Consider the following 56,067-nt stretch of genomic DNA (forward strand, 5'->3'; position numbering starts at 1 on the left):
GTCCAGCCATGATTGCCATTCTGGATAAACGGACAGAGGAGAGGGTTGCCACCGTAGGCGGCCCGATTGCCCCCGGGTTTGAACCCATTTTCAAGGATGGAGAAAACGCTGAAATCTCTCTGGACTTCTATACTCGGGCGGATGCGCAAGGGGTGGAGCATCTTGGAGATTGACGAACTGGATTACGAAAAAGATGAACAAAACAATTCCTATGTCCGGGCCATCTGTCAGGATCAAATGGCAATCGAATTGGAAGATGATTGGATTCACAAGGTGGAGATCGAGAACCAATTAGCCGGGGAAGCTTTGCGGGCGGTTCTGGATATGTCGGAAAGTCGGTGGAAACCGGGTCGAATTTCGCTCACCAATAGGGCTACACTGGAGCCGCTCATCAGCAAGTCAGCGTCCGAAGCCCTGAATGAGCTGGTCAAAGCATATGGGGGGATCATTCGGGCCCGGGTTACCTTTGAGGGTGGGAAAGTAACCGGACGATATATTGATTGGTACGCAGAAGAAGACTGGGAGGACTTCACCGGGATTCGTTGGGAAGAGGGGCGGAACCTCCAAAAGATCAAGAAAACCGTGGTTCAGCGATGGGTGAAAACATCCATCATCCCCTATGGAAAAAAGCTGGATTCTAACACGGTCTATTGGATTGTCGTCCAGCGGACCACAAATAAGACCACGGCCCAGAACACCGTGAATGCTCTCAAGGCGAAGGGGTTTAAAGAGGCGGATTACGTAGAGGAAGAATCGGAGTACGTAGTTCGGGCCAAGGTCTACAAAATGAAAGCCTGGGCGGAGAAAGAACTGTATGTCGTTCGGGAAAAAGGTTGGCCTCAGGCCACGGTTGAGGAGAAGCAACTGGATGGCAGCGGTGGAATCGAGCAGAATCCAGCAGGCAACGACGGGGAGTACATTACGATCAAGGATGTGGAATGGTCACGGGACAAAGGACACCCTTATGATAAGCCCAAAGGGGAGGAGTTCATGGTGGACCCGGAGGCCGTTCAGATCTGGGGGCGGCCCAATTATGACGGTTCTTCCCGCCACCGTTGGGCGCAAGTTCATTGGGATGAGATTGAGGAACCGGAAGAGTTGGCGGAAGCCGCTGCCGAATGGCTCAAAGAGCACAACCATGAGTATGCCACCTATGAGGCCGAGGTGGTTGACCGCTCCATGGAGCCCGGACGCTCTCATGAGTCTATCCGGTTGGGGACGGCGGGGCATATCATTGACGATTCATTCCGCCCGCCGATAGAGGTTCGGGTCCGGGTGATTGCACTAGAAGTCAATCTGAACGACCGAACCCAGGTCAAGATCACTCTCGGGAATTTCACTCCATCCGCTCTTGAAACGGTGTCCAATGTGGATAAAGAACTCCAGAGAAAGGTGAGCAAGGGAGCACCCATTACTCTGTTAGACACTACTGTCCAGACTACAAAAGACCGACTCCGAAGATCTCGAGGTTACAAATATGAATCCGAGACGATGGGGACGATCTGGTCTGACGGTCCTTACGGAGATCCCGAAACGCAATCTTATGTTCAGGTGAAAGGCGGAATTATTGCTCTGGCAGATCGGTGGGATCCAGTGGCCGGAGAGCCTGACTGGAGGACGGGAATCACGGGAAGCGGAATATCCGCCGATATGATCACGACCGGGACACTGAATGCCGAACTTGTGAATATCGAAAGCGTGAACGAAGTAGGCTCCCGTTTGATTCGCATGAATAACGGTGAGTTGCACACCTATACCAACGATGTGAAAACAATGAAGGTCGGCGGTTACTCCGTGCAAATCTTCGATCATGGCGACTTTGACCCGAACCCCAACAATGACATGGTCGGACACCTTGCCATGTCTTGGAGGGGCACCACCGGAGACGGCCCAGGTGAGGCGAGCTTAAGAGGATTGGCCCTCTCAACCTTGAAAGATTTTGTTCGCATCACTCAAGACGAGTATGACCCAGAAAGAGGATATTACACTATCAAAAAGACTGGGTTTGGAGCGTTTTTCACTTCTCCCCCGTATGAAGGATGGCGCAACGGATGGGCGCAAATCCAACTCCCATACACGTTCTTTGGCGAGTCCTCGGCACACATCGATGCGAACAATCATTCAAGCGGGGATGCCGCCATTAGACTGAAGGCGGATCAGGACAGTTATATTTTTGTTCGATCAAATGGAGAGGTTCATATACAGTCCGGAGGATTAGCGAAATTGCGTTTTATGCCGAATCATTATGTAACGACAAACGGCATTCAACATCATGCTTTGCTAATCCGTGGTTGGAGTGATAACAAGTGGTATCCCGTAGAGGTTCGACCCACACCGGTAGATTTTTAAAATAACCGGACAATGGAGGTGCAAGACGCAATGGAAAAACCATTTGAAGTGGTCAAGAGGGAGACAGTAGAGTCGATCTCTCAAGTGTTAGAGGACAGCAAACTCCCGCCGGGTATTCTGGTCATGATCCTGGAAAAGATGGCGGGGTTCCTTCGACAGCAAGAACAGGTGATCGTCGACAAGTGGGATCGAGAAAGTGCAGAAAAAATTGTTGAAGGCAAATCTTTAGATCAAGAGGTGAGTTGAGTGGAATACAAGATCATCGTCGGTGTAGGCGGGGCGACCGCCTCTTTTTTATGGGGAAGTTGGGATGCATTGCTAACTACTTTAGCGGTTTTTGTCGGGATCGATTATTTGACTGGAGTAGTTGCAGCTATCAAGGAGAAAAGGTTGAGCAGTGATGTAGGTTTTTGGGGTATTGCCCGGAAAGTGTTCATTTTCGCTTTGGTTACTGTCGCTCACAATTTGGATCTCCATCTTCCGTCGATCCTCCCCATCTTTCAGGAGGGACAGCACGTCCTCCGGGATGGGGTGATTTTGTTCTACCTCGCAAATGAAGGGGTTTCCATTTTGGAAAACGTGGGGCGGTTGGGTGTGCCCATCCCGGAGATCATCCGCCAAGCCTTGAAGCAACTCCAGGAAAAAGGGAAAGGAGAGGGAAAGTAATGGCAAGCTTTGAAACTTACGGAGGACAAAAGATCAAAATCGATTTCATCAAAGGACTGCCCCGGGCTCCTTTTCGTCTGGGCGTGGATAAGTATGAGCTGGTAGTCATGCATGATACTGCCAACATTGCACCGGCGAAAAACCAAAGTGCATATTTCCACCGTGAGTGGAAAAAGCGTGAAGCCTTTGTTCAGTTTTTCGTGGACAAGGATGAAATCATCCAGAATGCGTCCATAAAATACCGGGCATGGGGTGCTGGCAAGTGGGCCAATGACCGGGGGGTCCATCTGGAGTTATGCCGGGAGTCTTCCAAGGCAGACAAGCTGAAGGGCTATAAGAAGTGGGTCAAGCTGGCTGCCTGGCTACTATGGCGGCGGAAATTGGGTGTGATTTGGGGGAAAACTCTGGTGACCCATAATTGGGTATCCAAGAATAAAGGAGGTACAAATCACGCCGATCCGGACGCGTACCTGGCAAGTTTCGGGGTATCGATCAATCAGATGGTGGCTGATGTGAAAAAGGAGTACAACGCATACGCGGGCGGGAAAAACAAGGAGCCGGAGAAGTGGGACGGGAAGAGCTTCCCGGGTCGTTCTGCCTTTCAAATTGGGAAATCCCACCCGGCGGTAACCGTACTTGGTCAGCGTCTGGTGGCCCATGGATTCGGTAGCTATTACAAGGTTGGCCCGGGTCCGACATTCACAGAAGTGGACAAAAAAGCCTGTGCGGCCTTCCAGAAGGCGCAGGGGTGGTCCGGTAGCGACGCGGATGGCTACCCAGGGCCAGAAACTTGGAAACGTCTTATGGCTACCACGAAGGGGGAGAAGAAGCCAGACCCGAAACCGGACAAGTTGATCCGAGTGAAGGTGGGCGGCAAACAGGTGGGAGCTTTTGCGGATCCCGCCAACGCTGTGAATGTGGTAAAGCAGAACGTGAAAGCGGGAATGACAATTGAAATGAAATGACAAAAGCCGGGTGGGGAGCGATCCCTACCCGGCTTTATTTTATTTGAATCGAACATCAAAGGACGCCGAGCTCCCAAAAACGATCGTCATCTCCTTGATTTCCTCGGGAATCAACCGGGACCCGACGGGGGCATTCAGAAAAATATCCGTCTCCAATTTGGAGCCTGGCTTCATTCCTTTCTCTTCATATTTCTGCAGTGGTTTATTGGCGGCATGGATCAGGAGATTATCCGGTGTGTGGAAGTAGATGTTGGGTTTCTTGGGAACCTTGATTGTTTTTTTGCTGGTGTTTTCAAAGGTGAGATGAACAATCACCCCGGTTTCAGTAGCCTCTACCCGATGAAGAGTGATTTTGAGGCCATCCCCATTTGTTTGGGATTGGTTTGTATCGACGCTTTTAGACGGCGGCGGGAGTTCTTCTTTGGTTCCCGTGAGATCGGGCTGATCATCAGGGGGTGGGGTATCGGCAGTGGGGCTGCAGGCCATAAGGATACTAACCAGAAAAATGAACAGGGTGGTCACTTTTTTCATTTTTATCCCTCACAAGGTTTATTATTGTCAAACCTTGTGGTCCTAGAGGGGGAAGGGGGGCGCAATGTAGTCTTATTGACCACATTTTGACCACACACTACCGTGAACTAGAGTTAAATTAGTACAATTGATCGACATGATAATCCCCGATAAACCGCGTAACAGTGGGATAAAGTAAAATTGCGTAATTTGGGATTATCGCTCGACTCTAGATTGACACGGTAGAGGTCACTGGTTCGATCCCAGTACTGCCCACCACTGAAACTCTTGAACATTCAAGGGTTTCTATTTTTTTGTCTTTGTGGACATTGACCACAGAATCCTCTTTGAGAATGAAAAGAGAGGTAAACTGTTGTTCCAACCACAATTTTTCGAGTAGCTGCTGCATTTCGATTCGTGTCAGCGCATCTAATACCCCCAACGGTTCATCCAGCAAGAGCAAGCGTGGATGGCTGACCAATGCCCGAGCCAACGCAACACGCTGCCGCTGCCCCCCAGAGAGAACACTGGGCCATTCCCTGCCATACTCAGTCAAACCGACTCGTCGGAGCATCCCAGAGATCCATTTTTCCCTGTTCTGTTTGTCCTGCAATCCCAAGGCCACATTATCAGCTACTTTCTGCCAGGGAAGGAGGAAAATAGAGTACTTTTCCCACAACCAGACTGTCCGACGATCGCCACAAACTCCCCGGGAGTCACTACTTTGCCGAGAACGAGACGTTGATTAAACTGTTTTTGTAAGTTATTGATCTCTAGTCGGATACCGGTCATCATCCCTAAACCTCCTTCGCAACGTCTTTCATTCAGCGGCCAACACGCCAGCGCAGACATTGGTTTTCTAATGCTTTTGCCAGCATATCCGCTAATTTCCCCAGCAGTGCGTATAAAAGAATGCTCAACAGCACCACATCCATTTGCATGAATTCCCGAGCATTCATCGCCATATAACCAATCCCTGTATTACTGGCGATGGTTTCCGCCACGATCAGAGTCAGCCACATGATGCCCAAGGAATACCTCAACCCCACCAGAATGGAGGGTATTGCCCCGGGCAAGATCACCTTCCAAAAAACCCTTTAGTCCATAGATCCTCCCCATTTTGATCAAGGCCGGATCGACGGATCGAATTCCGTGAAAGGTATTGAGATAAAGCGGAAAAAACACTCCCAAAGCCACAAGAAATACCTTGGCTTCCTCACCGATCCCGAACCAGAGAATCGCTAACGGAATCAATGCGAGGTGAGGAATATTGCGAAGCGTCTGGATAGTCGTGTCCAACAGCCGTTCCGCCATATCCCTGATCCTTACAGGGGAAGAGGGGCCCCCGGTGAACCGGTCGGCATATTATGGCAGCCTTCTTCATTTTTGTCTCCCCTTGATCCGTTTTGACTCGGTGGAGGCAAGGGGAAAGCGGTGCTTTTCGGTTCGATCGATCTGAACAATGTTTGTGTCGTGAACGGTAATTAATACGGATCCGTATTCCAGACCCTTCAGTGCTTTGATGATTTCTTCAACCTGTTTCTGAGAGACGGTAGCATCATTCATTTTATTCCAAAACTCTCCTTTCTGACGGTTTGAACTCGTTGTTGTTGCAGGTCATCCAGGGTGGTGTTCTCCAAGAGGTGAGCCACTGTATCCCGAATCAGAGCCCAAAGAGGCTTTAGCAGGCACCCTTTTTCCAGGGGACAGGGATCGTAAGCCGTTACGCTAACGCATCCCATCGGTGCCAAGGGACCTTCCAACTGGCGAATCACTTCCCCGATCACAATCTGGTCAGCAGACATCCGTAGGGAATATCCTCCCTGTACCCCCCGCTTGCTCTTTACATAACCAAGTTTTTTTAGATGCAGAAGGATTTGTTCCATATAGCTGATTGGAACAAGGGTTTGTTCGGAGATTTCAGATATGGGCATTCGTTCATCGGGCCTCTGACCCAAAATGATGAGCGCGCGTAGTGCGTATTCGCCTCTGGTGGATACTTTCATCTCCCCTGCCTCCTCCTTCTGTTGATGAAATTTTTTTCCGGCAATATGTCTTCTTTGTTCCAAGTCACTCCTTTATTTTGGCCGTTCTTTTTCCATACCGCCAATGCGACGCTTCCCGCCCAAATCAGGGAGAGAACGACATAAACTGGAGTATGCCAGAAAGAGGGAATCCATTCAAAGCTGTCCAACAAGGTCTTGGAATTGGTCATGATGATTAACCCGCCGACCAGGACACCCAACAAACGTGAAGGAAGGATCCGGACCAGCCAAGCTGCGATTGGAGCGGCAAACACTCCACCGATCATCAGCACTGCAACCCAGGTCCAGTGGATATTGCCCCAACCCAAGGAAATCAAAAAACCGAGGGTGGCCGAAACTGCAATGAAAAATTCACTCGTATCGACGGATCCGATGACTTTTCTCGGTTCCATCCTTTTGCGACTGAGGAGAATCGGAGTGGCTATAGGCCCCCATCCACCTCCTCCGGTGGAGTCCACAAATCCGGCTATCAAGCCCAGCGAGACGAGAAAACGCCGTTTAGGTTTTCTTAATTTTTGGGTAATTTCGGTTTTCCTGAAGAGAAACCGACACAGAACGTAAAAGCCAAGAATGAGCAGAAATAAAGCCACATAGGGCTTCGCCAAATTCCCAGGAATGCTGCCAAGCAAGCAGGCACCGGCAAAAGCACCGATCGAACCGGGAATGATCAAATTTTTCACCACTGTCTTATCCACATTTCCAAACTTCCAATGGGAGATTCCAGAAGCGGCTGTTGTGACCACTTCAGCCATATGGACAGAGGCCGACGCCACTGCAGGCGCAATACCAAACAAAAGCAACAGCGAAGTTGAAGTCAGACCGTAAGCCATGCCCAAAGCTCCGTCAACCAGCTGGGCGGCAAAACCGACCAACGCAAGCACAATCAATTTTCGCATAGTTCTTCCTCCAAATCGTTAAGTAGTCAGTGTCTAAGCGATAATGTTGAGTAAGTTGAGTCATATAGTCGAGATTCATCAGTGATAATGCATGATATGATGAAGGAATCATGAGCGTTCCATATCGGAGAGAAATACAAATGGGATCGTCCCTAAGAACAAATCGGACGGTTTCACGTAACTCTGGGGCCACTCTATGTAATTGAATTCACCGAAAATAATATTGATTATATTGATGGATTTAGTCGACATTTAGCGCACGCAGAGGCAGGGTATGCGCGTAGATATATTACAATTCCTATCCATTTACTTGGTTTTGAAATATCTTACTACCCTCTGTTACCGGATGTCAACCATAAGAGCCCAAATATTTTTGCATCAATAATTGTTGTCTCATTAGGGTACTCATTTGGTGTTAGTTAGGCGTGTTGATTAGCCATATTTTGGGTGGGGAGATCGTGTTCTACCACGCTCCGGCTGCCATCCAGCAAGGAAGTAATGACTGGCCGCTCCAAATCTTCCGTTCGGACAGGGGCAAAGCCTTACGGAAAAATCAACAGCCTTGGGTGTTAGTATTTTGGCGAAGAAACATATAAAAGTACTTAGTGAGCATGATCACCGTTTGTTGATCCGGGGGCAAGATTTTCAGTTGGATCAAGGTGTTACTTTGTAATTAGAATAGATTGGGGCGGAGGAAGGGGGGCGTCAAACAATGCCCAAATTTTTCTATCTGTTTATGATCGTATTTTTTTGTATGCTGAATACCTCTTGTGTGCAATCTGATTTTGAGGAAACTGGAAAGCACCAAGAAGGTTTTGTGATCTTAGATGAGAAAACGATTCGATTATTCAATGAAGGAAAAGTAAAGGGTATTCCATTCCCCTTGCATCAATTTCCTGTTGAACAGGTCACTGAAAAGTGGGGAAAACCCAATGAACAACTGGATCACGAAGATATTCAAGTTTATATTTATAAGAAAGATGGGCAAAAAATTTTGTTCACAGTAGATGAAACCGATACAGTAACTTACTATGAGATCAAAATGAATATGAGTTTGGAAGAAGTGAATCAAAAACTGGGTGGCCGTTATAATGTAAAACCGACAACTTACAGGACTTTAACATACCCGATGGGCAGATATGAGCTCCGTGTACGTCGGATCGCAGACGATCAAGTGATGATGATTTTGAAAGACCCGACAAACTAACATGATGAGTAAATCATGGTTTAAACCCGATTCAGCATGGACTAATTAAAAATTGACCAGCAGATAGGGAGGAGCGGCCACACTATTTTCGATGAAGTTTCTTATTGATCATTAATACGGTTGGTGGCTGTCCTTGTTGCGTAGCAGATGTCAAGTCCCATGGCCGAATCTCTCTTTACTTCTGTCCAATGAACCACATTTTGACTACGCACTGCTGCCCTGAATTAGAGTTGTTTTAGTACGATTGACCGAGACGATGACTCTTGATAAACCGCATAACAGTGGGCTAAAATGAAATGGGGTGACTCGATCCAGACTGACACCGATGAAGTTATTGGTTAATCCCGGTACTTCTCACCAAAAACCTTTGGCACGGGAGGTACTTGGAAACCACTCGTAAAGAAGGCACGGCCTCCCCGTGCCTTCTTTGTGTCTGTCGCCTTTTTGGGACTGTGATAAAATGAGGGACGCAGGGTGGAACAGGTATTCTGCTTTTTTCTTTTTTGCAAACATCTTGGTTTGGAAACGTTGTGAAAAAGTCGTCACAGAGAGGGTTGGGTTTCACATGAAGCGTCTTTGGAGTGCGCGAAATGTGAAACCCACAATCCGACCGACCCGGCCGGCACTCATTGATAACGCTTTTAGGGAGGAGGGGAGGAATCATGAAGCGGCTGGCAGCCCGATTACAAAATGTGGATCATCGTTTTGTTTTTTATGTGAACCGGCAGTGGAAATGCAGGTTCATGGACTGGCTGATGTCCCGGGTGACTCATGTAGGAGGGGCGGGATTCACTCTGAGCTTCCTCCTGGCTTGGTTCGCCCTCCCGGTTTCCCCGATCCGGTATTGGGCGCTGGAGGGTCTGGTTTCCCTGGTCTCCAGTCACTTGGCGGTCCGGATGGGGAAACATTGTTGGCAACGGTTGAGGCCTTATCTTCAGCATTCTGATCTCCGAATGGTATCCAGTCCCCTGAATGACTACTCATTTCCCTCAGGTCATACTGCGGCGGCCTTTTCCCTTGCCCTGATCTGGATTTTTCATGTTCCCTGGCTTTCTGTTCTCCTCTTCCCCTTGGCGATGGCAGTTGGATTGTCCCGGATCTATCTGGGCTTGCACTATCCGACGGATGTGGTCGTGGGAGCCTGGTTGGGAACGATATTTGCCATGGGGACCCATTATCTGTTTGAATGGCTGGCTACATAAGATGACCGCCGATCTTTTCCGAGCGGTCCGCAAATACGCTGGCTCCGGACAGAGAGCGGGCCAGAAAGATACTGCGGGTGCCGAATTTTTCCCGGATTCCGTCCACAGCCTCGGCCAGTTTCTGTTCCTTTTCCCTGTCTTCAAACAGAGTGAGCTGAATTCCCCGGTCCGGTAGCAGATTGCCGAGGGTGATCCCGACGAGGCGGATCGGTTGCCCGGCCCAGTGGCGGTGAAAGAGCTCCATCGCTGTGCGAAACAGCGGACGCCCGAGGTTGGAAGGGTCCGGCATGGTGAGCGACCGGTGAACCGATCGGAAATCGGACCCCTTGAGGGTTAGCGAGAGAGTTCTCCCCGTGTATCCAGCTTTCCGGGCCCGCCCGGCCACTTCCTCCGCCAGCTCCCGGAGAACCAGACGAAGTTCCCCTTCTTCCGTGTAGTCCCGGGGGAGAGTAAATTGATGCCCGATGGATTTGCTCCCGTCGAGGGAGAAGGGATCCACCGGGCTGTTGTCTATCCCGTGGGCGGATTGATGGAGCACGCGACCAATTACACCGAACCGGTGATGGAGAAGATCAGGGTCGGTTCGGGCCAGGTCGCCGATGGTTCGGATTCCCATCCGGTGAAAATGGAGCTCCATTCGGCTTCCGACCCCGAACAGCTCAATAACGGGAAGAGGCCACAAGCGCCTGGGGACATCCTTTTGGGTCAACAGGGTCAACCCTCGGGGTTTTTTCAAGCCAGCAGCCATTTTGGCGAGAAGTTTGTTGGGACCGATGCCAATGGAACAGTGGATGCCCGTTTCAGAGTGGATGCGGTGTCGGATCTTCCGGGCGGCTGTAATTCCGTCCCCGAAGAGGGCTTCGCAACCGGTCATCTCGATAAAGGCTTCGTCAATGGAGAAGGGCTCCACCTGGGGGGAGTATTGTTTCAGAATATCGATGATCCGCACGGAAACCTGAACGTAGGTGGACATCCGGGGGCGGACCAACTGGGCGGAGGGACAAAGTTCTTTTGCCCGGGAGACCGGCATTCCCGTCTTCACACCCAGGGCTTTGGCCTCATAGGAAGCGGCCAGCACAATCCCGTGGCGACGTTCAGGATCCCCGCAGACGATGACTGGTTGCTTCCGTAGTGTCGGATCGAGTGCCTGTTCCACACTGGCGTAAAAAGCGTTCATGTCAGCCAGCAACACGATTCGTTCCCCAGTTTCCACCCGGATCCCCTCCTTACATCTCGAACCTGTGTTCTTATTATCAGGATATCCTCCTGCGGCGGAAAAGAAAAGAGGAAAAAAAAGGAACGGGAAACACCATCCGAAAACGGATGGTGTCACGGTTTGCGAGGATTGAAATACATGACGCGGCCGTTGAACAGATGCAGCTCGGCTGCAAATGATTTAGCCAGAAAACGGCAAAACTCATTCGCTTTGGCGTAATCTCCATGAGTGGCCCCATCGGGAACCACGACCTGAATCGAGGGAGTAGATGCGGCTGCCTCTTCTTTGCCGGGATCCATCCCGATCAAGAGATATTTGTACAAGCGGGACTCCTTTCCTTTCAGCAGCAACCAATGATTGCCGTCGGACGTCTTCTTCTCCTTTACAGAATAGGGGAAAGCGGCGGAAGCATAATCCCAATCCAGCTGTTCCCCTGTACGAGAGGTATGATCAATGAGATGATCCAGTTTCTCTTTCACCTCATCCAGGCTGACTGTTTGGGTCAACTTGATGTAAGCGCTTTTACTCAAGTGTTCACCTCCTGAAAAATACATCAAGGTTCTGATAAAAGTGACACTCCCTATGTTAGCATGTTTGAGAATAAATGGACAGAAGGGTGGGAATATTGATACGGACTGAAATCGAATTTTAATATTTTTTCCATAAAATATTTATTCACGGAGAGAGGAAAAAGGAGAGCATGCGTTGAAGTACTGTTTCGAACAATGTTTTGACAAGAGAAGTACGTTGAGTGGGGCGAAAGATTATGCTACACTGTGGTTTACTCCAATAATGGGGGATGGATCGGAAATGCGAAAAGCAGATCTTCTGGACGAAATCCGGGCGGAAATCGGCGTGGTATCGGATCGGCTGGGAGGATCCATCGAACGGTTGTATCGGTTTGTACCGCAGGTTCTGTATGAAAAGGTGTCTGCCTATCGTTACGTCGGGGTGTACCTTACATCCGGATATCAGTTCACAGAGTTTTACGGCGCCGGTTGTTACTCTCTGATGACGGTGGTCCCCTTTGGTTGCGGCCTTCACAGTGTGGCTGCCGCCCGAGGAGGGGTGGTGCGTGAACAGACGGGGGATCAGGTAGAGGTTTATGTTCCCTTTTATCGTGGACATCATCTGATCGGGGAATTGGTCGTCGTGGGCACACCGGTCCGCAGTGTGGACGAGGAGGATATCGCCCTTTTTTGCGAAATTGCTTCCCTCCTTGAAACCAAGGTGGAAGAGTGTAATTCCTGATCCTTATCAGGGGGAGGCCTTCTGATGAGGATCAGGAAGGGGACCTTCGAATCCAAAATTCCGAATAGTATGAATCCGACGGGAGACCTCCCCTTCCCAGGAAGAGAGCCATTTGGAGCTCTGTACGTTTGTGCAAAAAGTTGAGGAGGAGAAGTATTTCCCTTCCCTTGAAAAATATGATTTCTGTCCCCACCAGCGATGCGAAGGCGGAATCAGGAATAGGATTAACCGGCGAGTAAGCCGGATTTTTTATCGTCAAATGATGAACCGGAGTTCACAAGTTGACGCTAATTGTATATCCTAATATAATAAATGTGCCATATTATTTGAGGGTTTCAGATCGAATCCGCTTTTTGGAGGGGGATATCAAATCCGATGGAAGCGATCATATGTCAAACCTGTGATGAGATCATAACCTATGTGGACAGTGAAAAAAGCGGAACCCTGTACGGAACATGTCCGGGGTGCTCCGAACCGAGTACCGACGAAGAATAACAGAAAGTGAGATCGCCGCGGCGGATACCGCGGTTTTTTAGTGCTTTCGCAAAAGCATAAACCGTGGGAATGGATCATCAAATAAGGATAGGGCAAGTTTCGGTCTGTCTGGATAAAACTGGGCTTACGGAGGGGCAGAAAATGAAAAAGAGAAGAAGGTGGAGTCTCGTCTGGATCCCGATGCTGGTGGTCGTAATCGGCCTGGCGGGATGTGCAGGTGGCGCAGGGGCAGGAGGGGCGAAGGGGAAGATCACTTTATATTCCCCGGAGACTCCGGATATGTCCAAGGAAATCGGTCAAGCTTACGAAAAGGCGAACCCCGGCTCCAAGGTGGATGTTCAATACGGTGGAACCAACGTGATTGTGAACCGACTCATCGCGGAAAAGGATCGCCCCATGGGAGACCTATGGTACGGCGGGGGTGGATTCCTTCCCTTTGAAACAGCCAAAGAAAAAGAAATTGTCACCGCGTACAAACCCGACTTCGCCAAGGATTGGCCGATGGAGAAAAACGGTATCCAAATCCGGGATGAAGATTGGAAATGGGTGGGAACCGAGGTGTTTGTTCTGGGGTTTATCTACAACACGGATAAAGTGAAAAAGAACGAAGTTCCCCGAACTTGGGATGATCTGCTAGACCCCCGTTGGAAAGGGAAGTTACAAATGTCCAATCCCGCCGCTTCCGGCACAGCCACATTGACAGTGATGAGCCGGATGATGGAATTGGGAGAAAAAGAAGGGTGGGAATATTTCCGCAAATTGGTGGATCAAGCTGATGCTTTTCCCGACTCCGGTTTAGGACCCTCTCAGGCAGTGGCCAAAGGGGAGGCGGAAATCGGTGTGGCTTTTGACTTTATGGCATATGAGATGAAAGCTCGGGGAGAAAAGGTGGATTTTGTGGTTCCGGAGAAGACGCCGATTCTGGTCAACCCTGTCGCCCTGGTGAAGGGTGGACCCAATCCCGAAGGTGGAAAAGCGATGATTGATTATCTTTTGTCCAAAGAAGGGCAGGAATTGTTGGCCAAATGGTACCATATTCCGATTCGGGAAGATGTCAAATCTCAAACCCCCCTCACCTTGAAAAAGGTGATGCCTCATGCCCAAAAGCTGGATGTGGATTGGGCCGTGAACAATTACGACCGGATCCGGAATGAGTGGCGTAAAAAATTTGAGTGAGGGGTGCCCCATGGAGTTTGTTTCCATTCAAAAACTAAGCAAAAGTTATGCCGGGGTCAATGCCCTGGAGGACGTCAATCTGGAGATCCGGGAAGGTGAGCTGTTCGCCCTCCTGGGTCCCTCCGGATGTGGAAAAACAACGACCATGCGTTGTATTGCCGGGTTTGAGGAACCCACTTCCGGCATTATTCGGATCGGCGGGAAAGATATCCGGGGGATCCCGGCTCACCGGCGAAACTGTGGAATGGTTTTTCAGAGTTATGCGTTGTTTCCCCATCTGACCGTGTTTGAAAATGTGGCCTATCCCCTGAACCTGCGGCGATTTTACAGGGAAGGACCCGTGACGAAGCTGGGAGTTTTGGCAGGGATGATCAGTCGCAGGTGGACCCGGACACCGCCGAAGATCAGAGAAAAAGTGGAGGAGACCTTGGAACTGGTGGAATTGAATCACCTGAAAGACCGTCTGCCGAACCAATTGTCCGGAGGACAGCAACAGCGGGTGGCATTGGCCCGGGCCATCATTATGGAACCTTCTCTGTTGCTGATGGATGAGCCTTTGTCCAATCTGGATAAGAAGCTGAGAGGGAGCATGCGAAAACTGATCTGCGATCTACAGAGAAAATTGGGGATAACAACGATTTTTGTCACCCATGATCAAGAGGAAGCGATGAGCATGGCGGATCGGATTGCAGTCATGAAGGAGGGGAGGGTGGTGCAGACAGATACACCTTCCCGCCTCTATAGTCGGCCGGCTACTACTTATGTGGCTGACTTTGTCGGTTCTTCCAACCTGTTTCAGGCCCGGGTGAAGGTTGAGGAACAAAGTGGAAACCGGCTTCTTTCCATCGGTTCCGGGCTGGATCTGGTAAGTGCCTTCACTCCCGATGGGGGAACCGCAGAGGTGTTGATCCGGCCGGAAAGTTTCTCTGTTTTTCCACGGGAGGGGGAGCTCTCACCGCCGGAGTCCAAAAACTGTTTGGAAGCCCGCGTGATTCGGTCGACATATCTCGGCTCCAAAGTTCGCTATGAGATGGAGACAAAAGGAACTTTCTTTCAGGTGGATGTGGTGTATACCGATGAGAAAACGCTTCTGGGTGAGGGAGACCCCGTATGGGTCACCTTGGAGCCGGAGCAGGTGGTGGTTTTGTGAGGGAGGGAAAAGTCAGAGAGAAGAATAAAACATGGAGCGGTGGGCTGGGGATATTAAAAATTATGATCCTCCTGTTTTTTATGATTTTCCTGATCCTCCCCTTGGTATCCATTCTGTTGGTCAGTTTTGTCGGGGAGCCGATCAATCTCCCGGGAAGTCTGGTGGACCCCCTGATCCGCTCGGCGACACTGGAGAAGATTTCTGAGTTTTCTCTGGTGGGTTATCAGAATCTTTGGCGAGATTCGCGGTATCTGTCAGCACTCATGAATAGTCTCAAACTGGCCACAGGGGTCTCCCTATGTGTGACGTTGTTGTGTCTGCCGATGGCCTATGCTTTCGCCCGGACCGATATGCCCTTTAAAAAAACATTTGCCGCGCTGGCCACGGTTCCTTTGGTGATGCCGACCTTTATCTCCTCCTATGCATTTATGCTGATGTTTGGACAGACGGGGTGGGTGAATCACCTGTGGCGAGCCCTGAGCGGGGAGGGAGTCCTGTTTGAAGTCCAGTCGATGCTGGGGATTATCTTGGTCCAGGTCTTCTTCTTCTTCCCCTATGCCCTGTGGCCGATGGTGGCGGCGTTCCGTGCCAGTGACTCCGCACTGGAAGAAGCTTCCCGCAACTTGGGGGCGAAAGGGGGGATCACCTTCCTGGGAGTAACTCTTCCGTTGGCGGGTCCGGGGATTTTATCCAGTATGCTGTTGGTATTCACCATCAGTTTCTCCGATTTTGGAACCCCGATTATCCTGGCTCCCAAGAATCTGAATTTGATTGTAGTGGAAGCTTACCGGGAGATTGCTGGTTTTTTCAATTGGACGGGGTCTGCCATCTTGACAGTGGTGATGGTGGGAGTGGCTGCACTTTTCTTCTGGTTGCAACGGTGGGTGATCCGTGGGAAGGAGTACGGCACCATATCGGGAAAGCCGATGGGATCCGGGGGGATGAAAGGGAAAGGCTTGAATCGATTTCTCTCCTTGTATACTCTGCTCGTTCTCCTGGTTCCCCTGCTGGCGGTCGGGTCCATCTTCCTTTCTTCCATCGCCACCACTTGGGGGCACGATGCACTTCCTGACGGATATACATTGAAACACTACGCCACCATCTTCAGCAACTCTTCCGGCAACATTCTCAACAGTCTGATCCTGGCGATGGGGGCTTTGCTGCTCAGTGTGGTGATCGCTGTATTTGTCTCTTGGTTTGTGGTGCGGAGAGGGTCGGTTTCCCTGGATTGGCTATCGTCGATTCCATTGGTTGTACCGGGAATTGCATTGGGGATTGCCCTGATCCAAACCTTCAACACTCCACCGTTGCAATTGACCGGGACGGCACTTCTCTTGGTGATTGCCTACACGATCCGTCGGATGCCTTATATGATTCGCTCCACAATGGGGACAATGATGGCGATCCGGCGCGATGTGGAGGAGGCATCGGTAAGTCTCGGAGCCTCTCCCTTCATGACCATGGCGACTGTGGTCGGGCCGTTGATGTTGCCGGGAATTATTGCCGGCGGGATCCTCGTTTTTGTGACGGTGATCAAGGAAACCAGCATCTCTATTCTGATGGCACCGACGGACTGGGCGCCGATGAGTTTGGCTGTTTTTCAGAACCTGCTTCGCGGGGAGTTTTACACTGCATCCGCCATGTCCATCGTGATCATCGTCTTGGTCATTCTCCTGCAAAACTTGGCCGGGAAGGTGACGCGGGACCAACTCTACTGAGGTGAAGGGAGAGGAGAGGATGAAACCGGGGGGATATATTTTTGATTTGGATGGGACGGTTTATCTCGGGGAACATCCCGTGCCGGGGGCGGATGCGGCGATCCGGGCTCTGCGGGCGAGAGGGGATCGGGTGCTTTTTCTCTCCAACAAACCGATTGCCCGCCGGGAGGAGTATGTGAGCAAACTGCGACGGATGGGCATTCCTGTCGAGTTGGAGGAGGTGGTTAACTCGTCTCTGGTGACCGCCCGATACTTTCAAAGGGTTTGTCGTTCCGGGGAGAAGGTGTTGGTGGTCGGCGAGGAGCCGATCCGGGAAGAGTTGTCGAAACACGGGGTCTTGTTGACGGAGGAACCGGCGGAGGCCCGTTATGTGTTATTGTCTTGGGATCGGGGATTCACCTATGACAAATTGAACCGGGTGTTTCAGGCATGGAAGCGAGGGGCGGAAATCGTTGCTTCCAACCCGGACCGAACCTGTCCCGTGGCCGGAGGGGAGCTGCCGGATACCGCCGCTTTGATCGGTGCGGTGGAAGCTGTGACCGGTCAACGGGTGGGGCGGGTGGTCGGTAAACCCTCTTCGCTGATGGCCCAAGCCGCCCTTTGCCATCTGGGTTTGAAACCGGCTCTCTGTTGGATGGTGGGGGACCGGTTGGAAACGGATATCCGAATGGCCCGGGAGAACGGACTGAGATCGGCGCTGGTCTTGACGGGGATCAGCACCCGCAGGGAGGCGGAGAGAAGTCCCTGGCGGCCGGATCGCATCCTTGACAGTATCGCCGAAGTGCCTCAGTTGACCTCACGATAAAAAGAGCGGGTCGGGGATTCCTTCCTCGAAAGGAGAAGGAGCATCCCGCCCGCTCATCTTTTTCAAAACTCTCTCAATACCCGGATCATACGGATTTCCGGATCTTCCGGCCCCTGTACGGGAAGGCCGGCATTCCGGTGCTCGATGATATACTGGAGGTTTTCTTCTGTGATCCGTTCTCCGGGAAGCAAGACGGGAATCCCCGGGGGATAGATCATGATAAACTCTGCGATGATCCGGCCGGCCGATTCCAAAAAGGGGACTGGTACGGTATCCCCATAGAAGGCATCCCGGGGAGAGACGGCGAGCACGGGAAGTTCCGGAATCCGGACCGGTTCGACCTTCCTTTGCCCTCCTGTGCAAAATTCCCGGGACAACCCCTCCAGTGCTTGCACCAAAGTATCGATGGATTCAGCAGAATCTCCGGGAGTTATCAGACACAGAATGTTGTACAGATCGGATAATTCCACCTCGATATTCCACTGTTCCCGAAGCCAAGTTTCCGCATCGTAGCCGGTGATGCCCAGACTGTGCAAATGGATGATCAACTTGGTTTCATCCATGGCATGGGTGGCTTCCCCGCCAAGGATCTCCCGGCCGACACAACGGAGACCGGGGATCTCATTGATTCTCCTTCTGGCAAGGTCCGCCAGCTGAAGTGCCTTCCCGATCCGCTCTTTGCCTTGGGTGGCCAGGTAACGCCGGGCTGTGTCCAGGGAAGCGAGAAGAAGGTAGGAAGTGGAAGTCGTGGTCAACATGCTGATTATTGTTTGCACCCGGCGGGGGGAGATGAGGCCTTCCCGGAGATTCAACACCGAACTTTGAGTGAGGGATCCTCCGAGCTTGTGTACACTGGTGGCGGCCATGTCAGCCCCGGCCTGCATGGCGGACAGTGGCAAATTCTCATGGAAGTGGGTATGCACTCCGTGGGCTTCATCCACCAGAACTGGAATTCCCCAGGAGTGGGCCAAGTCCACGATTTCTTCCAGATGGCAGGCGACCCCGAAGTATGTGGGGTTGATCAACAAGACCGCCTTGGTATCGGGATGAAGATTGAGCGCCTTTTCCACCCCTTGCCGGGTGACCCCGTGGGCGATTCCCAGCTCTTCGTCCATGACCGGATGGACAAAGACCGGGTGACCTCCCGCCAAGATCAAGGCGGAGAGAACGGATTTATGAACATTCCGGGGAACAATGATCTTATCTCCAGGACTGCAGACGGACATCACCATCGCCATGATGGCCCCGCTGGTCCCCTGCACGGAGAAGAAGGTGTGATCGGCACCGAAGGCTTCCGCTGCCAGATACTGAGCTTCCTGGATGACACCGTGGGGATGGTGCAGATCATCCAAAGGTTGAATGTTGATCAAATCGATGGATAAGGCTTGATCCCCCATGAACTGGCGAAATTCAGGGTCCATTCCCTTCCCTTTTTTATGTCCGGGAATATGAAACGGAAGGGGATTTTTCATGGCGTGTTTTTTGAGACAGGTGAATAAGGGAGTATGTGCTTGTTTGGACACGGCGGTTCTACCTTTCTGAACAAAATTCCATGAGGCACAGTATAGCAGATCGGACCGGGATTTAGAAAGGGGAAACAAAAAAGCCTTCCCGGAAGGGGAAGGAGACGGATCTGGCTTGTTCAAAGGGAGAGCCGGGCGAGGCGGTACAGATGTTCCAGTGAAGAAAATGTTTCCCGGATCACCTCTTTCAGCTGGGTACTGTCATGTACCTTGGGATCCTCCCGGCTTAACACCCGGCCACAAAGAAATTCGGCCTTTTTCACGTTCCGGAGTCGCTCCAGAGTCGCTTCCACCCCTTCCCTACCCAGTTCACTCAGGGGGTGAACTTCGGGGCGGGTGTGATCCTGGGAAAGGACAAAATCGGAAGGGAGTCCGGGAAGAATTTCATCCAGCTGTTCCAAAAGGTTTTGGGCAAATCCCGGTTTGTCGGGATATTCATAGATCAAGGCAAACATGGCAAAGAGTCCGGTTTCCCGGATTCCCACCTGAAAGTGGGGTTGGGATTTATACCCCCTTTTTTGAGGGGACCAGGCCACCCAGGTCTCATCGGGAGGATTTACTGTCCGCCGGGCATGTTTGGCTACATGGATGTACATCTCATCCCCGGTCAGGCGGGAGAGATAGGGAGCGATAGTTTCCCCGATTCCTTTCAATTTAGGGCGGATCCTCTCTTTCAATCCTTCCATCCGGGGTTTCAATCCCTTGATGGTGAATACGTCAAAATCTCTGTCCTCAAATCCCTGCATCCTGAATCCATCCTTTCGCCACCCTTCGTCCATTCTATATTAACACAATGAACCAGAAACCAAACGGCCCTTGGTGTGCAAATACCGTGACCCAAATCAGTTCGGTAACGTAAATTGATTAGAAAAAATATTCGATCAAGGAAATGGGTTTATTAACAGATGGAAGCGGGCATCCTGTAGCCAGAGTCAGCGGATGCCAAATGTTGGACATCGGTGAAGCTCCCATCAGCCCGGGTGGTGGGAAATTCAAACAAATACCAACCTATAAAGGGGTGCAGCGTGACCGTGGAAGATGTGATCAAGGCCTATCGTTGTCGGGAGCCGGAAAAGCGGATCCCTGTCCTCCGTCTCGAGTTGGATTACGAGCTGGCCCTGTTGCATGAGGCGATGGTCGAAAATAATCCCCACCTGGTGGATCAATGCAAATCCCGTCTGCGGGAACTTCGCCGGGAGATGATAATGTTGGAGGCATTGTAAAAAATAAAACAATTTAATAAAGAGGAACCTCACCAATCGTTGTCGAATGAAAAAAGTGTATCTTCATTTGGGAGATGCACTTTTTTATTTATGCATGAATCCGCGGAATAAACAAAGATGCGGGAGGGATTTTTATGGAGTGGAAAGTGACCAAGGAAGCGTTGACTTCGTTGGCGACGGACTGTTTGTTGGTGGTTCATACCCAGGGGGAAGAGGCCTTGAAAGGTTGCACCCAAGAGGTGGATGAAGCGTTGGATCACCGGATTTCCAGGCTGGTGACAGAGGGGGAGATCACGGGAAAACACGGGGAAGTGACACTGATTCACAATTGGGGAAAGATTCCCGCTAAAAGGCTCCTAGTATTGGGACTGGGCAAGAGTGGTGAAGTGGATTTGGACAAAGTGAAGAACGGGATGGCCATCGCCGCCCGCAAAGCGCGGGCCGCCGGAGTCAAACAACTGACGGTCGCCTGTTCCCAGACTCTGAACCACCGATGGAACCCGGCTGATTTGGTGCAGGCGGTGGTGGAAGGGTTTGAGTTGGGGGTTTATCGCTATCGGGGATATAAACAGGAGCGACAAGAGGAGGGATCCATCGAAACTGTCTGGTTGTCGATGCCGGGGGTGACCGATTCCGCTTTTGAAGCCGGTATTGAACGGGGACGTGTCTTTGCAGCCGCCACCAACACCGCCCGGGATCTCACCCATGAACCGGCCAACAAACTGACCCCCTCCATCCTGGCGGAACGGGCCTTGGAAATAGCGGATCGATATGGGATTGAGGCTGAGATATTGGATGAACAAAAACTGAATGAACTGGGCATGGATGCGCTCCTCGCAGTTTCCCGAGCCAGCACAGAGATGCCGCGCATGATTGTTCTCCACTACCGGGGAGCCCCGGAATCCAAGGAGATTCTTGGCTGGGTGGGCAAAGGAGTCACTTTTGATTCCGGCGGGATCCAAGTCAAGCCGGGACGGGGTATGGAGGAGATGAATGGGGATATGGCCGGTGCTGCCGCCGTGCTGGGAGCGATGCAGGCTGTTGGAGCCCTGAAGCCTCACTGCAACGTGACCGCCGTGATTCCCACCTGTGAAAATATGATCAACGGCAGCGGGTACCGGCCGGGGGATGTCATCTCTTCCTTCAGTGGGAAGACGATTGAAATCCAGCACACCGACGCGGAAGGCCGTCTGATTCTGGCCGACGGACTGGCATATGCCCGCCGTCTGGGGGCCACTTCCCTGGTCGATGTGGCCACTTTGACCGGCGCGGTGATCGTGGCTCTGGGATACACTGCCACCGGTTTGATGACCAATGAGGAGAATTGGGCGGAAGAGGTGAAAGCCGCAGCCCGCTTGGCCGGGGAAAAGATGTGGGAACTCCCCATGTTTGAAGAATACGGGGAATACCTGAAAAGTGAAGTGGCCGACCTGAAAAATGAAGGAGGGGCTCCTGCCGGTTCCATCCAAGGCGGGATGTTCCTGAAACATTTCGCCGGGGAGACCCCGTGGGTCCATCTCGATATCGCCGGGACGGCGGAATCGAAAAAAGAAAGTGGCATCCATCCCAAAGGATCCACCGGAGTGGCCGTCCGAACCCTCGCCCAGTTGGCGATGCGCTTTGCGGGCAAGTAAAATGTTTCCTCTCTTTTCAGGGGCGTCCCGCCAATCGGCATGGACGTCTCTCTTTCTGTTATCCAAAAGGAGGGAAAGGTTTTGAAAATCCTTCGTTACGAAAAAGCAGGGGAAATCGGTTACGGAGTATTGAAGGGTGACCGAATCCAACCCCTGAAAGGGAATTTGTTTGACTCCTTCACAATTTGCAGGGAAGAGATTCCCCGTGATGAAGTCCGGTTGTTGAGTCCGCTTGATCCCAACAAGTTAATTCTGATCGGCCGTAACTACGCGGCCCATGCTGCTGAGGGGGGGCAACCTGTTCCCGAAGAGCCACTGATGTTTCTCGCATCGCCGACAGCTGTGATCGGACCGGGAGAGGTCATCCGGCTGCCCAATCTGGAGGACCGGATCGACCATGAAGCGGAGCTGGCGGTCGTGATCGGTAAAAGAGGCAAGGAGATTCCCCGTGATCGCGCGATGGAATATATCTTCGGTTATACTTGTGGAAACGATGTTTCCAACCGCATCCTTCAGAAGAGAGACGGTCAATATACCCGGGCCAAATCCTTCGACACCTTTAAACCTCTGGGACCCTGGATTGAAACGGATCTCAACCCTTCCAACCTCGCCATTCGTTTGACGGTGAACGGGGAAATCCGTCAGGATGGCTGTACAAAAGATATGATTTTCTCCGTCCCCATATTGGTGGAAGCGATCTCCGCAGTGTTTCCCCTGGAGCCGGGGGATGTGATCCTGACCGGAACTCCGAGCGGGGTGTCGCCACTTTGTCCCGGAGATGAAGTTCAGGTGGAGATCGAGGGAATCGGTACCCTCACCAATCGGGTGGAGGGTTGAAGGAAAAGGAGAAGGGGGGCCGGAGTCGGATTCTCTCTTAGCCTGGATGGATCTCCTTCTGTTTGCATCAGCAAATCATACCCGCATTCTGCAGAAAGGAATGGACATGGAGCCGATACGTATTTTTGCCCATCGCGGATTTTCAGCCGCAGCCCCGGAAAACACGATGGCTGCCTTTCGATTGGCGGCGGAGGCCGGGGCTGACGGCCTGGAATTGGATGTACATCTTTCAAAGGACAGGGAAGTTGTGGTCATCCACGATGAAACAGTGAGCCGAACCACCGACGGAAAGGGAAAGGTGAGGGAACTCACTCTGGAGGAGCTTCGCCGTTTGGATGCCGGCAGCCGCTTCGGCAGGGAGTTTGCAGGGGAGAAGATTCCCCTGCTTCATGAGGTGCTGGAGCTGGCTGTTCAAAAGAATCTGTGGTTGAATATTGAACTTAAAAACAATAAGTTTCCCGATCCCGCCTTGGAGGAGAAAGTTCTGGAACTGACTGCCCGGTTTGGCTTGACCCGGAAGGTCATTTTCTCCTCTTTTAATCATTACAGCCTGCGGCGGCTCAAGGAAAAGCAACCGGAAGTTGATACGGCCCTTCTCTATATGGCTCGCCTTATTGAACCGTGGCATTACGCCGACCGGGTGGGCGCCGATTCTCTTCACCCCTACTGGCCCACGGTTACAGAAGAGGTGATCCGGTCGTGCAGGGAACGAGGGTTGAACCTCCGCCCTTTCACAGTCAATCAGGCCCGGGAGATGCGCCGATTGATCCGATTGGGTGTAAATGGAATCATCACCGATAAAGTGAGCCTGTTATCGGAGCTCCTGGGAAAGACCGGGTAAGGCTTTGTTGCGGCGGGAAGGGACAAAGTGGTATGATGAAGAAGGTTGACGAGGCGCCCAAAAGTGGCGCTTCTTTGGTTATTTAAGGCCTGTTGGTGGTGTACCGTCGGATTGTCAGGGGAGGGATTGGATTGCAACTGGGATGCCATATCAGCGTAGCCAAGGGATTTTCCAAGGCTTGCAAACGAGCTCATGAACTGGGGGCGGAAGCCTTTCAGGTTTTTACCAAAAATCCAAGGGGTCTGCGGCCGAAGAAAGTGGATTATGCGGACGCCGAAAAAGGAGTCCGGTTTTGTCGGGAGCATCGGATCACATTGGTGGCTCACACTCCCTATATCACCAATCTTTCCACGCCCAAGGAGGATCTGCACGAGGTGACGGTCCGCTCGATCAAAGAAGATCTCCATATCGCAGATACCTACGGAGCGGTGGGGGCGGTCGTCCATTGCGGGAAACATGTGGGCGAGGGAGTGGAAGCCGGAACCCGGCGCATGGTGGAAACCCTGAATGAGATTTTGGCCGAGTACGAAGGGGATTGTCGTCTCCTGCTGGAGAACACCGCCGGTCAGGGGAGTGAGCTGGGGCTGGCAATTGATGAGTTGGTCCGCATTCGGGAAGCGACGGATCATCCGGAGAAGATCGGCTTTTGCTTCGATACATGTCATGGGTTTGCCGCAGGTGCCTGGAATCCGGATTCTTTTGACGAGCTGGTGAGCCAAATGGAGGAGACCGGATATCTTGAGGATCTGGTGGCCATCCATTTTAACGATAGCAAGGCTCCCTATAACTCCCGCAAAGACCGTCATGCCAAGATTGGAAAAGGAGAGATCGGCTCCGAAGGGCTGGCCCGGTTTCTTCGCAGCGAACACTTCCAGGGGCTCCCGGTGGTATTGGAAACCCCGGTGGAAAAAGAAGAAGAATACGCCGAAGAGATCCGCTTTCTTCATCAATTGCAGCAGGAAAAAATATCCTGAGAAAGGAGGGAAGGCGGATTGGAAGAAGCCTTGACATGGTTGCGAAGCCAACCCCTGATCTCCTATCTGCTTATCTTGATCATGACAGCAATCGTATACAAAGTGGCCTTTGCCAGAAAGCTGCCGATTCTCAAAACCTTGCTCGTTTACCTGGTGTTGGCTCTGGGCTGTGTCATGCTCTGGATCATGTTCATTCTTCGGTTTCCGATCGTGCAGATCCTGGGGATCACCTTGGTGATGATCGCCTTGGCCCGAATTCGAGTGTGGATGGGGAACCGAAAAAAAGAAGCCGATCGATAACCGGCTGGAAGAAATGGGAGTCCATGGGGGAAGGAGAAGAAAGCCTTTGAATCTGACAGAAGCGCTGTTGAACTGGCTGCAGATCCAGGTGGTTTGGGAGGCCAGGCCCCGGGATCAGGCGGCGGAAGACACTGCCCGCTTTTTTCATCAGATTCTGACTGAGGACCACGGGGTGGAACAGATCCGTGTGGAACGGGACAAGGACGGATACCAAGTGAGATATCGCCAGGATGGGGAGGAACATCACCTTTTATTTGACCGCCTTCAGGTGGAACAGCTTCTCGCCAGTATTGAGGCGGAACCGAGATATGGGGGAGTCTTTCATCCACCCGGGGGGCAATCCAAAGGAGAGTGAACCCTTTTCTCCCCATGTTCCTGACGGGCAAGAGTCCGGTGAGCAATGCGCTGATGACAATCCGGACACAGAAAGATCCGATAAGGATGTTTCCTCAGTTTCTTTTCCTGTGAAGTATCCGCCGTAAAAGGGCGGTCACACAGCACACACACTATTTTCATGACGAACATCTCGTTCCTTTCTGTTTCCCCGCTCAGGAAGAGGAATGGTCGATAATACTTTTCAAGCTCCGGATCGTATCTGTCAAAAAGGGGAAGTCTGCCAATTTGGACAACAAAATGCTCAACAGGCTCAACACAATGGCTGTTCCAAGGGTGAGCCCCAGTCCTCGGGCCAGACCTGCCAAAAAATTGATTCAGATCACCCGGGATGGCTTGCCGTAGTTTTGCAGTACATCCCGCATGCGCATCTGCTCCACCCATCGGGATAACATCCCCAGTCGTCGATTCATCCGCTCCGTTTCCCTCACCAAATCATCCAGTGACTGCGGTTTGTGAACTCCTTCCCGGTCGGAGGCTCTGTGAATTTCCATGCAATCTCCCCCATTTCCTTACTCATAGTATACTATACCTCGACGGAGACTGACATGAGCGACTGTCCAATAGGCTTAAGCCGGGAGGAGGAGTAAAATGGCTAAAGATATTTCTGCAGAACTTATGGGAAAACTGGTAAAAAGAATGAACGGGGAACAGTACGTACTGTTGTCCACAGTGGATGAACAGACGGGAACCCCCGTCGTAAATGCGGTTTCTTGGGTTTATGCCCCAGATGGGAAACATATTCACATCGCGGTGGGTCACCGCTCGCGGATGATTGCCAATATCAAGGCAAAACCCGAAGTGTCTGTGACGATGATCGGTCCTGATTCAACCTACTCGATCACGGGAAAAGCTCAGGTCACCCATGAGCCGCTGGAAGGTGTAAATATCAAGCTGGCCGGAATCGAGCTCGAGGTGGAGGCGGTCCAGGATGTGATGTTTTTCGGGGGTAAAATCGTGGAGGAACCCCGTTACATAAAAACCTACGATAAAGAAACGGCCGACAAATTGGACCGGCAGGTGACAGAGGCATTAAAAAAAATGTAGTGTCCATCAGTAAACTTTGATTCGGTTTTGGCCGAGATGGCGGTCGTCTCCGATCTCTTGCAAAAAACGTCGATTCGCCATCTTTTCCCGACCGGTATTCGTTGAAGAGGCAGAAAAGACCGACCCTCTTTGCCTCGGTGTTCAACGCAAAACCGACGGCGGAAAGCCGTCGGTCGGGATTCAGGGATTCCGCTGTCTAGCGGGTTTTGGATTCCGGGTCTGGTTTTGTTCCTCCTGATCTGTCCGGGACGGGGTTTCTTCCTGTTTCCGAGTTTTTTTGGATGGTTGGGGAGAGATCCGTCCGGCGATTTCGGCCAATTCATCAGCCAGTCCGGAGATGGGACGCCCCTTATTGATATCATCGGACAGTTCGCGGATGCGTTGCACCAGATCCGGATCCGCTGTCACCAGGGCATTGGCCCCTTGGGGATCTTCTTCAAGGGCTTCGGCAACAGAGTACTTCACTGTCGCGGATCGTCCCCGGTCCAATGTGGGATCCAGATCGAGACCCACGATGGTGTATCGGCCGACAACCAAGGCGGTCGCTCCTTCCACCTGGGGCATTCCGTTGGCGATCTCCACCAAGCGGCGGGCGACGGCCTGATTACTGCGGTTGTGCCGGGGTTCCGGAACTGTCTGCTTCACCCGTTCTGTCTGGGGCATCCCCGGTGCCGGTGCCGATTCGTTGGCAGGAGGGGGGTTCGCCGGTTGACAGCCCATCAAAAGTCCAAAGGCCAAAACCAAGGTCAGGATTCTTATCATGGCTATCTCCCTTTCCACGGTTGGTGGTTAACCATATTGTTACCGGGGGAAGGAGAAAGCATGTATGATCCGGCATTTTGTCTGTTCTCTTTGGTTCCACAGAAAAAAAGACCCGGCAAGGAAGGTGAAGACCATGCAGGTGGAAAGTTTTGTTCTGGGACCGGTCATGACCAACTGTTACATGGTTTATAAAGAAAAGGGAGGGTCCGGTCTGGTGATCGATCCCGGAACAGGACCGGAAGAAGTGGTGCGACGGATCCGGGACCTGGATCTGAACATCGAGGCGATCCTTTTAACCCATGCCCATTTTGATCATATCGGAGGCGTGGAGGAAGTACGGGTTGCCACCGGTGCACCGGTCTATATTCATCGGAAGGAGGCGGACTGGCTTTTGGAGCCACAGCTGAACGGGTCCACTCTTTTTCCGATGAAGGAGATACGCTGTCACCCCGCCGAGAAGATATTGGAGGGTGGAGAAAAACTGACGTTTTTGGGTGAAACCTTTGCTGTGATCCACACCCCTGGGCATTCTCCTGGAAGTGTCAGTTATCATACAGGAAGTATCATCTTCAGCGGCGATGTGTTGTTTTCCGGGTCCATCGGACGGACGGATTTGCCAGGAGGAGATTACAAAACCTTGATGCGGACTCTCCATCAGGTTATGATGGAATTTCCCGAGGAGACGGTGGTCTATAGCGGCCATGGTCCCGTCACCACCATTGGCAGAGAGCAGGATACCAACCCCTATGTGACCGGGGACTTGGAGTAATTGAAAACGGGTGGAAGTTTTCCACCCTTTAATTTCCACCTGTTTTTTTGGAAAAACCCTTTGACAGACATCATTTTTTCGATATAATAAAAAGTGTTGTTGAGATAAATATGGGGCATTAGCTCAGCTGGGAGAGCGCTACACTGGCAGTGTAGAGGTCAGCGGTTCGAGCCCGCTATGCTCCACCATTTCAAACCCTTGATTTGTCAAGGGTTTTTTACGTTCACCGGGAATAAAAGCCGGATCCGTTGACCGAATTCGGCTTCAGACCAGGAAAGGCATTGGATCAACGTCTTTTTTTAACCGCTTGCACCTCATATGTGTTGACTTCTGTGCTGATGAGGAAGTCGGGCTTTGGCTGACCACGGTTTGCCCGATGACCGGCCAGGTGAGTATCACTTTTTTCCCACTGTTTCCAATGATCTTCCGATTCCCAACGGATCATGACCACAATCGCTTCCTCGCCCTGTCTCGCTTTTTGCTTCATAACCGTCAGGTCGATAAAGCCCTCTTGTTGTTCAATCGGGCCTTCCTTGCTGAATTTTTTCACAACCTGATCAGCGTGTCCCTCTGTTACTACCATTTTTCTCAACATGATGAACACAAGGATCAACTCCATATGGCGTTGGCTTACTATGCCCTTCTTAATGATAATGAGATTCATTATCGATTATATGTGTCAAAAGGGAATGGTGTCAAGGAGACTTTCCATCCTCTCCTTTTTCCTCTTGGGAAAACCAGAAGTGAATGAGAATCTCTCTTCAGCACAAGCTACACCTATCAACCATATAGGAGGAGCCTTTGATGCAACTGGCAGGACATGAAATACACGATCTGCATGAACTGACGATGAGCTGTGTCAATTCCATCACAAACATGGGTTGCTTTCTTGCCCAGGCCCAGGATCCGGAGCTGCGGGAAATGATTGAACGGCACTTCCCATACCATATCCGGGATTACAACATCAAGACGGAATATCTGAAAAACGCCCAGGGTCCCACGAAGGAGTTTCCCGTACCGGATTTAAACCCTGTGCTTCAATCCTTTACACAATCCCCCACCTCCGTTCAACCGGTGATGCCCCGGATCCAGGTGCCCCAGTTCAATGACCGAGAGATTGCCACAGCCTATCTGCTGACCTTGAAAAGGGCAGGAAGAGAATATGCTTGGGCGGCCATGGAAATGTCCCATCCGGATCTGCGCACTTTTTTGGAAGACGCCTTCCGGATGAGCAGTCGTCATGCTTATGATGTGTGGCAATGGATGGTTCAAAAGGGATATTATCCGTTGGAGCCTGCATCCCAGAATGTCCAAACCACGATGGCTGGGATGTATCAGGAGGTGCCGGAGTCCAATCCGGCGATGACTCCGGTGATGCCATGAAACATTCTCAAACCGGCAACTTTTGGGTTGTCGGTTTTTCATTGGACAAAAATGTTCACTTTCCCGAATAAATAAGTAACGGGTTGCCGGAAATCATCAACAAAGCACAAGCCGGCTGGCCAGTGAGACTTTAGTTTATTCAATGTGGAATGGCATAAAGATTGACAGATCCCTGAATTTGTTATGATAAGCTCGGTCCATGGCCTTTTTCCACCAATCTTCGTTGATTGATGTTGCGCAGACCGGGAGTGGATGCTTTCCAAATTGGAATCCGGGTCTATGAAGGTTGTTTCCAGGGATATTTTCAATTCGATGGAATCCGCTTCAGGAAAGATGCTCCACTGGTAAGATTGTAAAAGCGATTGTTTCTCCGAATCCGGGATGTGGGTCGGGTACTTGGGAATCAAGCGAAGATAATCCACTGAGATGAGTTATCCCTCCCCTTTTGTTTTTTTCCTCCATACCCACCAGATCAGGATCAGTGCCACCAACACCAGTCCCAACCGAAAGCCCTGCTCCCGAATGTGGATCAGGTCGTGGGAGATGAGGACTTCCAAGGCGGTGGAGGGAAGCTTGCCAAGGGCCGTGGCCAGGAGATAATCCCTGAATCGGAGGCGAGTGAGAGCGCCGAGTAGATTGATCGCGCCGGCGGGGATGAAGGGGAGGAGACGGGCGGTGAGCACAGAGAAAAATTGCCGACTTCGGGGCCATTTGTTCAGGGAGTGGACCCAGCGCCAATCCGGGGATTCCTTGCCTGTGCTCGCCCGGTATCCTTTGCGTAAGAGGAGGAAAGCGATGCCGGAGCCCAACACTTCCCCCAACCAGGCAAGAGTGCCGCCTGGCAGGGGTCCCCAGAGAAGTACAAAAACTCCGGTAACGACTGCACCGGGGACCACTCCCAGGATACTGAGGAGGATGCTGAACAGGAGCGCGGCGAGTATTCCCCAGCCGCCGAATGAAGAGAGCCATTGGATGAGATCTTGGATCATGGTGAGGGGAGCCTCCCAATTCTTTTTACTTTTCCATCTTATAATAGAAGGCGGTGGGTGCCCATGGTTTGTTCCTGCGGAAATCCCGTTCTTCACAGAAACACCACAAGTGGCGGTTACAATGAGCTGGGAGAGATGACACTGGATGATAAGATAAGAGGGATACCATGAAACCATCCATCCTGATCGTCGATGATGAGGAAGAAATGTTATCCATGCTCACGCTGATCCTGGAAGAGGAGTTTTCTGTGACTCCCGCTTCCGACGGCGTAGAAGCAGTGAAGCTGCTGCAAAACCGTGTCTTTGACCTGTGCATTTTGGATATCATGATGCCGAGGTTGGATGGCATGGAAGTTCTCCATGTACTGAACCGGGAGCAAAATCGGATCCCGGTAATCCTCCTCTCCGCCCGGGCGGACACCCGGGATCGGGTGGCGGGATTGGAGGGAGGGGCGGATGATTACATTACCAAACCCTTTGAGCCCGCTGAACTGGTGGCACGGGTCAAGTCGCTCCTTCGCAGAGCGGGATCCGGCCCCGGCATGGGTGGAGCGGAGCCAATGCCGGGAATCCGGATCGATCATACCGGTCGGACGGCCTTTGCGGGGGAGAAGGAGTTGAGGTTGACCCGGACTGAATTTGATCTTTTGGCCACCTTGGCGGGCTCTCCCGGCCGTGCTTGGTCCAGGGAGGAATTGGTTGAACGAATCTGGGGATGGGATTTTCCCGGGGAGGTTCGAACCGTGGACACCCATGTGAAGAATCTCAGGGAAAAACTGAAACAGGCAGGTGCTTCGCCGGACCTCATTGACACAGTCTGGGGGTATGGGTATAAATGGAGGTCCCTCTGAGATGATTCGGGGTCTTACCGGCAAATGGCTGTTGGCTGTCGGTTTCACCATGACCACGGGCTTGTTGTTGCTGGGGGCGGCCAGTTATCAAATGATCGTCGGCCATTTCACCAACTATGTGGAAAAAAATCTGATGGACCGGACCCGTTCCTACGCTTCCCTCTTGTCCTCGGATTTTTCTGCAGAAACCCTGGAACAAATCCGGACGGTGGAGGAACGTCCGGGCAGACGGGTGGTGGTATTCACTAAAAGCGGCCAAGCCTTCGGAAAACCTGATAGAAAGGATTCAATCTTGGCAGCGGAAATCCAAAAGCGACTGCATACAACCCAGGCAAGTGAAGTGAAACGGATCGATCTTCCGGATACAGGAAAAACAGCTCTCATGGCAGTGGCTTCCTTCCATGCCGGCGGGGGGGACAGTGGAACTGTTGCTGTCACGATGGAGATGAACTGGCTTTCAGACCTGTTTCGCTCCCTCGGTTCCCTGATCCTTCTGGCCGGGGTGGGTGCTCTGTCCATTGGGGGCGGGATGGCGCTTCTTCTCTCCCGCCGCACCGTCGGCCCCATCCTGGAAATCCGGGATGTTGCCGATCGGCTGGCTCAAGGGGATTACCGGGCCCGGGTGCAAGTCAGGGGAAACGACGAACTGGCCTCCTTGGGAAAGCAGATGAATCAACTCGCGGACAGCCTGGATTATTATCGTTCCTCCCGGCAGGAATTTCTGTCTGATGTCGCCCATGAACTCCGCACTCCTTTAAGCTATGTGAAGGGTTATTCCGCATGGTTGCAGATGCGGGATCCCGGGGAGGAGAAGAGGCGGCAATTGCTGACGGTGATCCGGGAACAGACCGGACGCCTGGAGCGATTGGTGGAGGATTTGGTTACGCTCAGCCGGTTGGATGAAGGAAAGATGGAGATCGAAAAAAAGCGGATTTCACCGACGGAACGGGCTTCCCGGGTGTTGGAAGAGTTGGAATCCCGGGCTTCCGAAGTCGGTGTCATTCTCCGATTGGACTCCAGCTATGATGGGATATTCTGCTTTGATCCGGTCCGCTTTGATCAGATCCTGATCAACTTATTGGATAATGCGATTCGTCATTCGGAGAGTGGTGGTCTGGTGGAGGTCCGCCTGTCCCCGGGTTTGGGAGGAGGGATCCGGATCCGGGTGGCCGATCAGGGAGTGGGGATGGAGCCGGAAGAGCTGGATCGGATCTGGGAGCGGTTTTACCGGGTGGAAAAATCCCGTGCCCGCCGGTATGGTGGCAGCGGTCTCGGGCTGTCCATTGTTCGGCGGTTGGTGGAGCTGCATGGAGGGACGATTGAGGTCAGAAGCCGATCCGGGGATGGGACCACCTTCCTCATGGAATTCCCCAAAACGGATTGTGATGAGGAAGAGGAGGACGGAAGATGAGGGGCCGGGAATTTTGGGTGGCCATCCTGTTGTTCTGTGTGGGTGGAGGGTGTCTGGTGACGGCAGTGCAACTGTCGCCTTTCGGACCCGTCTCTGCATCCCTGGTTCCGTTTCTCCGAAGTCTGCGGGTGTCTCTGTGGATCCTGTTGACGGTGATCCTGATCCGGATGCTCCTCCGCTCTTTCCGCTATCCCGGCGGAGAAAATTGTCGTTGCGGAAAGCGCTTGGAGAGGGATTGGTCGTACTGTCCCAAATGCGGTAGGAAATTGACAGGAACCGATAATGGGGAAAAACGGGATCCGGATGAGGGGGAAACTGATGCTGACAACTGATGTCCTACCCTTGGGACCCTTTCTTCTGCCGATTAAGTGGTTGGCTGTGTGGGTCGGGATCGCCGCCGGTGGCAAAGTGGCCACCATGCGGGAGAAGGTGCCCGTGGAAAATAAGATAAACTGGGTGGAACCTTTTGTTCAAGCTGCATTGTTGTGGTATATCCTATGGCGATGGAGTCCGGTATTGTGGGATCCTCTATCTGTCGTGAACAACCCCCTGTCTCTACTTTATATGTCCGGTTCGGAGAAAGGATGGTGGTTGGCTTGGATTTCGACGGCGGGATTTCTCCTTTGGGTGGCCCGTAAGTCCGGCGCCGGGTTCTACCGATTGTTGGATGCCACGGCGGTCACTGCGTTGGTGGCGGGAGCGGGGATCTCTCTCCTGTTCGTTCGGCTGGGAAATCCCACGACGCTTCCCTGGGGAGTCTCTCCGGAAGGGGTTCAGCAGATTTACCATCCAATCCATCTCTACCGAGGGGCGTTGCTGATTGCCATCGGTGTCTGGTTGTGGCGGAGAAGGGAGAAGCTTTGGGAAGGTGAGAGCTTTGTCCGGATCGCAACGGGGGCGGGAGTGGGATTGTTGATCATTTCGTATTTCGACTATTATCCTGTTACCGGGTTGTGGGGTCTTTCCGGTGAACAATGGGCTTTTGCGGCACTGTCATGTATGGGGTGGGTTGGGGGATGGCGGACGGGAAGAAAGATGTCCCGTGCCGGGGAGGAGCACGGGTAATCTCGCCATAAACTTCGGTTCGGGGCGGAAGATGATTCCGTTACCGGCCATTTTCGAGGAGGGAATGGTATGGGTAACCGTTGGCGCAATATCCTGATCGGCATTGTGATCCTCGCGGCGGTCGCCGGCGCGGTCTGGACGGCGATGGACAAAAGCGAGGGGGAAGATAAGACGGCTACCGATTCCAATGAACAAGGGAAAGCCGGAGTCACAAAGGAAGAGCAGTCAGGGGATAAAAGGAAGGCGGGAGGAATTAGGGAGGAGCGGGCAGAAGAAGGGTTCCAAGCACCTGACTTCACTCTGAATACTCTGGAGGGGAAAAAGGTCACTCTATCCAAAAACGAGGGGAAACCCTCCCTGGTCAACCTGTGGGCGTCTTGGTGTCCGCCGTGCAAGGTGGAGATGCCTCACCTGCAGAAAGCCTATGAAAAGTACGGCGATCAGGTGAACTTTCACATGGTGAATCTGACCAGTCTGGACAATAAGGACACAATGATCGACTATATAAAGGACGAGAAGTTCACCTTTCCTGTTTTGTTGGATGAGACGGGGGAAGTGGGCGAGAAGTATATGGCGTTTTCCATTCCACAAACTTACATTGTGGATGAAAAGGGGCAAGTCATTCAGAAAATCACGGGAGCGATGACCGAAGAACAGTTGGAGGAAATCATGAAGGAGTTGACCTCCTGATTGTGATCCCACGAGAGGAGGAGTTCCGGTGGCGGATGTAAGTATTTGGCTGGCTTTCGGAGCGGGGGTACTCTCCTTTATTTCCCCCTGTTGTTTGCCGCTGTATCCATCTTATATCTCATACATCACCGGGGTGTCGATCAGTCAGTTGCAGGATGCGAATCAACCCCGGCAACTGAAGCGGGCGACGATGTTTCACACGTCGTTCTTCATCCTGGGCTTTTCCATCATCTTTTTCGCTCTCGGTTTTTCAGCCAGTTGGGTCGGATCCTTTTTCAGCGAATATCGGGATTTGATCCGGATGCTGGGTGGGGTGCTGATTGCGGTGATGGGCCTGTTCATGCTGGGGCTGATCAAGCCCGGTTTTATGATGAAGGAAAAACGGTTGGAAGTGGGGAGAAAGCGGTGGGGTTATTTGGGTTCTTCCGTGATCGGAATGGCCTTTGCGGCCGGCTGGACCCCCTGTGTCGGCCCGATTCTGGTGTCGGTGTTGGCGCTGGCCGCTTCCAATCCTTCAGCCGGGCTCGCCTACATCACCGCTTACACACTTGGATTTGCCATTCCCTTTTTCATCATGGCATTCTTCCTGGGGCGTACCCGGTGGATCCTGAAGTATTCCAACTCTCTCATGAAGGCGGGCGGCGCTTTGATGGTAGTGTTCGGGGTGCTTCTGTACACCAACCAGATGACCATTCTCATCGCTTGGCTGACGGAGCTGTTCGGGGGCTTTACGGGGTTTTGACAATCCGGGATTGCCCGCCTTCTTTTCCGCTCTCTCACCCAAGAGAACTTTCGGATATAATGGATTTGTAACAGATACGGAAACGGATCGTGAAAAGGTGATACGGAAATGAACCGAAAAACACGATATTGGGTTCGCCGGGTGCTGATGTTGCTCATGGTGGGAGCGGTGGCCTTTGCCATTTACAAGACCATGAGTGGCGGTGAGAAACAGACGGTGGAGGAGGAAATGGAGGCTCCCGACTTTCAGCTGCAAACCTTGGAGGGAAAGGAACTGAAGCTGAGTGCGCTCAGGGGTCAAACAGTTCTCCTCAATTTCTGGGCCAGCTGGTGTGAGCCTTGCCGCGATGAGATGCCGGCGATTGAAAAGGTATATGAAAAACACAAGGAAAAGGGTCTGGTCGTAGTGGGAATAAATATTGCGGAATCCAAGTTGACGGTGAAAGGCTTTGTCCGACAGCTGGATCTGTCTTTTCCGATCGTCCTGGATAAAGAGCGGAAAGTGGTGGATCAGTACCAGATCGGACCGATTCCCACCAGTATATTCATCGATAAAGAAGGCCGGGTGGTCCGCAATGTGAAGGGGCAGATGGATGAAAACCAATTGGAGACCTATGTACTGGAAGCCTTGTCCAGGTGAAGGACGGGCTTCTTTTATTTCGGGGCGGTTAAAGTCGTGTTATCATATGGATTATGAATGAAAAACAGAGAGGTGTAAACATGGGAAAGCGATATACTGATGTGGATGCAGGGGAGCTGAGCCAGGCCGGGGAAACGGAACGGCACCGGTATGTTCTGGTGGATGTCCGCACAAAAGAGGAATATGAAGAGGGACATCTCCCGGGAGCCCGGCACATTCCCTATGATGAGATGGAGGAGCGGGTCGGGGAGCTGGAGGATGTCAAGGATCGGGAGATTCTCCTCATCTGCCGGAGTGGCCGGCGGAGTGTGATCGCCGCCAACGTCCTGTCCATGAACGGATTCCGGCGGTTGTTCAATCTTAAGGGAGGAATGCTGGAGTGGACAGGACCGACAGAGAAGTGAAGCCAAGCCGGGAGTCTCTTGTCGTGGATCGGATCACCGATTTGATCGGGGGAACTCCGCTGGTTCGCCTCCGCCGGCTCACCGGTCCGAAAGATGCAAAGGTATGGGTCAAACTTGAGTGCTTCCATCCTGGCGGCAGTGTCAAAGACCGGACAGCCTTCCACATGATTTGCCGAGCTGAAGAGGCGGGACTTTTGAAGCCGGGGGCGACGATCATTGAACCGACCAGCGGCAATACCGGGATCGGCCTGGCATTGGTGGGATCGGTCAAAGGATACCGGACGATACTGGTGATGCCCGACACCATGAGTGGGGAACGGATCCGGATTCTGAAGGCTTATGGGGCGAAAGTGGTTCTCACCCCCGGCGAGGAGCGGATGCCGGGGGCGATCCGCAAGGCAGAGGAATTGGTGAAGGAGATTCCGGATTCCTTTATGCCTCTCCAATTTGAAAACCGCTTCAATCCTGAAGTGCACCGAATGACCACGGGACCGGAAATCATCGAGCAGATGGGAAAACGGTTGGATGCGTTTGTGGCTACGGCGGGAACCGGCGGAACCATCACCGGAACAGGGGAAGTATTGCGCAAGCATGTTCCCGGGATCCATATCACTGTGGTCGAACCTGAGGGCTCGCCGGTTCTGGCCGGCGGATCGCCCGGCCCTCACCAAATCCCCGGTACGAGTCCCGGTTTCATCCCTCCGATCTTAAACCAAAACATCTATGATGAGATTTTGCACGTCTCTGACGAAGATGCTGCGGAAACCGCCCGTCGTCTCGCCCGGTTGGAGGGGATCTTGGTCGGCCCTTCCTCCGGGGCCTCGGTCTGGGCCGCTCTCCAAGTGGCCCGACGTCTCGGCCCGGGAAAGCGGGTGGTCTGCATGGCGCCGGATACCGGGGAACGTTATTTGAGCACGGAGCTGTTTTCATCGTGAGGGGACAACCGCAGATGGATGATCCACTGTTGGCAGCGATTGTGGAGGAGATCCAGACCCATCCTGAAAAAAAGATTTCCTTTCGCCGGTATATGGAACAGGTGTTATACCACCCCTGCTGGGGTTATTACCGCCGGGTGGGTTTGAAGATTGGAAAGAGGGGGGATTTTTATACCAGTCCCCATCTGGGTGATGTGTTTGGTGAAACGCTGGCCCGGGTAATTTCCCGGATGGTGTCTTCCTTTTCTCCCGGCTGTCCATGGATCTTGGTGGAAGCGGGAGGAGGGGACGGCCGGCTGGCAAAGAGCATCCTCTCTTCTCTGAACGAAGAGAAAAGATTGCCACAGAGTCTCTGGTTGGTGGAGAGGAGTCCTTTTCATTGCGATTTGCAAAGAGAACGGTTCAAAGATGCTCCCGTGCCTGTCCACTGGGCGGAATCGGTGACGGAGATTTCGGGGGAATCACCCTGTATTCTTTATTCCAATGAGCTCCTGGATGCCTTTCCTGTACATCGGGTGGTGCGAAAGGGAGGAGAACTTCAGGAGATTTATGTGGCCTGGGATGAGCACTGTCAGCGATTGGTGGAGTGTTCCTGCCCACCCAGCGATCCGTCCTTGGCAGCCTATTTTCGCCGGCTGGATTGGAATCTTCCTGAGGGATGGACAGCGGAAGTGCCGTTGGATGTCTTGGCTTGGCTGGAAGAGGTTGGTGGTTGGATGAAAACCGGGTATCTGATTACCATCGATTATGGAGGAACAACAGAAGAGTTATCCCAGCCTCAACGAAAAAACGGTACGCTCCGCTGTTATCGGAATCATCATCTTCACGGGGACTGGTATTCCCGGCCGGGAACCTCCGACCTGACATTCCATGTGAATTTCTCGGCTTTGCAGGACCATGGGGAAAGGGTGGGATTGAACAAGTTGGTGTACACCACCCAAACCCGGTTTTTGCAAGGAGCAGGGATCCTGGACCGGCTGGCGAATACCTCCACCGACCCCTTCAGTCCGGAAGCCCGGCGCAACCGGGCGATCCGGCAACTGGCTCTCCAGGGTGGGATGGGAGATGCTTTTCGGGTATTGATCCAGTCCAAGGGAGTGGAGATGCCCGTAACCGGTCTGAAGGAGGGAGCGGCTCTGCCGGAATAACAAAGCGACTGCCTGCTGCACAAGTGCAGTCAGGCAGTCGCTTGTTTTGAGCTGATGGAGATTCAACCCACCTGGAAAAAAGACCAATATACGATCCCGGTGAAGGTGAGGAACATATATCCCCCGAAAATCAACATATAAGTACGTTCCGTATACCTCATGTAACCGAGGATGAAAAAGAGGATAGCCTGCACGCCGAACAAAATGGCCAGCAGGAACATCTCCCCAGCCATGAACATCAATCCGATCATCAGCAACCAAAATCCCAAAACACGAAACATGCGGTCCATTGCAGTCCACTCCTTGCCTGCAGATCTGTTTTCCCCCGTGGGAGACCTTGTTATTGGGCGGATCTTGACCCCTGTCGCTCGAATCATCACTTATTATAACCCTCGGCAAAATGGGGATCAAGCCATGGATAGTTTGTGTCATGAAACAGTCAGGAATACATCCCCACAAGGAAATGGAGGAATGATCATGGAAACCTTGCGCACGGAGATTCAAGAGGGGATCGGCTGGCTCTTTTTCCACCGGCCGGAGGTGAGAAATGCGGTCAATTTCCGTATGATGGAAGAGCTGACGGAGGTCTTGGGACGGATGAAGGAGAATGATTCCGTCAAGGTACTGGTGTTAGCCGGGGATGAGCGGACCTTTGTCTCCGGAGGAGATCTAGTGGAATTTCATCGATTGAAAACCGCCGATGAGGTGTATCCAGTTCATCACCGGATGGGAAAATTGCTCGAAGAGATCCGTACTTTCGGCAAACCGACAGTGGCCGCTGTCCAGGGGGCCGCCGTGGGCGGCGGTTGTGAAATTGCCGCCGCCTGCGATTTTCGGATCGCCTCCGATCAGGCCCGTTTTGGATTTATCCAGTCCAGTTTGGGGATCACCACGGGCTGGGGAGGAGGCTCCCGCCTGTTGGAGCAGCTGCCGCGGAACCGGGCTCTCCATCTTCTCTTGAGCGGTGAACGGGTGGATGCCCGGCGCCTGTATGAGTGGGGATGGATTACGGAGGTGGTTCCTTTTGCAGAGTTTCTCCCGTCAGTCCGTCGTTTTGTCCAATCCTTCACCCGGCGGCCCCTGGGAGTGATCCAAGCCTATATGGAGCTGGCCGATGCGACCCGGGAAGGGGAGACCCGGGATCAGCTGGTCCGACGGGAAGCTCGAAGCTGTTCCCGACTGTGGGAAACGGAAGAACATGTGCAGGCGGTGGAGGCTTTTCTTAATCGACCTCGCCGTTCCTGACTCTCTGTTTTTACCATCAACGCCCGCAAGGGTTTTTTTGAAAGCGGAAAGGAAGGTATAGGGAGGACGGGTTTGGGCAATAAAAAATAGTAGTTACATATACTACGATTTATACCAAACGCATACAGATAGAACAACATCGCAGTATGCCGTAATCGGTGGATCAAGGATTGGAGGGTATCGGCCTTATGGCAGTCAAAAGGCAAGATGCATGGACACCCGACGATGACCTGATTTTGGCGGAGGTGACCCTGCGCCATATCCGGGAAGGCGGAACCCAACTGAATGCTTTTGAGGAAGTAGCGGAAAAATTGGGACGTACTCCCGCCGCCTGTGGTTTCCGTTGGAACAGCTTGGTGCGAAAAAAATATGAAGCGGCGATTCAAATCGCAAAAGCTCAACGACAAAAGAAAAAACAGGAGAAGCATTCCCGCAGTCGCAACCGGGTGAAGGCGGAGGAATTGAACCTGGGTCAGGATCAGACGGCTTCCTTGGATGCGATTATCCGTTTTTTACGCCAGCATAAGGCGGAAGTACTGGAAATGCGCAAGCGGCAGGGGGAGCTGGAAAAGGAAATCGAAGAGCAAGATGATCGAATCCGTCGTCTCTCCGAGGAAAATGAAGAGATGAAAGGCCGCCTCAATAACGTCCAGACAGACTACCGGGTGGTCAACGACGATTACAAAGCCCTGATCCAGATCATGGACCGGGCACGGAAACTGGCTCTGTTGGAAGAGGAAGAAGATGGGGGACAGACCCGGTTTCGCATGGAGGCCAATGGCAACTTGGAGCGGATGGACAAATGAAAGAAGAGAAACCCGTTTTCAAAGAATGAACGGGTTTCTCTTTTCCTTTCAAATATGATGCTTCTAGTTTTGCAAGCCGACCCCCGGCGGGAGCCATACAAAAGGATTTTCTCCACGGTCGCGAACAGGATCATAAGTGACCGGCTGGAACCCCATTTTCCTCCAAAATTCATCCGACCGACAACGGGCATTGGTCTTGACGGGCAGGCCGAACTTTTTGGCGTGATTGACCAAAGCGGTTCCATATTTTTGCTCCCGGTATTGAGGCAGGACCTCCAGTTTCCATAGTTCGTAGTAATCCTGGGCCGGTTTGAAATAACGATCATATTTGGCATCAATTCGATAGAGGCTGATCCGGGCAACCAGTTGATTTTCCTCATAGATACCGTAAAAAGGGGAATTGCTGTCATTTTCGATGATGTTCGCCTGGAGATCCTCCAGCATGGAGAGTTCCTGTGCTCCATATTCCCGGAACTTTTGGAACTCTTCCAAGGTTTTATAATTGATTTTCAGCCGTTCCACCCGATGTGTGCTCATTGAACAGACCCTCCTTTCCATCCTCTCCCTTATTTATTATACATGACCCGCCAAGGTTTGCCCAATGGTCGGGCGGGCGGTGAAATTCAGACTTCTTCAGGCAGGATCAGTTGACCTTTTTGTCGAATGATTTATTTATGGATCTCATTCTGTTTAAAACACGAGTGGAGAGATCCGTATTTGTTTGCCCGGATGTCGAAGAGAAACACAAGACTTTTCGGGATAATTGAGGGATTTAGTGTGAGGTGAAAAATGAATATCCTAAAACTGTTGATTGCCAATCGTGGAGAGATTGCCCGCCGGATTCTGCGAACCTGTCGGCAACGGGGGATTCAGACCGTTGCCGTCCATTCCGAGGCGGATCGGGACCTGCCCTTTGTTCGGGAAGCGGATGAAGCGGTTTGTATCGGGCCGCCTCCGGTGGCCAAGAGTTACCTCAATATGGACGCCATTTTGGATGCCGCTCGGGACACCGGTGCCGATGCAATCCATCCGGGTTACGGTCTCCTCTCCGAAAATGGGGAATTTGCGAGGAGAGTGCAGGAAGCCGGATTGATCTTTGTCGGCCCCTCTCCGGAGGTAATCACCCAGATGGGAGACAAGGTGACAGCCCGCCGTCGGATGGAAGAAGCGGGGATTCCCGTGGTGCCGGGATCAAATGGAATCTGCGACTTGTCAGAAGCATCCCGGGAGGCCGCACGGATCGGATATCCGTTGATGCTGAAAGCCAGCGCAGGAGGCGGTGGGATCGGAATGGAAGTTCTCCGCTCAGAAGCGGACCTGGAGAAAGCTTTCGCCTCGGCCCAGGGACGTGCTCAGGCCTATTTCGGGGATAAAACCTTGTTCATGGAGCGTTTTATCGAATCGCCGCGACACGTGGAGGTGCAGGTTTTCTCAGATGGAACGGGAAGAACATTGCATCTCTTTGAACGGGAATGCTCTGTCCAGCGCAGAAACCAGAAGGTGGTGGAAGAGAGTCCATCCCCCTCCATCCGGCCTGAAACAAGGGAAGCCCTCTGCCGGGCGGCAGTCCAGGCGGCGAAAGCGGTGGGGTATACAGGAGCGGGGACGGTTGAGTTTTTGGTCGATTCCGAGGAGAATTTTTTCTTTCTGGAGATGAACACCCGTCTTCAAGTGGAACATCCTGTCACCGAAATGGTGACAGGGCTGGACTTGGTTGCCCTCCAACTGGATGTGGCGGAAGGGAAGCCTCTCCCCTTTGGACAGGACAGGATCGAATCCGGGGGACATGCGTTGGAATACCGAATCTACGCGGAAGATCCCGAACGTTTATACCCATCCCCGGGAACGCTGAAAACCTTCGCCCCTCCAACAGGGGAAGGGATTCGAGTTGATGCCGGCGTGGAATCGGGATCTGAAGTGGCTCCTTATTATGATCCCATGATCGCCAAGTGCATTGTATGGGGGAAGGACAGGGATGAGGCTTTGGCGCGAAGTTTGAAAGCGCTCTCTTCTTTTCGGGTCGAGGGGATCAAATCCAATCTTCCCCTGTTGATCCGGGTTCTGGAGCATCCGGACTTCCTCCGGGGAAAATACAATACAGGACTGTTGACAAAACTTCAATCCAACAAGAGGTGAACAATGATGAAAACAGTGCAGGCAACGATGGCAGGAACCGTATTACAGGTGTTGGTGGCTGAGGGGGACCGGGTGGAAGCAGGACAGGATGTGGTGGTGCTGGAATCGATGAAGATGGAGGTGCCCGTGCAGGCGGAGGAAAGCGGGACAGTGAAATCAATCCAGGTGGAAGTCGGCGGTTTCGTCGGTGAAGGAGAGACTTTGATCGAACTGAGCGGGGAATAAAAGAGAGGATAATCCCGTCACAGGGAGGGATGGTTTGACATGGAGCGTTTTTAACTCAAAAACTTTGGCGCCGAAATGTGAAACCCAATCCCGACCCACTCGGAAAACATGATCACAGAGCTCTTGCAAGGTGTGTATGGCAATTCAAGTTTCCGTGATAAATGGACGGAGCCCTAAACCGACTAAGCCACACAAACGAAGAAAGGAGGACTGTCGATGAGGGAAGTGACACTCGTGGAAGTGGGTTTGCGGGACGGATTGCAAAATGAGTCCCGCATTTTATCCACTGCTGAGAAGAAACAGCTGGCCGAACGGCTGATCGCCGCCGGTGTGAAGGAGCTGGAAATCACTTCTTTTGTCCATCCCCGATGGATCCCCCAGTTATCTGACGCGGCAGAACTGGCCTCCTCCCTGCCGAACCGGCCCGATGTGCGATACCGGGCCTTGGTCCCCAATCGGAAGGGATTGGAAAGGGCGCTGGAGACACCAGTGGATGAATTTGCCGTTTTTCTTTCCGCCAGTGAGACTCACAACCGGAAGAATATCAACAAGTGCATCGAAGAGACTTATCCGGTGTTGGAAGAAGTGGTCCGGGAAGCCCTCTCCCATGGAAAACGGGTCCGCGGGTATGTCTCCACGGTCTTTGGCTGTCCCTATGAAGGTGAGGTGCCCGTGGCCAACACAGTGGAGATTTGTGAACGGCTGCTGAAAATGGGAGTATATGAAATCTCCCTCGGGGATACGATCGGGGTGGCCACCCCCCGTCAAGTGAAGGAAAAATTGAAAACCCTTGCAGGAGTGCTCCCGGTGGAGCGATTGGCGGGGCACTTCCATGATACCCGCGGCACTGCCTTGGTCAATGCCTATGTCAGTCTGGAGATGGGGATCACCACCCTGGACAGCGCCTTCGGTGGATTGGGGGGGTGTCCCTACGCTCCGGGTGCTGCCGGTAACGTAGCCACTGAAGATCTGGTTTATATGTTGGAACAAGAGGGCATCCGGACAGGGATCGATTTGGAAACTTTGTGTGCGGCCGGATTATTGGCGGAAAAACTGCTTGGACAACGGTTGCCATCCAAAGTGTTGCAAAGTATGGCAGCCCATTGTCAGGCGAAGGAGGAGAGCCGGGAGTGAGCCTGGTGGAATGGGAGCGGAAAGAGGGCATCTCCGTCTTGACGCTGAATCGACCGGAAGTGTTCAACGCGCTCAATTTGCCCGCCTTGGAACAATTGCGAGAGATTACGGAGGAATTGAGATATTCCAAGGCAACCCGCGTGGTGGTGGTGACCGGGGCGGGAAAAAAAGCATTCTGTGCCGGGGCGGATCTGAAAGAACGCCGGGAGTTCACAGAGGATCAGGTTCGACGCTATATCCACATGATCCGGGAAACTTTCCATGCCTTGGCCTCTCTTCCCAAACCGGTGATTGCCGCAATCAACGGTGTTGCCTTTGGTGGGGGGATGGAACTGGCTTTGGCCTGTGATCTCCGGATCGCCGATGAACATGCCGTCATGGGATTGACGGAGACCTCCCTGGGAATCATCCCCGGAGCGGGGGGAACTCAGCGACTGGCCCGCTTGATCGGAACGGCCCGGGCCAAGGAGTTGATCTTCACTGCGAAACGGATCAACGCCTGGGAAGCGGAAAAATTGAATCTGCTAAACCAGGTGGCGACTGGGGGAACAGTGATGGAGGCAGCGATGGAGACGGCAGCCCGAATCAATGAAAACGCGCCCTTGGCCCTGGCCCAAGCCAAATATGCCATCGATTACGGCTCGGAAACCGACCTGGCGACCGGTTTGGCAATGGAAACAAAGGCATACGAAGTATTGATACCTACCAAGGACCGCTTGGAAGGGCTTCAAGCGTTTAAGGAGAAAAGAAAGCCCGTCTATGTGGGCGAGTGAAGACCATGGGAGGGAGAAACCATGCGGGAGGAAATGATCCATCAACTCAAAGAACGGGTGGAACGGATCCGCAAAGGAGGAGCACCCAAATATCATGAAAAGCTGAAGGAACAAAACAAACTCTTCGTCAGAGAGCGACTGGAACTCCTGTTTGATGATAAATTTCAATTGGAGGATGGGCTGTTTGCCAACGGGTTGGAGGAAAGTCTTCCCGCTGATGGTGTGGTGACTGCCATCGGCAAGGTCAATGGGCAGACCGTCTGTGTTATGGCCAATGACTCCACGGTCAAGGCGGGTTCCTGGGGTGCACGGACCGTGGAGAAAATCATCCGGATCCAGGAGACGGCAGAGAAAATGCGAGTGCCATTGATCTATCTGGTTGATTCTGCGGGGGCCCGGATCACGGATCAGATTGAGATGTTTCCCGGAAGACGGGGAGCCGGACGTATTTTTTACAACCAAGTGAAACTGTCTGGTGTCATCCCGCAGGTCTGCATTCTGTTTGGGCCTTCCGCCGCCGGTGGGGCATATATCCCCGCTTTTTGCGATCTGGTGATCATGGTGGAGAACAACGCCAGTATGTATCTGGGTTCCCCGCGGATGGCAGAGATGGTGATCGGAGAGAAAGTCTCTTTGGAGGAGATGGGTGGAGCCCGGATGCATTGCACAGTCAGCGGTTGTGGGGATGTCCTAGCAGCGGATGAAGAAGAAGCGATCGCTTCCGCCCGTCGCTACCTTCAATTTTTCCCTGCTCATCACACGAAAAAGCCGGTCCGGATCGAAGGCAAAGCTCCGGCCCCTGACGCGAAAAAGATTTCTGAAATCGTTCCGGATCACCAGAACGCCCCCTTCGATATGTTGGAGTTGATCCGGTCTTTGGTGGATGAAGGCTCTTTCTTCGAGGTGAAGCAGCTCTTTGCCAAAGAATTGATCACCGGACTTGCCCGGCTGGAGGGCCGGGTGGTTGGAATCATCGCCAATCAATCCAAAGTGAAGGGCGGAGTTTTGTTCGTCGATTCCGCCGACAAGGCGGCCCGCTTTATCACCCTTTGTGATGCGTTCAACATCCCGCTTCTGTTCCTGGCGGATGTTCCCGGTTTCATGATTGGAACCCAGACGGAAAAGGCGGGTCTGATCCGTCACGGGGCCAAGATGATCGCCGCCATGTCGGAGGCGACAGTGCCCAAGCTGTCCGTCATCGTCCGGAAAGCATACGGTGCCGGCCTTTATGCCATGGCGGGTCCCGCTTTTGAGCCGGATTGCTGTTTGGCCTTGCCGACAGCCCAAATTGCCGTCATGGGACCGGAGGCCGCCGTCAATGCGGTTTACAACAACAAGATCGCTCAACTGGAAGGAGCGGAAAAGGTCCGGTTTGTACAGGAGAAACGGGCAGAATACCAACAAGATATCGATATTTACCGACTGGCCTCGGAACTGATCATCGACGGAATTGTGGCGCCGGATGACCTTCGCCGGGAACTGAGTGGACGATTGGAAGTCTATGCGGACAAAGAGATCACCTTCAGTCACCGTAAACATCCGGTCTATCCGGTTTGATAGCTGAAAGGAAAGCTTCGATTCCTCTCACACCAGGTGGGGGGAATCTGTTATTATATGGGGGATGGGAGGGTTGTGGGATGCGGGTCGCTGTTTGGGGGGCGGGTTCCCTGGGACTTCTGTGGGCCGATCGGTTGGCCGGACGGTTTTCGGAGACGGTTCTCATCACGAGAACCCGGACCCAACGTGATGAAATCAAGGTCCGGGGGATTCGGGTCACAGGGACCGACGGAGCTTGTCATCACAGGCAAATCCAGGTCGAGTGGGCAGGAAGTGAGGAGCTGCCCCGACTGGATGCTGTATTCATCACTGTGAAACAACGAATCCTCCCCCGGATCGCTCCCCGGTTGGCTGAGGTCTGTTCACCATCGGCTTCTCTGTTTTTATGGCAGAATGGTCTGGGCGGAGAGAAATTTTTCCTCCCATACTTTTTTCCCGGACAAATTTACCGTGCCGTGACCACGGAAGGGGCTTTGCGCAAGGGACCGACCCATGTTTGTCATACGGGGGGCGGGGAGAGCTGGGTCGGTCCCGCCTGTGGGGGAGATTTTTCGCCTGTGGTGGAGAGACTGATACAGGAGCTTTCCTCGGAGTCTGTCCGGATCTTTCCTGTTGCCGATCTGCGTCGGCGGGTGTGGGAGAAGCTGGCTGTCAACTGTGTGATCAACCCACTGACCGCCCTGTGGAAAGTTCCCAACGGGGCACTGCCGGAGCGGGAAGAGTTTTTTATCCGGATGGAGGAGATCCTGGAAGAGGTGGTCCGCGTGGCCGGGGCGGAAGGAATCCCTCTTTCCATGGCGGAGCTCAGAAAAAGAGTTCTTAGCGTCTGCCATCATACGGCGACCAATCGTTCCTCCATGCTCCAGGATCTGGACAGGGGAGTACCGACCGAGGTGGATTTCATCAATGGTGCTGTCGCGGAAACAGGGAGAAAGAGAGGGATCCCGACCCCGCACAATGAGCATCTGACCCGTCTGGTCCATCAGGCGGAGAGCGAAGTGGTTTGAGGATTCCGGTTGTGGAGGCGATTTCGGTGCCCTTTGGAAAGAAGCTATCTCTGGACTCTTATGTGATTGCGATTTTCCTCAGTGCGCTCGATTTCAGTATGATCGCCCCGTCATTGACAGTGATCGCCACAGACCTCGGCTTTCCGGTTCGGTGGGTGATCTGGGTGATTGCTCTCCACTTGGCGGTGTTCGTTCTCGCACTTCCCTTGATGGAGATGTGGGGGGCACGGGTGGGGCAGAGACGTTGGTTTGTCATCTCCCTCTCTCTCTTCGTCCTGGGCTCTCTCGTGGCGGGGGCGGGCAGCCATTGGTCGGTCCTGATCGGTGGTCGGGTGATTCAAGCCTTGGGTGCGGGAGGCATCGTCCCCCTGTTATCTGTGGAACTTCGTCGCCTGACCCAACTGAAAAAGCGTTTCTGGAGGGTTGCGATCCATTTGGGCCTGGGAGGATTGCTTATTTCGGTTCCCCTTTTCTCTTCCTGGGTTGCTTGGCAATTCAGCTGGCGATGGTTGTTTTGGTTCAATCTTCCTGCTGCCTTGGCGGTGTACATTCAGAGCTTTCGGTTTTCGCCCGGCGGGAGTTCCCGTATTCCACCCCAGCAAACAGCGGGTCTCTTTTATTTTGCAGGCATTCTTTTATCAGCAATGGTTTCCATCTCTGGTCTCGACCCATCCCTTGGGTGGGGAATGATGGCAGATTCTGACTTCCTGCCTTTTGCGATTCTCTCCGTCGGGTTGATTGTACCGTTGTTGATGGTGGAGCGCCAATCGGAGCATCCCTTCTTTCAACCCCGGCTGTTCAGAGATCTCCGATTGATCGGAATACAGGGAGTCACAGCGTTGGCGGGGTGTACTTGGGTGGCGGTGGTGTTGGTGCCGGGATGGATGGTGGAAATGTTTGGCCAACTCCGGGGAACCGGAGGGATGTTTCTCTCCATCGTTTCAGGTGCAGCATGGTTGACCCTTCCATTGGCTCGGTGGATCGCCGCCCGCTGGGGATACCAGGGAGCATTGGCGATCGGCTTTTTCGCCACTGCCTCCGCCTACTTCACTCTGGCTCTGGTAGAGGACCCGACCACATCAATCGTCCTGTTGGCGCTGTTGGGAGGAGGGCTCAGTTTGACCCTGACGGCTCCTGTTCACGAACTGCTGTTTGAAATACTTCCTCTCAGGCAAATCAAAAGCGGATTGATCGTGATTGCCATGTTTCGCACCGCAGGGGGTGCTCTGGGTCTGCTCCTGATCGGTCTGCCTTTCTTTGAAACCATGGATACTGCCCCTGATGGCCGCTTTGGGCTGCCCCTTTTTTGGAAGACGGGGTTTCAAATCGGATTGTTGACTGCAGCCGGGGTGGCGGTTCTCGGTTTTGTAATCTCTCTGTTGCTACCCCTTTCTGCAGGAAGCCGTGGTCAGGAGGAGTGATTTTCAGGGAGGGATCCTCCATGCTATACTGGGGAAGATTGAGCGGGAAAGTGGTTTCCATATGGAGGAAAAATCAAAATGAGAGTAGAGGATGTCTATCTGGAGCCGGACCATCCCCTTGTCATGGATTATCTGCATCTCTTTCATCATCTGGAACCTTTTTATGATTATAATCCCGGAGAGGATTCCGCCTTTGTCATGCGTGCGGAAAGATTGAATCGCCGGGAGACACCCGTATCCCGGGAGGATCTGGCCTCCGTGCTGGAGCAATATCACGCGGGGCTGGAACACCCGGCGGTACAGGCCAATTTGGATCGCCTGCGCCGACCAGACAGCTTGGTGGTGGTGGGTGGACAGCAAGCCGGTATCCTGACTGGTCCCCTTTACACGCTCTATAAGGGGATCACCCTGATCCAGTTGGCCCGGCGGGAGGAGAAGCGCCTGAATCGCCCGGTCATCCCGGTTTTTTGGATCGCCGGTGAAGATCATGACCTGGAGGAAGTGAACCACCTCCACCTGCTTTCCGGGGGAAATACCGAAAAAATCATTCTTCCTGTCGAGACGGGGGAGAAAATGCCTGTGTCAGAGGTTGTTCCCGGGAGAAAGCAGCTCGAAGGGTGGATCCGGGAGCTGGGGCGGCGGCTGCCTGATACTCCCCACAAGTCGGGTTTGTTGGATATGTTGCAAGAGATCACCCGGAATGAAGTCAGTCTTTCTCGGCACTTCGCCCGGTTGATGCACAGGTTGTTCGGCCGTTACGGTCTGTTGATGATCGACTCCGCCTTTCCCGCCCTCCGCCGTTTGGAAGTCCCTTTTTTCCAGTGGCTGATCCAACATAATGAAACCTTTGGTCAGGCGGTGTTGGATCAAGCTGCCCGCCTACAGGCGGAGGGTTATCCGGTTTCAGTCGATTTGGAGTCGGACAAGGCCCATCTCTTTCTGCTGGTGGACGGGCAGAGACAGGCGCTGTACCGAAGTCCGGGGGGGATGTTTTACACCCGGGACGGGGGGAGCCGGTTCAGTCGGGAGCAATTATTGGAGCAACTTTGGGAAAATCCCGCCCGGTTCAGCAACAATGTGTTGACCCGTCCCCTGATGCAGGAAATTCTTTTTCCCACCCTCGCCTTTGTGGCGGGGCCGGGGGAGATCAGCTATTGGGGGTTGCTCCGATCCGCTTTCCGGCAGGCGGGGCTGGAGATGCCGATTCTGTTTCCGCGTACCGGGATCACCCTGGTCAGCCGCAAGGCGGAGAAAGAGATGAGGCGGTTCCGACTCACTGTGGATGATGTGTTGCACCGTCTGCAGGAAAAGAAACAGCGATGGTTGGAAAGACAGGTTCACCTGGATGTAGAGGAGATCTTCTCTCAGGCGCAAACTCGGATGGATGCGATTTATCGGCCTTTGATCCGGGAGATTTCCTCCATTCGCCCAGATTTGGAAAGCTTGGGTGAAACCAATAGGGAAAAAATATTGGAACAGGTGGAATATCTGAAGAAGGAAACATGGAAGGCACTGAAGAAGAGGGAGGAGACCGATCTGCGCCGCTTCAGTGAACTGGAAGCGGAATTGCTCCCCAAAGGCCTGTTGCAGGAGCGGGTGCACAATTTTATTCCATGGTGGAATCACTTCGGGGAAGGTTGGCTGGAAGAGCTGGTCCGCTCTCCGTTGCTTTCGGTTCATACCCACCGGGTGGTCTACCTTTGAGACTCAACAGTGAATCTTAAAGGAATGTGAAAGGAACCATGAGGGGGAGGTCCTGGTTTTACGGGAGCGCCATCGGCACGCAAGTGAAACCTGATTGCGCCCCACCCAGGCAACTTCTCAGCGTATCTTCATTGCAAAAGGAGGATTCATATGAGTTTGATGAGTATTATACGGGACCGGAGTCTGGCCCCCCAAGGGCGTCTGAAGATGGATTGGGCCCGGCAGCATATGCCGGTGCTCAACCGGATCCGCAGGGAGTTTCTTGAAGAGCAGCCCCTGGCGGGACAACGGGTGGCGATCTCCTTGCACTTGGAGGCCAAAACAGCCTGTTTGGCGGAACTGCTCAAGGATGCCGGGGCCGAGGTGGCGATCACTGGCAGCAATCCTCTGTCCACCAAGGATGATGTGGCTGCAGCCTTGGCGGAATCCGGTGTGACCGTATTTGCCAAGTATGATCCGAGCCCGGAAGAATACAAAGAGCATCTGATGCTTACATTGGAAACCCGCCCCGACTTGATCATTGACGATGGTGGGGACTTGGTCAGCATTCTCCATGCTGAGCGGCCGGACCTCCTGGAACAGGTGAAGGGAGGATGTGAGGAGACGACAACGGGGATTTTGCGCCTGCGTGCCTTGGAAAAATCGGGAGAATTGAAATTCCCGATGCTGGCAGTTAATGATGCCTACTCCAAATTCCTTTTTGATAATCGGTACGGAACCGGCCAATCGGTTTGGGACGGGATCAATAAAGCCAGTAATCTGGTCGTAGCAGGGAAAACGGTGGTTGTGGTCGGCTATGGCTGGTGCGGCCGGGGTGTGGCCATGCGGGCCCAAGGACTGGGTGCCCGGGTGGTGGTGGCGGAAGTGGATCCGATCAAGGCGACGGAAGCACATATGGACGGTTTCACTCTCCTGCCGATGTCGGAAGCGGCCAAGGTGGGCGAGATCTTTGTTACGGTGACCGGGAACAAAAAAGTGATCACCGAAGAACATTTCTCTCTGATGAGAGACGGGGCCATATTGGCCAATGCCGGTCACTTCGACGTGGAAATCGACAAACCGGCCCTGGAGGAGTTGGCTGTAAGCAAGCAAACTGTGCGCAAGGATATCACCGAATACCGGTTGGCAGACGGCCGCCGGATTCACCTTCTCTGTGACGGCCGCCTGGTCAATCTGGTGGCCGGGGACGGCCATCCGGCGGAGATTATGGACATGACCTTTGCCCTGCAGACACTCTCTTTGATCTATGTCCTGGAAAACCACGACAAGATCGGGCCCCACGTCCTGGATGTCCCCTATCACATCGATGAGCAGGTGGCCATTTACAAGCTGGACTCTCTCGGGGTCCGTATTGACGACATGACCGGGGAACAGAAAGAGTATCTCAACAGTTGGAAGGTGTAATGCTTTTTCCACCAAAAGAATAAAATGTAAAAATCCTGCGCTCAGTGCAGGATTTTTTTGTTTGGCTGTGGTATAATTTACAATGTGGTGGAAAGTGGGGGGAAGTGGGGAGTAAGGGGGGGCAAGTGGTGTGTTCATGGGTGAATATCGTCACAGTGTGGACGATAAAGGGCGTCTGATCATCCCGTCCAAATTTCGGGAAGATCTGGGGGAGGCCTTTGTCATCACCCGTGGACTGGACCACTGCCTGTTTGTTTATCCCATGACGGAGTGGAAACAGCTGGAACAAAAACTGAAGTCACTCCCGTTCACAAAAGCTGACGCCCGTGCATTCACCCGTTTTTTCTTTTCGGGTGCGACAGTGGCGGAGTTGGACAAGCAGGGCCGGGTCAACCTTCCGGGAAACCTGCGGGAGTTTGCAAAGTTGGAAAAGGATTGTGTCGTGATTGGTGTTTCCAGCCGGGTGGAAATATGGAGTAAGGAAGCGTGGGCATCCTACTACGAGACTTCCCAGGATTCATTCAACGAAATTGCAGAAAAATTGGTGGACCTCGATTTGAATCTGTAGGTCGACGGAAAGGTTGAAGCCGTTTGTTCCGACATGAAACCGTGATGAGAGAAGAGGCAGTGGACGGGCTGTCGGTCCGTCCCGGCGGCATCTATGTCGATTGCACATTGGGTGGTGCCGGGCACAGTTTATTGATTGCGGATCGTTTGGGCAAAGAGGGGATACTGATCGGGTTGGACCAGGACGATCAGGCACTGCAAGCAGCCTCCGACCGATTAAAAGGTGCCGACTGTCAAGTTCACCTGATCAAGAGTAACTTTCGCCGATTGGAAGAAGTGTTAGGGCGATTGGGACTGGACCGGGTAGATGGAGTCCTTTTCGATCTCGGCGTCTCTTCCCCGCAGCTGGATCAAGGGAAGCGGGGATTCAGCTACCAGCATGATGCGCCCTTGGATATGCGGATGGACCCCGATGGAGGGTTAACCGCCCGTGATGTGGTGAACAATTGGTCGGAGGAGGAGATTGCACATATCCTGTTCCGTTACGGGGAGGAGAAGTTTTCCAGGAGGATCGCGCGCAAGATTGTGGAAACCCGCTCCCAACGTCCCATCGAAACGACCGGAGAGTTGGCTGCTGTGATCAAGGAGGGGATTCCGGCCCCGGCGAGACGGAAAGGTCCCCATCCTGCCCGCCGCAGTTTCCAGGCGATCCGGATTGCGGTCAACGATGAATTAAACGCTTTTGAAGAGGGATTGGAGCAGTCGGTCCGCTCTCTGAGTCCCAGAGGCCGGGTGAGTGTCATCACTTTTCACTCTCTGGAAGACCGGCTCTGCAAGCGTTTTTTTCAGGAAAAAGCGAGAGGCTGCATTTGCCCCCCGGATTTTCCCGTCTGCACGTGCGGGAAAACGCCGGAGCTCCGCATGATCACAAAGAAAGCCTTGCAACCTTCGGCGGCGGAAACCGGACGAAACCCCCGGGCGCGGTCGGCCAGGTTGCGCATTGCGCAAAAGTGTGAGGAGGGTCAAAGAGAGAGATGAGAGATTACCGGGGAAACACTTCGGTTGCATACCAGATGGAACCCCAACCGAAAAAGACGGCACAGACGAAAAGACTGTCGCAAACAGGGTTTCCAGCAGGTGAAAAGTTATTATATCTGGCCAGCCTAATTCTCTGTGTCGCTCTTGCTTCCGGGATCCTGTCCCGATACGCCGAGGCGGCTGAAATCAACCTGAAATTGCAGCAGGTGGAGCGTCGGGTCGCCGCTGTGGAAGAAGCGAACCAAGCATATCAGGAGAGGATCCATGCACTGAAAAGCGGGGAGCGGATACGCCGGTTTGCGGAAGAGAACGGAATGATCCGGATGGAAAAACAGTCTCCCGGCAAGATCCAAAGGGGAAAACAGAAAGCCCCGGTTCGCGGAGATGGACGAGGTTGACGCGATGAATCACGGAATGAAAAAAAGCAAAATGAGATCACTGCTGGTGGGGATGACGATGATTTTGATGCTGTCGGCAGTGATCTTTCGACTGTTTTGGATCCAGACCGTCAGTGCTTCCTTCCTCCGGGAACAAGCGCAAAAGACATGGGAAAAAAAAGAGGTGATCCAGCCGAACCGGGGCAGTATTTTAGACCGGACCGGGGAGGTCAGCTTTGCGGAAAGCGTGGATCAATATGTGATTGCGGCGGATCTCAGCCAGGTGAAAAACCCCCGGAAAACAGCCCGTGAGCTGGCAACGGTGATGAAAGGATTTTCCGAAGAGGAACTCTATCAACGTCTGACCAAGAAAGGTGTCAGGCAGGTGGAGTTAAAACGGAAGGGCAACTTCAAGGTTTCCCGGGAAATCAGGGATCGGATCATCGCTTTGGGATTGGATGGCATCTATCCGATCCAAACCACGGGCAGGCAATATCCCCAGGGAAAATTGGCCGCCCAGGTGTTGGGATTTCTTAATGTGGAAGGAACACCGGGAGGTGGATTGGAGCAACAGTACGATTCCATCCTGAAGGGTCATCCCGGAAAAATCCGCTTTGAAAAGGATGCGAAGGGAAACCCCGTCCCCAACTCCTCCAAGGATTACCAACCGCCGGACCACGGAAAAGACCTGGTTCTCACCTTGGATGCCGAGATCCAGTACACGGTGGAGAAGAACCTGGAGGAAATCATGGCTGGATACGGCGCCAAGGGGGCGACGGCGATCGTGGCCGATCCGAATAGTGGGGGAATTCTGGCGATGGCCTCCCGACCGACCTTCAACCCCAATGAGTTTGATCGGACTCTGGATGAAGACAACTCCATCAACCGGGGAGTGAGCACCCAGTATGAACCGGGCTCCACCTTTAAGATTGTCACATTGGCAGCCGCTGTTGAAGAGGGATTGTTCCAGTCGGAGGAACGCTTCCAATCGGGGAGTATCCAAGTGGCGGGACAGACGATCCGGGATTGGAACGACAGCGGTTGGGGAGAGATTTCCTATGCCCGGGGAATCCATCTTTCCAGCAATGTGGCATTTGTTCATCTAGGTGAGAAGCTGGGGGCAGATCGGTTGATACGTTATATCGACCGGTTTGGTTTCGGAAAAATCTCCGATGCTCACGGTCGAAAGACCGGACTCGACCTTCCGGGAGAAGAAGCGGGCTACTTCTTTGGCCACATTCCTCTCCATGAGACGGAATTGGCGACCACGGCCTTCGGTCAGGGGATCGCAGTCACCCCGATCCAGCAGGTGATGGCGGTGTCGGCCGTTGCCAACGGGGGGACTTTATATCGTCCTTACTTGGTGAAGGAGATCCGGGACCCCCAGACCGGCCAGCCGGTGAAAAAGCATAAACCTTACCCGGTCCGCCGGGAAGTGATCTCCAAGAAGACCGCTGGTACAGTGAGAGAACTGCTGCGGGGGGTGGTGACGAAGGGTACCGGCAGCCAGGCGGAAGTGGAAGGGTACCATGTGGCGGGGAAAACGGGTACCGCCCAGAAACCCAGGGAGGATGGAAGAGGTTATGCCCCGGGTAAATATATCGTCTCATTTATCGGATTTGCCCCGGCGGAAAATCCCAAGGTGGTGGTTTATGTCGCGGTGGATGAGCCTGCCCGTTCTGCACACGGAGGCACTGTGGCTGCCCCTGCTGCGGGTCGGATCATGAAAGAATCCCTCCGCCAACTGGGAGTTCCAAAAGCCAAGTCTTCCCGAACCTCTCAGGAAACTTCGCTGAAGCGGAGTGCGGCAGATTGGACGGATCGTCCGGTGGATCAGGTGAAAAAGGAATTGAAAGAGATCGGTGTAGGAATCAATATCCTCGGGAGCGGGGAGCGTGTGATTCATCAATATCCGGCGCCGGGAGAAAGCCTGTCCGGGGACACGGTCCTATTGCTGACGGAGTCTCCAAAGGCGGTGGAGATGCCAGACCTGACAGGACGACCTTTGAGGGAGGCACTGGAGTTGTGCCGACTGTTGGAGCTGAAACCCGAGACCCGCGGGGAAGGATTTGTGACCCGGCAGTCGATCCCTCCCGGCGATCCGATTATGGAACAGACTGAAATCCGGTTGGAACTGAAGCCGGACAGCGGATAAAACCCAAGGCCCTTCCACAGGGGAAGGGCCTTGGGTTTTACTTTTTCACGAGGGGGAGGTGGATTTAGGAGGAGCAATTTTTGCAATGGTTGACACACCGCAGTCGAGCGTCTTGATATGGAAGCCGGCAATTGTCGGGGTTTTTCACCGGCTGAAACTTCCCGATGATTTTTCAAAAGTGCATATTGTCACGGATTGATGAGGGAGATTTGTACTCCGTCGGATGTTGCACAAAGAACGGTTGCACGCCATGAAGCGAACTCATTCCATTCGACGGTCCGTTTTTGGGGGGTATAAACCTCCTCCCCATGAAATATGGTTGTCTTAAAGAACCTGTCTCATGGGAGGGGTGTCCCATTGCCTGTAC

General features: G+C 53.0%; 65 protein-coding genes, 1 tRNA gene and 2 pseudogenes (2 of these 68 running past the window's edge). 50 read left to right on the forward strand and 18 right to left on the reverse strand.

The genetic code is table 11. From position 1 onward, the window contains the following. The 5 genes in view from IEV46_RS00405 to IEV46_RS00425 are tightly spaced (at most 30 nt apart) and all read left to right on the forward strand, a layout consistent with a single transcriptional unit that may run on beyond the window. Positions 1-173: the 3' portion of a hypothetical protein gene (locus IEV46_RS00405; protein ID WP_188428671.1), read on the forward strand. It extends 46 nt beyond the left edge of the window; the window shows 173 of its 219 coding nt (coding positions 47-219); its start codon lies off the left edge, out of view; the stop codon is at positions 171-173. Continuing rightward, positions 163-2,349, forward strand: coding sequence for a phage tail protein (locus IEV46_RS00410; protein ID WP_188428673.1), 2,187 nt, complete (start codon positions 163-165; stop codon positions 2,347-2,349). Before IEV46_RS00405 ends, IEV46_RS00410 begins: the two co-directional genes overlap by 11 nt. A 30-nt stretch (positions 2,350-2,379) precedes the next feature. Next, the gene (locus IEV46_RS00415; RefSeq protein ID WP_188428675.1) at positions 2,380-2,595 is read left to right on the forward strand and encodes a hypothetical protein; all 216 of its coding nucleotides are present in this window, start codon (positions 2,380-2,382) and stop codon (positions 2,593-2,595) included. Beyond that, entirely contained in the window at positions 2,596-3,015 is a 420-nt protein-coding gene (locus IEV46_RS00420; protein WP_188428677.1) for a phage holin family protein, read from the forward strand. After that, a complete protein-coding gene (locus IEV46_RS00425; protein WP_188428680.1) occupies positions 3,015-3,980 on the forward strand; it encodes a peptidoglycan-binding protein in 966 nt (321 codons plus the stop codon). Before IEV46_RS00420 ends, IEV46_RS00425 begins: the two co-directional genes overlap by 1 nt. Before the next feature lie 39 nt (positions 3,981-4,019). Here IEV46_RS00425 and IEV46_RS00430 read toward each other — a convergent pair whose 3' ends face one another. The 6 genes and pseudogenes from IEV46_RS00430 to IEV46_RS00460 form a co-directional block, all read right to left on the reverse strand. Continuing rightward, a complete protein-coding gene (locus IEV46_RS00430) occupies positions 4,020-4,511 on the reverse strand; it encodes a hypothetical protein (RefSeq protein WP_188428682.1) in 492 nt (163 codons plus the stop codon). A 208-nt stretch (positions 4,512-4,719) separates the two neighbouring features. After that, positions 4,720-5,342, reverse strand: a pseudogene (locus IEV46_RS17925) (ATP-binding cassette domain-containing protein). Beyond that, positions 5,315-5,801 (reverse strand): annotated as a pseudogene (locus IEV46_RS00445) (ABC transporter permease subunit); the annotation flags it as partial. The pseudogenes IEV46_RS00445 and IEV46_RS17925, both read right to left, overlap by 28 nt. A gap of 69 nt (positions 5,802-5,870) precedes the next feature. After that, entirely contained in the window at positions 5,871-6,056 is a 186-nt protein-coding gene (locus IEV46_RS00450; RefSeq protein ID WP_188428686.1) for a YezD family protein, read from the reverse strand. Then, a complete protein-coding gene (locus tag IEV46_RS00455) occupies positions 6,053-6,496 on the reverse strand; it encodes an RrF2 family transcriptional regulator (protein WP_188428688.1) in 444 nt (147 codons plus the stop codon). Before IEV46_RS00455 ends, IEV46_RS00450 begins: the two co-directional genes overlap by 4 nt. Then, a complete protein-coding gene (locus IEV46_RS00460; RefSeq protein WP_188428690.1) occupies positions 6,493-7,431 on the reverse strand; it encodes a sulfite exporter TauE/SafE family protein in 939 nt (312 codons plus the stop codon). The genes IEV46_RS00455 and IEV46_RS00460 overlap by 4 nt, the downstream gene beginning before the upstream one ends. 712 nt (positions 7,432-8,143) lie before the next feature. On the opposite strand from IEV46_RS00460, the gene IEV46_RS00465 reads away from it, so the two are divergent. Together IEV46_RS00465 and IEV46_RS00470 are read left to right on the forward strand one after the other, a co-directional pair. Beyond that, entirely contained in the window at positions 8,144-8,638 is a 495-nt protein-coding gene (locus IEV46_RS00465; RefSeq protein WP_188428692.1) for a DUF4309 domain-containing protein, read from the forward strand. Between the two features lie 662 nt (positions 8,639-9,300). Next, entirely contained in the window at positions 9,301-9,840 is a 540-nt protein-coding gene (locus tag IEV46_RS00470) for a phosphatase PAP2 family protein (RefSeq protein WP_188428694.1), read from the forward strand. On the opposite strand, the gene dinB is transcribed toward IEV46_RS00470, so the two are convergent. Together dinB and IEV46_RS00480 are read right to left on the reverse strand one after the other, a co-directional pair. Further along, positions 9,833-11,053, reverse strand: coding sequence for a DNA polymerase IV (gene dinB, locus IEV46_RS00475; protein ID WP_229735781.1), 1,221 nt, complete (start codon positions 11,051-11,053; stop codon positions 9,833-9,835). The two genes, IEV46_RS00470 and dinB, sit on opposite strands and share 8 nt — an antisense overlap. Positions 11,054-11,169: 116 nt before the next feature. Next, positions 11,170-11,586 (reverse strand): DUF1885 family protein, encoded by a 417-nt coding sequence (locus tag IEV46_RS00480; protein WP_229735783.1) that lies wholly within the window; start codon positions 11,584-11,586, stop codon positions 11,170-11,172. A 280-nt stretch (positions 11,587-11,866) separates the two neighbouring features. Here IEV46_RS00480 and IEV46_RS00485 point away from each other — a divergent pair, with 280 nt between their 5' ends. The 6 genes from IEV46_RS00485 to IEV46_RS00510 all read left to right on the forward strand — a co-directional run bounded on the left by IEV46_RS00485 (position 11,867) and on the right by IEV46_RS00510 (position 17,651). Continuing rightward, on the forward strand, positions 11,867-12,307 hold the full coding sequence (locus IEV46_RS00485; protein ID WP_188428697.1) for a hypothetical protein: 441 nt from the start codon (positions 11,867-11,869) through the stop codon (positions 12,305-12,307). A gap of 375 nt (positions 12,308-12,682) precedes the next feature. Then, a complete protein-coding gene (locus IEV46_RS00490) occupies positions 12,683-12,802 on the forward strand; it encodes a GapA-binding peptide SR1P (RefSeq protein WP_188428699.1) in 120 nt (39 codons plus the stop codon). Positions 12,803-12,943: 141 nt separating this feature from the next. After that, the gene (locus tag IEV46_RS00495) at positions 12,944-13,978 is read left to right on the forward strand and encodes an extracellular solute-binding protein (protein WP_188428701.1); all 1,035 of its coding nucleotides are present in this window, start codon (positions 12,944-12,946) and stop codon (positions 13,976-13,978) included. Positions 13,979-13,988: 10 nt separating this feature from the next. Beyond that, positions 13,989-15,128, forward strand: a complete 1,140-nt coding sequence (locus IEV46_RS00500; RefSeq protein ID WP_188428703.1) for an ABC transporter ATP-binding protein — start codon at positions 13,989-13,991, stop codon at positions 15,126-15,128. Next, positions 15,125-16,846: an ABC transporter permease gene (locus IEV46_RS00505; RefSeq protein WP_229735785.1), complete on the forward strand. Its 1,722-nt coding sequence runs from the start codon at positions 15,125-15,127 to the stop codon at positions 16,844-16,846. The genes IEV46_RS00500 and IEV46_RS00505 overlap by 4 nt, the downstream gene beginning before the upstream one ends. A gap of 19 nt (positions 16,847-16,865) precedes the next feature. After that, positions 16,866-17,651 carry an HAD-IIA family hydrolase gene (locus tag IEV46_RS00510; protein WP_188428705.1) on the forward strand — a complete coding sequence of 262 codons (786 nt, stop codon included), beginning with the start codon at positions 16,866-16,868 and terminating at the stop codon, positions 17,649-17,651. Positions 17,652-17,713: 62 nt separating this feature from the next. Here the strand turns inward: IEV46_RS00510 and IEV46_RS00515 are convergent, their stop codons facing one another. Both IEV46_RS00515 and IEV46_RS00520 read right to left on the reverse strand, forming a co-directional pair. After that, the gene (locus tag IEV46_RS00515; protein ID WP_188428707.1) at positions 17,714-19,174 is read right to left on the reverse strand and encodes an aminotransferase class I/II-fold pyridoxal phosphate-dependent enzyme; all 1,461 of its coding nucleotides are present in this window, start codon (positions 19,172-19,174) and stop codon (positions 17,714-17,716) included. Between the two features lie 119 nt (positions 19,175-19,293). Continuing rightward, positions 19,294-19,920, reverse strand: a complete 627-nt coding sequence (locus IEV46_RS00520; protein WP_188428709.1) for a YktB family protein — start codon at positions 19,918-19,920, stop codon at positions 19,294-19,296. A gap of 279 nt (positions 19,921-20,199) precedes the next feature. On the opposite strand from IEV46_RS00520, the gene IEV46_RS00525 reads away from it, so the two are divergent. The 7 genes from IEV46_RS00525 to IEV46_RS00555 all read left to right on the forward strand — a co-directional run bounded on the left by IEV46_RS00525 (position 20,200) and on the right by IEV46_RS00555 (position 25,338). Further along, a complete protein-coding gene (locus tag IEV46_RS00525; protein WP_229735787.1) occupies positions 20,200-20,397 on the forward strand; it encodes a YkzI domain-containing protein in 198 nt (65 codons plus the stop codon). 134 nt (positions 20,398-20,531) lie between these two features. Then, positions 20,532-22,031, forward strand: coding sequence for a leucyl aminopeptidase (locus tag IEV46_RS00530; RefSeq protein WP_188428711.1), 1,500 nt, complete (start codon positions 20,532-20,534; stop codon positions 22,029-22,031). 81 nt (positions 22,032-22,112) lie between these two features. Next, complete coding sequence (locus IEV46_RS00535) at positions 22,113-22,868, forward strand: fumarylacetoacetate hydrolase family protein (protein ID WP_188428713.1); 756 nt, start codon at positions 22,113-22,115, stop codon at positions 22,866-22,868. Between the two features lie 106 nt (positions 22,869-22,974). Further along, a complete protein-coding gene (locus tag IEV46_RS00540; RefSeq protein ID WP_188428715.1) occupies positions 22,975-23,709 on the forward strand; it encodes a glycerophosphodiester phosphodiesterase in 735 nt (244 codons plus the stop codon). Between the two features lie 131 nt (positions 23,710-23,840). After that, positions 23,841-24,683, forward strand: coding sequence for a deoxyribonuclease IV (locus IEV46_RS00545; protein WP_188428717.1), 843 nt, complete (start codon positions 23,841-23,843; stop codon positions 24,681-24,683). 18 nt (positions 24,684-24,701) lie between these two features. Continuing rightward, positions 24,702-24,983, forward strand: a complete 282-nt coding sequence (locus IEV46_RS00550; RefSeq protein WP_188428719.1) for a YlaH-like family protein — start codon at positions 24,702-24,704, stop codon at positions 24,981-24,983. A gap of 46 nt (positions 24,984-25,029) precedes the next feature. Further along, positions 25,030-25,338, forward strand: coding sequence for a hypothetical protein (locus IEV46_RS00555; protein WP_188428721.1), 309 nt, complete (start codon positions 25,030-25,032; stop codon positions 25,336-25,338). Here IEV46_RS00555 and IEV46_RS18530 read toward each other — a convergent pair. From IEV46_RS18530 to IEV46_RS00565, 3 genes are read right to left on the reverse strand one after another with little or no spacing between them, the layout of a single operon-like run. Further along, positions 25,305-25,508: a DUF2197 domain-containing protein gene (locus tag IEV46_RS18530; RefSeq protein ID WP_373284526.1), complete on the reverse strand. Its 204-nt coding sequence runs from the start codon at positions 25,506-25,508 to the stop codon at positions 25,305-25,307. The genes IEV46_RS00555 and IEV46_RS18530 overlap by 34 nt on opposite strands. Positions 25,509-25,531: 23 nt before the next feature. Continuing rightward, positions 25,532-25,684: a DUF5665 domain-containing protein gene (locus IEV46_RS18535; RefSeq protein ID WP_373284527.1), complete on the reverse strand. Its 153-nt coding sequence runs from the start codon at positions 25,682-25,684 to the stop codon at positions 25,532-25,534. Between the two features lie 9 nt (positions 25,685-25,693). Beyond that, positions 25,694-25,870 carry a hypothetical protein gene (locus tag IEV46_RS00565; protein ID WP_188428725.1) on the reverse strand — a complete coding sequence of 59 codons (177 nt, stop codon included), beginning with the start codon at positions 25,868-25,870 and terminating at the stop codon, positions 25,694-25,696. Positions 25,871-25,967: 97 nt separating this feature from the next. On the opposite strand from IEV46_RS00565, the gene IEV46_RS00570 reads away from it, so the two are divergent. Further along, complete coding sequence (locus IEV46_RS00570) at positions 25,968-26,423, forward strand: nitroreductase/quinone reductase family protein (protein ID WP_188428727.1); 456 nt, start codon at positions 25,968-25,970, stop codon at positions 26,421-26,423. Between the two features lie 180 nt (positions 26,424-26,603). On the opposite strand, the gene IEV46_RS00575 is transcribed toward IEV46_RS00570, so the two are convergent. Continuing rightward, positions 26,604-27,185: a YhcN/YlaJ family sporulation lipoprotein gene (locus IEV46_RS00575; protein WP_188428729.1), complete on the reverse strand. Its 582-nt coding sequence runs from the start codon at positions 27,183-27,185 to the stop codon at positions 26,604-26,606. Between the two features lie 64 nt (positions 27,186-27,249). On the opposite strand from IEV46_RS00575, the gene IEV46_RS00580 reads away from it, so the two are divergent. Continuing rightward, the gene (locus IEV46_RS00580) at positions 27,250-27,954 is read left to right on the forward strand and encodes an MBL fold metallo-hydrolase (protein ID WP_229735793.1); all 705 of its coding nucleotides are present in this window, start codon (positions 27,250-27,252) and stop codon (positions 27,952-27,954) included. A gap of 112 nt (positions 27,955-28,066) precedes the next feature. Then, positions 28,067-28,142, forward strand: a tRNA-Ala gene (locus IEV46_RS00585). 98 nt (positions 28,143-28,240) lie between these two features. Here IEV46_RS00585 and IEV46_RS00590 read toward each other — a convergent pair. After that, entirely contained in the window at positions 28,241-28,558 is a 318-nt protein-coding gene (locus tag IEV46_RS00590; RefSeq protein WP_229735794.1) for an antibiotic biosynthesis monooxygenase, read from the reverse strand. A 200-nt stretch (positions 28,559-28,758) separates the two neighbouring features. On the opposite strand from IEV46_RS00590, the gene IEV46_RS00595 reads away from it, so the two are divergent. Next, a complete protein-coding gene (locus IEV46_RS00595; RefSeq protein WP_188428731.1) occupies positions 28,759-29,337 on the forward strand; it encodes a spore coat protein in 579 nt (192 codons plus the stop codon). A gap of 431 nt (positions 29,338-29,768) precedes the next feature. Here the strand turns inward: IEV46_RS00595 and IEV46_RS00600 are convergent, their stop codons facing one another. Continuing rightward, on the reverse strand, positions 29,769-30,326 hold the full coding sequence (locus tag IEV46_RS00600) for a TVP38/TMEM64 family protein (RefSeq protein WP_188428733.1): 558 nt from the start codon (positions 30,324-30,326) through the stop codon (positions 29,769-29,771). Positions 30,327-30,493: 167 nt separating this feature from the next. Between IEV46_RS00600 and IEV46_RS00605 the strand changes: the two genes are divergently transcribed. The 10 genes from IEV46_RS00605 to IEV46_RS00650 all read left to right on the forward strand — a co-directional run bounded on the left by IEV46_RS00605 (position 30,494) and on the right by IEV46_RS00650 (position 38,211). After that, entirely contained in the window at positions 30,494-31,177 is a 684-nt protein-coding gene (locus IEV46_RS00605; RefSeq protein ID WP_009709130.1) for a response regulator transcription factor, read from the forward strand. 1 nt (position 31,178) lies between these two features. Next, positions 31,179-32,588 carry a sensor histidine kinase gene (locus IEV46_RS00610; RefSeq protein WP_188428735.1) on the forward strand — a complete coding sequence of 470 codons (1,410 nt, stop codon included), beginning with the start codon at positions 31,179-31,181 and terminating at the stop codon, positions 32,586-32,588. Next, positions 32,585-32,920, forward strand: coding sequence for a hypothetical protein (locus IEV46_RS00615; RefSeq protein WP_009709128.1), 336 nt, complete (start codon positions 32,585-32,587; stop codon positions 32,918-32,920). Before IEV46_RS00610 ends, IEV46_RS00615 begins: the two co-directional genes overlap by 4 nt. Continuing rightward, positions 32,907-33,653: a hypothetical protein gene (locus IEV46_RS00620; RefSeq protein ID WP_188428737.1), complete on the forward strand. Its 747-nt coding sequence runs from the start codon at positions 32,907-32,909 to the stop codon at positions 33,651-33,653. The genes IEV46_RS00615 and IEV46_RS00620 overlap by 14 nt, the downstream gene beginning before the upstream one ends. A gap of 69 nt (positions 33,654-33,722) precedes the next feature. Further along, positions 33,723-34,343, forward strand: coding sequence for a TlpA family protein disulfide reductase (locus IEV46_RS00625; RefSeq protein ID WP_188428739.1), 621 nt, complete (start codon positions 33,723-33,725; stop codon positions 34,341-34,343). Positions 34,344-34,371: 28 nt separating this feature from the next. Then, the gene (locus IEV46_RS00630; RefSeq protein WP_009709125.1) at positions 34,372-35,085 is read left to right on the forward strand and encodes a cytochrome c biogenesis CcdA family protein; all 714 of its coding nucleotides are present in this window, start codon (positions 34,372-34,374) and stop codon (positions 35,083-35,085) included. Positions 35,086-35,193: 108 nt separating this feature from the next. Next, positions 35,194-35,724, forward strand: coding sequence for a thiol-disulfide oxidoreductase ResA (gene resA, locus IEV46_RS00635; protein WP_188428741.1), 531 nt, complete (start codon positions 35,194-35,196; stop codon positions 35,722-35,724). Between the two features lie 80 nt (positions 35,725-35,804). Further along, on the forward strand, positions 35,805-36,128 hold the full coding sequence (locus IEV46_RS00640) for a rhodanese-like domain-containing protein (RefSeq protein ID WP_188428743.1): 324 nt from the start codon (positions 35,805-35,807) through the stop codon (positions 36,126-36,128). Further along, entirely contained in the window at positions 36,125-37,063 is a 939-nt protein-coding gene (gene cysK / locus IEV46_RS00645; protein ID WP_505712040.1) for a cysteine synthase A, read from the forward strand. The genes IEV46_RS00640 and cysK overlap by 4 nt, the downstream gene beginning before the upstream one ends. 14 nt (positions 37,064-37,077) lie before the next feature. Continuing rightward, positions 37,078-38,211, forward strand: a complete 1,134-nt coding sequence (locus IEV46_RS00650; protein WP_188428747.1) for a class I SAM-dependent methyltransferase — start codon at positions 37,078-37,080, stop codon at positions 38,209-38,211. A gap of 62 nt (positions 38,212-38,273) precedes the next feature. Here the strand turns inward: IEV46_RS00650 and IEV46_RS00655 are convergent, their stop codons facing one another. After that, complete coding sequence (locus IEV46_RS00655) at positions 38,274-38,501, reverse strand: DUF2626 family protein (protein WP_188428749.1); 228 nt, start codon at positions 38,499-38,501, stop codon at positions 38,274-38,276. A 187-nt stretch (positions 38,502-38,688) separates the two neighbouring features. On the opposite strand from IEV46_RS00655, the gene IEV46_RS00660 reads away from it, so the two are divergent. Together IEV46_RS00660 and IEV46_RS00665 are read left to right on the forward strand one after the other, a co-directional pair. Then, positions 38,689-39,456, forward strand: a complete 768-nt coding sequence (locus tag IEV46_RS00660; RefSeq protein WP_188428751.1) for an enoyl-CoA hydratase/isomerase family protein — start codon at positions 38,689-38,691, stop codon at positions 39,454-39,456. Positions 39,457-39,644: 188 nt separating this feature from the next. Beyond that, positions 39,645-40,262 carry an RsfA family transcriptional regulator gene (locus IEV46_RS00665; RefSeq protein WP_188428753.1) on the forward strand — a complete coding sequence of 206 codons (618 nt, stop codon included), beginning with the start codon at positions 39,645-39,647 and terminating at the stop codon, positions 40,260-40,262. Between the two features lie 63 nt (positions 40,263-40,325). On the opposite strand, the gene IEV46_RS00670 is transcribed toward IEV46_RS00665, so the two are convergent. Next, positions 40,326-40,799, reverse strand: coding sequence for an N-acetyltransferase (locus IEV46_RS00670; RefSeq protein WP_188428755.1), 474 nt, complete (start codon positions 40,797-40,799; stop codon positions 40,326-40,328). A gap of 252 nt (positions 40,800-41,051) precedes the next feature. Here IEV46_RS00670 and IEV46_RS00675 point away from each other — a divergent pair, with 252 nt between their 5' ends. The 14 genes from IEV46_RS00675 to IEV46_RS00740 all read left to right on the forward strand — a co-directional run. Continuing rightward, positions 41,052-42,398, forward strand: a complete 1,347-nt coding sequence (locus tag IEV46_RS00675) for an acetyl-CoA carboxylase biotin carboxylase subunit (RefSeq protein ID WP_188428757.1) — start codon at positions 41,052-41,054, stop codon at positions 42,396-42,398. 6 nt (positions 42,399-42,404) lie between these two features. Continuing rightward, on the forward strand, positions 42,405-42,623 hold the full coding sequence (locus IEV46_RS00680) for an acetyl-CoA carboxylase biotin carboxyl carrier protein subunit (protein ID WP_188428759.1): 219 nt from the start codon (positions 42,405-42,407) through the stop codon (positions 42,621-42,623). Between the two features lie 216 nt (positions 42,624-42,839). Continuing rightward, the gene (locus IEV46_RS00685; protein ID WP_188428761.1) at positions 42,840-43,757 is read left to right on the forward strand and encodes a hydroxymethylglutaryl-CoA lyase; all 918 of its coding nucleotides are present in this window, start codon (positions 42,840-42,842) and stop codon (positions 43,755-43,757) included. Beyond that, positions 43,754-44,530, forward strand: coding sequence for an enoyl-CoA hydratase-related protein (locus IEV46_RS00690; protein WP_188428763.1), 777 nt, complete (start codon positions 43,754-43,756; stop codon positions 44,528-44,530). Before IEV46_RS00685 ends, IEV46_RS00690 begins: the two co-directional genes overlap by 4 nt. A gap of 21 nt (positions 44,531-44,551) precedes the next feature. Further along, a complete protein-coding gene (locus tag IEV46_RS00695) occupies positions 44,552-46,087 on the forward strand; it encodes an acyl-CoA carboxylase subunit beta (protein WP_188428765.1) in 1,536 nt (511 codons plus the stop codon). A gap of 80 nt (positions 46,088-46,167) precedes the next feature. Then, complete coding sequence (locus tag IEV46_RS00700; protein WP_188428767.1) at positions 46,168-47,094, forward strand: ketopantoate reductase family protein; 927 nt, start codon at positions 46,168-46,170, stop codon at positions 47,092-47,094. A gap of 26 nt (positions 47,095-47,120) precedes the next feature. Continuing rightward, complete coding sequence (locus IEV46_RS00705; RefSeq protein WP_188428769.1) at positions 47,121-48,515, forward strand: MFS transporter; 1,395 nt, start codon at positions 47,121-47,123, stop codon at positions 48,513-48,515. 78 nt (positions 48,516-48,593) lie between these two features. Then, entirely contained in the window at positions 48,594-50,219 is a 1,626-nt protein-coding gene (gene bshC / locus IEV46_RS00710; RefSeq protein ID WP_188428771.1) for a bacillithiol biosynthesis cysteine-adding enzyme BshC, read from the forward strand. 150 nt (positions 50,220-50,369) lie between these two features. After that, entirely contained in the window at positions 50,370-51,623 is a 1,254-nt protein-coding gene (locus IEV46_RS00715) for an adenosylhomocysteinase (protein WP_188428774.1), read from the forward strand. A gap of 130 nt (positions 51,624-51,753) precedes the next feature. After that, positions 51,754-52,191 (forward strand): division/cell wall cluster transcriptional repressor MraZ, encoded by a 438-nt coding sequence (gene mraZ / locus IEV46_RS00720; protein WP_188428776.1) that lies wholly within the window; start codon positions 51,754-51,756, stop codon positions 52,189-52,191. 23 nt (positions 52,192-52,214) lie between these two features. Next, entirely contained in the window at positions 52,215-53,168 is a 954-nt protein-coding gene (rsmH, locus tag IEV46_RS00725; protein ID WP_188428778.1) for a 16S rRNA (cytosine(1402)-N(4))-methyltransferase RsmH, read from the forward strand. Continuing rightward, positions 53,165-53,566, forward strand: coding sequence for a hypothetical protein (locus IEV46_RS00730; protein WP_188428780.1), 402 nt, complete (start codon positions 53,165-53,167; stop codon positions 53,564-53,566). The genes rsmH and IEV46_RS00730 overlap by 4 nt, the downstream gene beginning before the upstream one ends. 58 nt (positions 53,567-53,624) lie before the next feature. Continuing rightward, positions 53,625-55,700 (forward strand): PASTA domain-containing penicillin-binding protein, encoded by a 2,076-nt coding sequence (locus tag IEV46_RS00735; protein WP_188428782.1) that lies wholly within the window; start codon positions 53,625-53,627, stop codon positions 55,698-55,700. Positions 55,701-56,057: 357 nt separating this feature from the next. Continuing rightward, positions 56,058-56,067, forward strand: the 5' end (the start) of a protein-coding gene (locus tag IEV46_RS00740) for a stage V sporulation protein D (RefSeq protein ID WP_188428785.1). Its footprint extends 1,907 nt past the window's final position; 10 of the gene's 1,917 nt are visible here — the first part of the coding sequence; its start codon is at positions 56,058-56,060; its stop codon lies beyond the right edge, outside the window.

The sequence above is a fragment of the Kroppenstedtia guangzhouensis genome (genome assembly GCF_014637345.1).
GTDB classification, from domain to species: Bacteria; Bacillota; Bacilli; order Thermoactinomycetales; family DSM-45169; genus Kroppenstedtia; species Kroppenstedtia guangzhouensis.

Coding starts and splice junctions, on each gene's coding strand:
- IEV46_RS00415 (WP_188428675.1), top strand. CDS start 2,380: ATGGAAAAACCATTTGAAGTGGTCAAGAGGGAGACAGTAGAGTCGATC.
- IEV46_RS00425 (WP_188428680.1), top strand. CDS start 3,015: ATGGCAAGCTTTGAAACTTACGGAGGACAAAAGATCAAAATCGATTTC.
- IEV46_RS00430 (WP_188428682.1), bottom strand. CDS start 4,511: ATGAAAAAAGTGACCACCCTGTTCATTTTTCTGGTTAGTATCCTTATG.
- IEV46_RS00450 (WP_188428686.1), bottom strand. CDS start 6,056: ATGAATGATGCTACCGTCTCTCAGAAACAGGTTGAAGAAATCATCAAA.
- IEV46_RS00455 (WP_188428688.1), bottom strand. CDS start 6,496: ATGAAAGTATCCACCAGAGGCGAATACGCACTACGCGCGCTCATCATT.
- IEV46_RS00460 (WP_188428690.1), bottom strand. CDS start 7,431: ATGCGAAAATTGATTGTGCTTGCGTTGGTCGGTTTTGCCGCCCAGCTG.
- IEV46_RS00465 (WP_188428692.1), top strand. CDS start 8,144: ATGCCCAAATTTTTCTATCTGTTTATGATCGTATTTTTTTGTATGCTG.
- IEV46_RS00470 (WP_188428694.1), top strand. CDS start 9,301: ATGAAGCGGCTGGCAGCCCGATTACAAAATGTGGATCATCGTTTTGTT.
- IEV46_RS00485 (WP_188428697.1), top strand. CDS start 11,867: ATGCGAAAAGCAGATCTTCTGGACGAAATCCGGGCGGAAATCGGCGTG.
- IEV46_RS00490 (WP_188428699.1), top strand. CDS start 12,683: ATGGAAGCGATCATATGTCAAACCTGTGATGAGATCATAACCTATGTG.
- IEV46_RS00495 (WP_188428701.1), top strand. CDS start 12,944: ATGAAAAAGAGAAGAAGGTGGAGTCTCGTCTGGATCCCGATGCTGGTG.
- IEV46_RS00500 (WP_188428703.1), top strand. CDS start 13,989: ATGGAGTTTGTTTCCATTCAAAAACTAAGCAAAAGTTATGCCGGGGTC.
- IEV46_RS00510 (WP_188428705.1), top strand. CDS start 16,866: ATGAAACCGGGGGGATATATTTTTGATTTGGATGGGACGGTTTATCTC.
- IEV46_RS00520 (WP_188428709.1), bottom strand. CDS start 19,920: ATGCAGGGATTTGAGGACAGAGATTTTGACGTATTCACCATCAAGGGA.
- IEV46_RS00530 (WP_188428711.1), top strand. CDS start 20,532: ATGGAGTGGAAAGTGACCAAGGAAGCGTTGACTTCGTTGGCGACGGAC.
- IEV46_RS00540 (WP_188428715.1), top strand. CDS start 22,975: ATGGAGCCGATACGTATTTTTGCCCATCGCGGATTTTCAGCCGCAGCC.
- IEV46_RS18530 (WP_373284526.1), bottom strand. CDS start 25,508: ATGTTCGTCATGAAAATAGTGTGTGTGCTGTGTGACCGCCCTTTTACG.
- IEV46_RS00565 (WP_188428725.1), bottom strand. CDS start 25,870: ATGGAAATTCACAGAGCCTCCGACCGGGAAGGAGTTCACAAACCGCAG.
- IEV46_RS00570 (WP_188428727.1), top strand. CDS start 25,968: ATGGCTAAAGATATTTCTGCAGAACTTATGGGAAAACTGGTAAAAAGA.
- IEV46_RS00575 (WP_188428729.1), bottom strand. CDS start 27,185: ATGATAAGAATCCTGACCTTGGTTTTGGCCTTTGGACTTTTGATGGGC.
- IEV46_RS00580 (WP_229735793.1), top strand. CDS start 27,250: ATGATCCGGCATTTTGTCTGTTCTCTTTGGTTCCACAGAAAAAAAGAC.
- IEV46_RS00595 (WP_188428731.1), top strand. CDS start 28,759: ATGCAACTGGCAGGACATGAAATACACGATCTGCATGAACTGACGATG.
- IEV46_RS00600 (WP_188428733.1), bottom strand. CDS start 30,326: ATGATCCAAGATCTCATCCAATGGCTCTCTTCATTCGGCGGCTGGGGA.
- IEV46_RS00605 (WP_009709130.1), top strand. CDS start 30,494: ATGAAACCATCCATCCTGATCGTCGATGATGAGGAAGAAATGTTATCC.
- IEV46_RS00610 (WP_188428735.1), top strand. CDS start 31,179: ATGATTCGGGGTCTTACCGGCAAATGGCTGTTGGCTGTCGGTTTCACC.
- IEV46_RS00615 (WP_009709128.1), top strand. CDS start 32,585: ATGAGGGGCCGGGAATTTTGGGTGGCCATCCTGTTGTTCTGTGTGGGT.
- IEV46_RS00620 (WP_188428737.1), top strand. CDS start 32,907: ATGCTGACAACTGATGTCCTACCCTTGGGACCCTTTCTTCTGCCGATT.
- IEV46_RS00625 (WP_188428739.1), top strand. CDS start 33,723: ATGGGTAACCGTTGGCGCAATATCCTGATCGGCATTGTGATCCTCGCG.
- resA (WP_188428741.1), top strand. CDS start 35,194: ATGAACCGAAAAACACGATATTGGGTTCGCCGGGTGCTGATGTTGCTC.
- IEV46_RS00640 (WP_188428743.1), top strand. CDS start 35,805: ATGGGAAAGCGATATACTGATGTGGATGCAGGGGAGCTGAGCCAGGCC.
- IEV46_RS00650 (WP_188428747.1), top strand. CDS start 37,078: ATGGATGATCCACTGTTGGCAGCGATTGTGGAGGAGATCCAGACCCAT.
- IEV46_RS00655 (WP_188428749.1), bottom strand. CDS start 38,501: ATGGACCGCATGTTTCGTGTTTTGGGATTTTGGTTGCTGATGATCGGA.
- IEV46_RS00660 (WP_188428751.1), top strand. CDS start 38,689: ATGGAAACCTTGCGCACGGAGATTCAAGAGGGGATCGGCTGGCTCTTT.
- IEV46_RS00665 (WP_188428753.1), top strand. CDS start 39,645: ATGGCAGTCAAAAGGCAAGATGCATGGACACCCGACGATGACCTGATT.
- IEV46_RS00670 (WP_188428755.1), bottom strand. CDS start 40,799: ATGAGCACACATCGGGTGGAACGGCTGAAAATCAATTATAAAACCTTG.
- IEV46_RS00675 (WP_188428757.1), top strand. CDS start 41,052: ATGAATATCCTAAAACTGTTGATTGCCAATCGTGGAGAGATTGCCCGC.
- IEV46_RS00680 (WP_188428759.1), top strand. CDS start 42,405: ATGAAAACAGTGCAGGCAACGATGGCAGGAACCGTATTACAGGTGTTG.
- IEV46_RS00685 (WP_188428761.1), top strand. CDS start 42,840: ATGAGGGAAGTGACACTCGTGGAAGTGGGTTTGCGGGACGGATTGCAA.
- IEV46_RS00695 (WP_188428765.1), top strand. CDS start 44,552: ATGCGGGAGGAAATGATCCATCAACTCAAAGAACGGGTGGAACGGATC.
- IEV46_RS00700 (WP_188428767.1), top strand. CDS start 46,168: ATGCGGGTCGCTGTTTGGGGGGCGGGTTCCCTGGGACTTCTGTGGGCC.
- bshC (WP_188428771.1), top strand. CDS start 48,594: ATGAGAGTAGAGGATGTCTATCTGGAGCCGGACCATCCCCTTGTCATG.
- IEV46_RS00715 (WP_188428774.1), top strand. CDS start 50,370: ATGAGTTTGATGAGTATTATACGGGACCGGAGTCTGGCCCCCCAAGGG.
- IEV46_RS00730 (WP_188428780.1), top strand. CDS start 53,165: ATGAGAGATTACCGGGGAAACACTTCGGTTGCATACCAGATGGAACCC.
- IEV46_RS00735 (WP_188428782.1), top strand. CDS start 53,625: ATGATTTTGATGCTGTCGGCAGTGATCTTTCGACTGTTTTGGATCCAG.